41 protein-coding genes and 2 tRNA genes (1 of these 43 only partly in view) are annotated in these 46,873 nt (G+C 69.3%); 14 read left to right on the top strand and 29 right to left on the bottom strand.

Features of this window, described 5'->3' with window-relative positions; genetic code table 11:
- Positions 1-156: 156 nt before the first annotated feature.
- From EV140_RS12275 to EV140_RS12245, 7 genes are all read right to left on the bottom strand, one after another.
- A complete protein-coding gene (locus tag EV140_RS12275; protein WP_130284325.1) occupies positions 157-2,388 on the bottom strand; it encodes a glycoside hydrolase family 31 protein in 2,232 nt (743 codons plus the stop codon).
- Entirely contained in the window at positions 2,385-3,530 is a 1,146-nt protein-coding gene (locus EV140_RS12270) for a glycoside hydrolase family 15 protein (protein ID WP_198674441.1), read from the bottom strand. Before EV140_RS12270 ends, EV140_RS12275 begins: the two co-directional genes overlap by 4 nt.
- A gap of 81 nt (positions 3,531-3,611) precedes the next feature.
- A complete protein-coding gene (locus tag EV140_RS12265; protein ID WP_130284323.1) occupies positions 3,612-4,883 on the bottom strand; it encodes an ABC transporter substrate-binding protein in 1,272 nt (423 codons plus the stop codon).
- Between the two features lie 65 nt (positions 4,884-4,948).
- A complete protein-coding gene (locus EV140_RS12260; protein ID WP_130284321.1) occupies positions 4,949-5,779 on the bottom strand; it encodes a carbohydrate ABC transporter permease in 831 nt (276 codons plus the stop codon).
- Positions 5,772-6,758, bottom strand: a complete 987-nt coding sequence (locus EV140_RS12255) for a carbohydrate ABC transporter permease (protein ID WP_130284319.1) — start codon at positions 6,756-6,758, stop codon at positions 5,772-5,774. Before EV140_RS12255 ends, EV140_RS12260 begins: the two co-directional genes overlap by 8 nt.
- Positions 6,755-7,969: an ROK family transcriptional regulator gene (locus tag EV140_RS12250; RefSeq protein WP_130284317.1), complete on the bottom strand. Its 1,215-nt coding sequence runs from the start codon at positions 7,967-7,969 to the stop codon at positions 6,755-6,757. The genes EV140_RS12255 and EV140_RS12250 overlap by 4 nt, the downstream gene beginning before the upstream one ends.
- A gap of 146 nt (positions 7,970-8,115) precedes the next feature.
- A complete protein-coding gene (locus EV140_RS12245; RefSeq protein ID WP_130284315.1) occupies positions 8,116-8,640 on the bottom strand; it encodes a pyridoxine/pyridoxamine 5'-phosphate oxidase in 525 nt (174 codons plus the stop codon).
- Positions 8,641-8,761: 121 nt separating this feature from the next.
- Between EV140_RS12245 and EV140_RS12240 the strand changes: the two genes are divergently transcribed.
- Positions 8,762-9,547, top strand: coding sequence for an alpha/beta hydrolase (locus tag EV140_RS12240; RefSeq protein WP_130284313.1), 786 nt, complete (start codon positions 8,762-8,764; stop codon positions 9,545-9,547).
- A gap of 40 nt (positions 9,548-9,587) precedes the next feature.
- Here the strand turns inward: EV140_RS12240 and clpX are convergent, their stop codons facing one another.
- The gene (clpX, locus tag EV140_RS12235; RefSeq protein ID WP_130284311.1) at positions 9,588-10,865 is read right to left on the bottom strand and encodes an ATP-dependent Clp protease ATP-binding subunit ClpX; all 1,278 of its coding nucleotides are present in this window, start codon (positions 10,863-10,865) and stop codon (positions 9,588-9,590) included.
- A 197-nt stretch (positions 10,866-11,062) separates the two neighbouring features.
- Here clpX and EV140_RS12230 point away from each other — a divergent pair, with 197 nt between their 5' ends.
- From EV140_RS12230 to EV140_RS12220, 3 genes are all read left to right on the top strand, one after another.
- On the top strand, positions 11,063-11,695 hold the full coding sequence (locus EV140_RS12230) for a hypothetical protein (protein ID WP_130284309.1): 633 nt from the start codon (positions 11,063-11,065) through the stop codon (positions 11,693-11,695).
- Between the two features lie 90 nt (positions 11,696-11,785).
- Positions 11,786-12,442: a DUF1775 domain-containing protein gene (locus EV140_RS12225; protein WP_130284307.1), complete on the top strand. Its 657-nt coding sequence runs from the start codon at positions 11,786-11,788 to the stop codon at positions 12,440-12,442.
- Between the two features lie 87 nt (positions 12,443-12,529).
- Positions 12,530-13,237, top strand: coding sequence for a copper resistance CopC family protein (locus EV140_RS12220; protein ID WP_157985660.1), 708 nt, complete (start codon positions 12,530-12,532; stop codon positions 13,235-13,237).
- Between the two features lie 66 nt (positions 13,238-13,303).
- Here EV140_RS12220 and EV140_RS12215 read toward each other — a convergent pair whose 3' ends face one another.
- The 4 genes from EV140_RS12215 to EV140_RS12200 all read right to left on the bottom strand — a co-directional run bounded on the left by EV140_RS12215 (position 13,304) and on the right by EV140_RS12200 (position 16,236).
- Positions 13,304-13,966: an ATP-dependent Clp protease proteolytic subunit gene (locus tag EV140_RS12215; RefSeq protein WP_130284303.1), complete on the bottom strand. Its 663-nt coding sequence runs from the start codon at positions 13,964-13,966 to the stop codon at positions 13,304-13,306.
- A gap of 35 nt (positions 13,967-14,001) precedes the next feature.
- On the bottom strand, positions 14,002-14,592 hold the full coding sequence (locus EV140_RS12210) for an ATP-dependent Clp protease proteolytic subunit (protein WP_096422433.1): 591 nt from the start codon (positions 14,590-14,592) through the stop codon (positions 14,002-14,004).
- 188 nt (positions 14,593-14,780) lie between these two features.
- Positions 14,781-16,124, bottom strand: a complete 1,344-nt coding sequence (gene tig / locus EV140_RS12205; RefSeq protein ID WP_130284301.1) for a trigger factor — start codon at positions 16,122-16,124, stop codon at positions 14,781-14,783.
- Between the two features lie 35 nt (positions 16,125-16,159).
- Positions 16,160-16,236: transfer RNA gene (locus EV140_RS12200), tRNA-Pro, on the bottom strand.
- Positions 16,237-16,387: 151 nt separating this feature from the next.
- Here EV140_RS12200 and EV140_RS12195 point away from each other — a divergent pair.
- Positions 16,388-16,461: transfer RNA gene (locus EV140_RS12195), tRNA-Gly, on the top strand.
- Positions 16,462-16,472: 11 nt separating this feature from the next.
- Here EV140_RS12195 and EV140_RS12190 read toward each other — a convergent pair.
- The 3 genes from EV140_RS12190 to EV140_RS12180 form a co-directional block, all read right to left on the bottom strand.
- Positions 16,473-18,464, bottom strand: a complete 1,992-nt coding sequence (locus EV140_RS12190; protein WP_130284299.1) for a SpoIIE family protein phosphatase — start codon at positions 18,462-18,464, stop codon at positions 16,473-16,475.
- A 103-nt stretch (positions 18,465-18,567) separates the two neighbouring features.
- Positions 18,568-19,986, bottom strand: coding sequence for a hypothetical protein (locus EV140_RS12185; RefSeq protein ID WP_130284297.1), 1,419 nt, complete (start codon positions 19,984-19,986; stop codon positions 18,568-18,570).
- A 32-nt stretch (positions 19,987-20,018) separates the two neighbouring features.
- A complete protein-coding gene (locus EV140_RS12180; protein WP_157985659.1) occupies positions 20,019-20,513 on the bottom strand; it encodes an RNA polymerase sigma factor in 495 nt (164 codons plus the stop codon).
- A gap of 140 nt (positions 20,514-20,653) precedes the next feature.
- Here EV140_RS12180 and EV140_RS12175 point away from each other — a divergent pair, with 140 nt between their 5' ends.
- Together EV140_RS12175 and EV140_RS12170 are read left to right on the top strand one after the other, a co-directional pair.
- Positions 20,654-24,226, top strand: coding sequence for an SCO7613 C-terminal domain-containing membrane protein (locus EV140_RS12175; RefSeq protein WP_130284293.1), 3,573 nt, complete (start codon positions 20,654-20,656; stop codon positions 24,224-24,226).
- Between the two features lie 122 nt (positions 24,227-24,348).
- Positions 24,349-24,834 (top strand): Dps family protein, encoded by a 486-nt coding sequence (locus tag EV140_RS12170; RefSeq protein ID WP_130284291.1) that lies wholly within the window; start codon positions 24,349-24,351, stop codon positions 24,832-24,834.
- 36 nt (positions 24,835-24,870) lie between these two features.
- Here EV140_RS12170 and EV140_RS12165 read toward each other — a convergent pair whose 3' ends face one another.
- The 4 genes from EV140_RS12165 to EV140_RS12150 are packed head-to-tail and all read right to left on the bottom strand — an operon-like array spanning position 24,871 to position 28,454.
- Entirely contained in the window at positions 24,871-26,352 is a 1,482-nt protein-coding gene (locus EV140_RS12165; RefSeq protein ID WP_130284289.1) for an amidohydrolase, read from the bottom strand.
- The gene (locus EV140_RS12160; RefSeq protein WP_130284287.1) at positions 26,333-26,971 is read right to left on the bottom strand and encodes an FMN-binding negative transcriptional regulator; all 639 of its coding nucleotides are present in this window, start codon (positions 26,969-26,971) and stop codon (positions 26,333-26,335) included. The genes EV140_RS12165 and EV140_RS12160 overlap by 20 nt, the downstream gene beginning before the upstream one ends.
- An 8-nt stretch (positions 26,972-26,979) precedes the next feature.
- Entirely contained in the window at positions 26,980-27,963 is a 984-nt protein-coding gene (locus tag EV140_RS12155) for an Fpg/Nei family DNA glycosylase (protein ID WP_130284285.1), read from the bottom strand.
- Between the two features lie 5 nt (positions 27,964-27,968).
- Entirely contained in the window at positions 27,969-28,454 is a 486-nt protein-coding gene (locus tag EV140_RS12150) for a ribose-5-phosphate isomerase (RefSeq protein WP_130284283.1), read from the bottom strand.
- A gap of 119 nt (positions 28,455-28,573) precedes the next feature.
- Here EV140_RS12150 and EV140_RS12145 point away from each other — a divergent pair, with 119 nt between their 5' ends.
- Positions 28,574-29,350 (top strand): SDR family oxidoreductase, encoded by a 777-nt coding sequence (locus EV140_RS12145; protein WP_130284281.1) that lies wholly within the window; start codon positions 28,574-28,576, stop codon positions 29,348-29,350.
- Positions 29,351-29,380: 30 nt separating this feature from the next.
- Here the strand turns inward: EV140_RS12145 and EV140_RS12140 are convergent, their stop codons facing one another.
- Together EV140_RS12140 and EV140_RS12135 are read right to left on the bottom strand one after the other, a co-directional pair.
- Entirely contained in the window at positions 29,381-29,728 is a 348-nt protein-coding gene (locus EV140_RS12140; RefSeq protein WP_241971438.1) for a cupin domain-containing protein, read from the bottom strand.
- Positions 29,725-31,146, bottom strand: a complete 1,422-nt coding sequence (locus EV140_RS12135; RefSeq protein ID WP_130284279.1) for an NAD(P)/FAD-dependent oxidoreductase — start codon at positions 31,144-31,146, stop codon at positions 29,725-29,727. Before EV140_RS12135 ends, EV140_RS12140 begins: the two co-directional genes overlap by 4 nt.
- A 51-nt stretch (positions 31,147-31,197) precedes the next feature.
- On the opposite strand from EV140_RS12135, the gene EV140_RS12130 reads away from it, so the two are divergent.
- The 5 genes from EV140_RS12130 (at position 31,198) to EV140_RS12110 (ending at position 37,812) form a co-directional block, all read left to right on the top strand.
- Positions 31,198-33,153, top strand: coding sequence for an alpha-amylase family glycosyl hydrolase (locus EV140_RS12130; RefSeq protein WP_241971437.1), 1,956 nt, complete (start codon positions 31,198-31,200; stop codon positions 33,151-33,153).
- Between the two features lie 63 nt (positions 33,154-33,216).
- Complete coding sequence (gene pepN, locus EV140_RS12125; protein WP_130284275.1) at positions 33,217-35,763, top strand: aminopeptidase N; 2,547 nt, start codon at positions 33,217-33,219, stop codon at positions 35,761-35,763.
- A 131-nt stretch (positions 35,764-35,894) separates the two neighbouring features.
- Complete coding sequence (locus EV140_RS12120; protein ID WP_130284273.1) at positions 35,895-36,905, top strand: mechanosensitive ion channel family protein; 1,011 nt, start codon at positions 35,895-35,897, stop codon at positions 36,903-36,905.
- Entirely contained in the window at positions 36,906-37,319 is a 414-nt protein-coding gene (locus EV140_RS12115; RefSeq protein ID WP_130284271.1) for a globin, read from the top strand.
- A gap of 4 nt (positions 37,320-37,323) precedes the next feature.
- On the top strand, positions 37,324-37,812 hold the full coding sequence (locus EV140_RS12110) for a hypothetical protein (RefSeq protein WP_130284269.1): 489 nt from the start codon (positions 37,324-37,326) through the stop codon (positions 37,810-37,812).
- Here EV140_RS12110 and EV140_RS12105 read toward each other — a convergent pair.
- The 6 genes from EV140_RS12105 to EV140_RS12080 form a co-directional block, all read right to left on the bottom strand.
- Positions 37,809-38,666: an SDR family oxidoreductase gene (locus EV140_RS12105; RefSeq protein WP_130284267.1), complete on the bottom strand. Its 858-nt coding sequence runs from the start codon at positions 38,664-38,666 to the stop codon at positions 37,809-37,811. The genes EV140_RS12110 and EV140_RS12105 overlap by 4 nt on opposite strands.
- A 128-nt stretch (positions 38,667-38,794) precedes the next feature.
- On the bottom strand, positions 38,795-39,616 hold the full coding sequence (locus EV140_RS12100; RefSeq protein WP_130284351.1) for an HpcH/HpaI aldolase/citrate lyase family protein: 822 nt from the start codon (positions 39,614-39,616) through the stop codon (positions 38,795-38,797).
- An 11-nt stretch (positions 39,617-39,627) separates the two neighbouring features.
- Positions 39,628-40,107 carry a MaoC family dehydratase gene (locus tag EV140_RS12095; RefSeq protein ID WP_130284265.1) on the bottom strand — a complete coding sequence of 160 codons (480 nt, stop codon included), beginning with the start codon at positions 40,105-40,107 and terminating at the stop codon, positions 39,628-39,630.
- On the bottom strand, positions 40,104-41,255 hold the full coding sequence (locus EV140_RS12090; protein ID WP_130284263.1) for an acyl-CoA dehydrogenase family protein: 1,152 nt from the start codon (positions 41,253-41,255) through the stop codon (positions 40,104-40,106). Before EV140_RS12090 ends, EV140_RS12095 begins: the two co-directional genes overlap by 4 nt.
- Positions 41,252-43,270, bottom strand: a complete 2,019-nt coding sequence (locus tag EV140_RS12085) for an ATP-binding protein (RefSeq protein WP_130284261.1) — start codon at positions 43,268-43,270, stop codon at positions 41,252-41,254. The genes EV140_RS12090 and EV140_RS12085 overlap by 4 nt, the downstream gene beginning before the upstream one ends.
- 5 nt (positions 43,271-43,275) lie before the next feature.
- Complete coding sequence (locus EV140_RS12080) at positions 43,276-44,883, bottom strand: carboxyl transferase domain-containing protein (protein ID WP_130284259.1); 1,608 nt, start codon at positions 44,881-44,883, stop codon at positions 43,276-43,278.
- A 110-nt stretch (positions 44,884-44,993) separates the two neighbouring features.
- Here EV140_RS12080 and EV140_RS12075 point away from each other — a divergent pair, with 110 nt between their 5' ends.
- Positions 44,994-45,647 carry a TetR/AcrR family transcriptional regulator gene (locus EV140_RS12075; protein WP_130284257.1) on the top strand — a complete coding sequence of 218 codons (654 nt, stop codon included), beginning with the start codon at positions 44,994-44,996 and terminating at the stop codon, positions 45,645-45,647.
- A 137-nt stretch (positions 45,648-45,784) separates the two neighbouring features.
- Here EV140_RS12075 and EV140_RS12070 read toward each other — a convergent pair whose 3' ends face one another.
- Together EV140_RS12070 and EV140_RS12065 are read right to left on the bottom strand one after the other, a co-directional pair.
- A complete protein-coding gene (locus EV140_RS12070; protein ID WP_130284255.1) occupies positions 45,785-45,967 on the bottom strand; it encodes a hypothetical protein in 183 nt (60 codons plus the stop codon).
- Between the two features lie 43 nt (positions 45,968-46,010).
- A protein-coding gene (locus EV140_RS12065; RefSeq protein WP_241971436.1) for a hemolysin family protein crosses the window boundary here: on the bottom strand, positions 46,011-46,873 show its 3' portion. The gene runs 193 nt beyond the window's last position; the window shows 863 of its 1,056 coding nt (coding positions 194-1,056); its start codon lies off the right edge, out of view — the gene reads right to left on this strand; its stop codon occupies positions 46,011-46,013.

Below are 46,873 nucleotides of genomic sequence, written 5' to 3'. Positions count from 1 at the left end.
GCGTCGAAGGTAGCGTTGGGCACGTCGAGGTCTTTCGGACGGTGAGCGTAGGAACTTCCATCCTGGAAGACCTCGACCCCTACCCCGGCAACGACGCGGCCCGGACGTCTACACCGTCAACTGCGAAGAGCCCGATTGGAGCGCCGGCTTCCTGAATTACGAACCGAACACCTCCGCCAGGGCCGGCCATGCCTCGGCGCGCACGTACACCGGCACTTCGTCCCACGGAACAGCCCGGGTGTCGGCGCCGCCCCCGACCCGCTCCCCCGTGAAGGCGTGCACCCAGTCGCCCGCGGGAAGAGTCGCCGTGTGGGTCGTGGCGCCCTCGTCGGTGACCGGCGAGACGAGAATGTCGCGGCCGAGCATCCATTGCAGTGGGTGCGCCCAGAGCGCCTCGTCGTCTGGCCAGTCGAAAAACAGCGGCCGCATGAGACTCGTTCCCTGCCCGATCGCCCACGCGCTCTCGGCGGAGAGGTACGGCACGAGACGCTCGCGCAGGTGCACGAGGCGCCGCACACCGGGAAGGACGCGGTCGTCGCCCGTGCGCTCGGCAATGTTCCACGGCGTGCGGTCGCGGCTGGGCGTGCGGTGGTGGTTGAACTCGGAGTGGTACTGCATGATCGGCACGAACGTCGCCGCCGCCATCGAGCGCAGGTACAGCTCAGCAGTCGGGATCTCGCCGCTGAAGCCCGCGACATCCCACCCCCAGTAGAGGATGCCGCTCGCGGTGGCATTCAGCCCCGCGAACAGCGACCAGCGGAACGCCTCCCACGTCGAGTTCTCGTCGCCCGCCCAGAACGCGCCGTGGCTCTGCGAGCCGGTGAAGCCCGCCCGCGAGAACGTCACCGGCGCCTTCCCGGCTCGGCGCAGCAGGTCGCCGTATGCCTTCGCGTAGGCGACGGGGAAGGTGTTGTTCGCCTCGTCGCCACGGCGCCCGTCGAGGTAGGCCAACTCTCGACCCCAAGCGTGCTCACCGCCGTCGGTCTTGAAGCCGTCGATGCCGAGCTCGTCAACGAGGTAGCGGCGCTTGTTCGTCCACCACTCGGCAGCGCGCTCGTCGGTCAGGTCGGGCATGAGTCCGAGCGGGAACCACCAGCCGCGGTTGCGGTAGGGGCGTAGCCGACCGTCGGGGCCGGGCTCGCGAATCAACACGCCCTCGCGGACAGCCGCGTCCGCGTCGTGGCGGGTCTGCCCGCGCGGGTGGGGTCGCATCTTGATGAGCGGAATCTGCCACAGCAGCAACCGCACGTCGCGCGCGTGCAGCTCGTCGACCATGCCCTTGGGGTCGGGCCAGGCGCCGTCGGCGGGGAAGGTGAAGTCGGCCAGCCGCATCGGCGCGCCGTCCTCGCGCGGCGTGTACTGCGCATCCCGCCAGACGTGGAAGGTGCTCTCGTCGCTCCACGCCTCGATGACGACGCTACCCACGGGGATGTCGTGCTCGCGGTGCAGGTCAACCTGCCGCATGACTTCCGTCTGCGTGTTCCACTCGTTGCCGCTCGCCCAGAGGCGCAGCACCCAGTCGGGCAGCTGCTCGGGCCGGCCCACCTCGGCGAGAAACGCGTCGAGCACGGCGTGCGGATCGCCCTCGTAGCCGACGACCGACAGAACGCCGGATGCGGTGCTCTGCGCGTCGACCTCGGCCTCGATCACGAGGCGGTCGCCCCGCGTCTGGCCCACGTCGAACCACACGCGACGGCTCGCGCGCACGTGGAAGCCCCAGCCCCGGCCACCCACGACGTGAGCGAAGGGCATCGGCAGGTAGGTCTTGCGCTCAGCGCCCTGCGACTTGTACTGCTCGAAGACGACCGAGTCGAGGGATGCGCCACGGTGGTCGAGCGCGTCGAAACGCTCCCCGAAGCCGGCGACCTTCTCGCCGTCGGCGAGCGCGAGAGCGAAGCGCACCCGCAGGAGGCGCTCGCCGTCGTCGAGCACCTCGACGCTGCCGGGCACGAGCCCCACGGCCTGATCGGCGGCGACCGTGTCGTCTGCGGCGGCGCGCCAGCCGGCGACGCGCACCGCAAACCAGCGGGTGCGCTGCGACTCGGGTGCGCTGTCGGGGCCGCCGACGAAGCGGTAGCGAGCGTGGGTGCCCGCGGCAAGCCCATCGAGCGTGACCGAGAAACCGCCGGCCGCGCGGGCCACACGTGCCTGCGCGCTCGCAAGGTGCCCGCCGTCGACCGTCTGGCCGCGCGAGCGGCGCTGGGTGCGGGTCAGGGCGTGGGTGGTGACGCCGTCGCCGTCATCCCAGTGCATCGTCACCTGATCGACGTCGGGAGTGACGCGCACGCCCAGTGTCAGCGGCGACCCGGCGACCGGGTCGACCGGGTCGCGCTGCTCGGTGTCGACCGAGTACGGGTGACCGCTGCCGGAGGGGCGGTGCCGAATCATGCCCCCTCCCCTGCGGCCTCGGGCGTGATGACGCCGAGTTCAACAGCGAGGCGCACGAACATCGCGTGGCTCCACAGCAGCGGGGTGGCGACGCCGCCCCAGCGTTCCACCCACTCGGCGCGACGCTCGGGCGCCAGCAGGTGATCGGGCACCTGCTCGGGCAGGTAACCCTCGGGGGTGACCGTGCGGGCCGCCCACTGAAGGCGCGCGAGCGCGGCCGGGCGGTCGCCCGCTGCGGCGTATGCCAGCCCGAGCATGCAGCTCAGCAGTGGCCACTGGCCGCCACCGTAGAACGTGTCGAACGAGAAGCGGTGAACGCCTCCCTCAACGTCGAGCGCGTCGTCGACTGCGCGGATGCTCGCGCGGCCGAGCGGGCTCGTCGCGTCAATGACGCCCAGCGGCGCGATGGCCGCCGACAGCGACCCGTCGACATCGGTCGACCCGAGCCACTTACTGAGGTGTCCGTCGTGCACGCCACGCCGGGTGACCAGGTCACGCGCGGCCGCGGCGGCCCCACGGGCAGCGTCGGCGCGATCGCCATCAACCGCGGCCGAGCGAACGGCCGCCTCCAAGCCCGCCACGATGCACAGAAGCGTTGAGACGTGGACCTGCTCGCGGTGTTCCTCCCACCAGTCGTAGCAGGGACGCGACCAGGTGGCCGCGAGGTAGTCGACGCTCAGGGCGATGCCGTCACGCCAGCGCGCGATGTCGAGGCCGTGGCGTTCGGCGTGGGCGACGGCCGCCCACACCCAGGTACCGTAGCCGTCGGTCTGGAAGTCCCACCAGTCGTCGTCCCCCTCCGCACCCTCCATGGTGAAGCGGGTGGGCAACATGCGATCGTCGGGCAGAGGACGGCCCGCGGCCGCCGCCTCCACGATCTCGGTGATGCGCGAACGGCGCTCGACGAGCATCTGCTGGCACCAGTCGAAAAAGCGGGATGCGCTGTCGACGGCACCGGCGCTACTCACGCCGTCGGCGATGAACGCGCCGTCGCGGAACCAGCTGTAGCCCTGATAGGCGGAAAAGCTGGGGCTGGCGGGGTAGGCGCCGCTTGGATGTTGCAACGAGGTGATGAGCGAAACGCTCGAGCGCGCGAGGTCGGCGAGCGCGTCGGTGCCGACCGGGGTGGTCAGTGCGGTCATGGTGTCGGCCCTCCGGGGCGTGACGGGGGCGGGGCCCTGCCGGGTGTCCGGCCGAGCCCCGCCCGAGTGAGCTCAGGCCGGTCAGCCGCCGATGGCGGCGTTGATGCGCTCTTCGGCGCTCGCCAAGGCGTCGGCGACCGACTTGCGGCCGGCCTGCGCCTCGACGAGTTCCTCGCCGATGATGTCTTGCATCTCCTGCTGGCCACTCGCCACGACGGGGGGCAGCGCGACGGCGTCGAGTGAGTCAAAGACCGCCTGGCGGTTCGCCGGGTTGTCCTTCGTCAGGTAGACGTCGAGCTGCGCGTCGTCGGCGATCGGCGGAAGCTCCCAGCCGCTGTCGAGGCGAATGTCGACCATCGTCTGCGACGAGGTGAGGAACTCCGCCCACGCAGTCGCTGCCTCAATGTTCGCGCTCGACGCCGAGACGCCGACCGCGTTCGAGAACACAGCGCTCGCCTGCTGGGTGTTGCCCGGCTCGACGGCGATGTCCCAAGCGAACGGAGCGTCGGCGAAGGCGCCGAACATCCAGATGCCGGTGTGCAGCATGCCGAGGCGGCCCTCGAGGAACAGGTTTGTGTCGAAGTCGGGCGTGCCCTGACCGGCTTCAATGGTCGGCATGAGCGTGCCGCTCTTGCCGGTCAGCCACTCGGCGGCCTCGATGCCGCCCGGGGTGTTGAAGGCGACCGCGGTGTTGTCGTCATTGAGGAACGACTCGCCGTTCTGCTCGAGCACCTTGTAGTACTCGAAGAACGACACCGGCTGGTGGCTGCCCCAGATGTCGTCGCCGAGGGCGCCGATCGCCTCGCCGGCGGCCTGCTCGTCAGCCCACGTCCAGTCGCTCGTGGGGTAGTCGAGTCCGGCCTCGTCGAAGAGGTCGGCGTTGTAGAACATCACGACGGTCGAAAACGAGCTCGGCAGGGCGTACGACTGGCCGTCGGTCGAGTATGCCTCGAGCAGCGACGGACGGTACGCGCCGGGGTTCGACACCTCCAGTGGCGCGAGCACTCCGCTTTCCTGGTAGGCGCGGTAGTTCGCGTACTCGATGTCGAACACGTCGCTTACCGTTCCGGCCGCGAGGTCGGTCTGCAGCGCCGTGCCGTAGTCGCCGTACGGCAGCGTCGTGACATCGACGGTGATGCCCGGGTTTTCGTCTTCGAAGGCGTCGACGATGACCTGAAGGTTCTCTTCGTTGCCGCCGTTCGAGATGAAGTTCGTGTACGTGATGGTGACGTTCTCGGTGGGCGTTTCGCCGCCCGGGGTTGCCGGGTCGGTGGGCGCCTCGGCGGCGCAGCCGGTGAGTGCCAGGGCACCGACGGCGGCAATGCCGACGGCGAGGCGGAATGTGCGCTTCATGGGGTGATATCTCCTTTGATACTGCGGTTCCGGTGGTGCGGATCGGTTGGGGTGATTCCCGGGGGCTACTTGATCCCCGAGCTGGCGACGCCCTGAATGATGTACTTCTGGGCGAACAGATAGATGGCGAGCATGGGCAGCACGCTGATGACGCTCCCGGCCATGACCACGTCCCACGCGGTCGTGTACTGGCCCTGCAGCCCCGAGAGGGCGATGGGCAGCGTCTGCAGGTTGGGGTCGCGTAAGACGATCAGCGGCCACAGGAAGCTGTTCCAGCTGCCCATGAAGGCGAAGATCGTCAGCGTCGCGAGCGCCGGCTTGATGTTCGGCAGGATGATCGTGGCGAAGATCCGGAAGTGCCCGGCACCATCCAGCGTGGCCGCCTCGTCGAGCTCGCGCGGCACCTGGTTGATGGCCTGGCGCAGCAGGAAGATGCCGAACGCGGTGGCGAAGGTCGGCAAGAGCGCGCCGAGGTAGGTGTTCAGCAGCCCGAACGTGCGCAGCTGGGCGAACAGCGGCACGATGAGCACCTGCAGCGGGATCATCATCGTCGCGAGGTACACGGCGAACACGATGCCGCGGCCGCGGAACGGCAGGCGACTGAACGCGTAGGCCGCGGTCGCGCTCGTGAATAGCTGCACGATCGTGGTGATGGCAGCGAGCATCAGGCTGTTCATCACGACCCGCGCAAACGGCCGCTCGGTGAAGAGAATCTCGTACGCCCCGAGCGACGGGTTCTCGGGCCACAGCCGAATGGGGCTGCCGAGGTTCGCGCCGGGCGTGAGCGAGGTGACGACCGTCCAGACGAACGGGAACATCATCGCGAGCCCGCCGACGACGAGCACACCGGCGATCAGGATGCGCGGGGCGCGGCTGCGGGTGGATACCTCACGCATAGTGCACCCACCGTTTCTGGCCGATGACCTGCACGACGGTGGCGGCGAGAATCACGACGAAGAGCATCCAGGAGAGGGCGCTCGCCTCGCCTGCCGAGCCGTAGCGGAAGGTGAGGTCGTAGATCTCGCCGACGACGACCTGGCTCGAGCCGGCCGGCCCGCCACCCGTCATCGCGTACACCTGGTCGAAGACCTGGAAGCCGTTGATGAGCGAGATGACGACGACGAAGAACGTGCTGGGGCTGAGCATGGGGAGGGTGACGCTGATAAGGCGTCGCCACGGCCCCGCGCCGTCGACCTTGGCGGCGTCGTAGAGGTCGGTGTTGATCGACTGCAGGCCCGCGAGCAGGATCACCATGACAAAGCCGAGGTCTTTCCACGCGCTCGCGAGGATGATGGACGGCATCGACCAGCTCGGATCGGTCCACCATCCCGGCCCGTCGATGCCGAAGAAGCCGAGCACGCCGTTGACAACGCCGTTCTCAGGAGCGAGGAGCCACCGCCAGACGATTGCGACAACAATCCAGCTGGTAACCACGGGCAGGAAGTAGATGCCGCGCAGGAGGTTCCGGCCGCGCATGGCGCGGTTGAGGGCGAGGGCTAGGGCGAGACCGCCGATGTAGACGAGCGGCAGGTAGCCAACGATGTAGTACACCGTGTTGCCAAAGACGCGCGCGGTGTCGGGGTCGGTGATGAGGCCCGCGAAGTTGTCGAGCCCGACGAACGTCATGGGGCTGAGCAGGTTCCAGTCGTGCAGACTGATCCAGGCGGCGCTGACCATCGGGGTGAGCACGAACAGCGTGAGCGGGATCGCGCTCGGCAGCAGAAACACGAGAACGGTGAGCGCGTAGCGCACGCGGCGGGCGCGGGAACCTCGAGCGGTCCGGCGTGGCGCGCCCGGATGAGCCGACGTGTCGTCGCTGTCAGTCGCGGCGCGCGCGGCAATCGCTGGCTCGGTCAGCGGCAGGATGCTCGTCATGAGTCGCTGCCCCCGGCCTGCTCGACGAGGCGGCGGCGCACCTCGGTGCCCTGCTCTCCGGCGACGCCCTCGGCGTCGAAGGGGGTCGAGATGACGAGGGCCGCGGCGCCCTGCGCCCAGCTCTCGTCTTGCCACGTCTCGACGGCAACGGGTACCCCGCGGCGGGAGGGCATCAGGGAGGCGCGGAAGGCGGGCTCGAAGCCGAACGACCAGTGCTGCCATGCGGCCGTGCCCTCTCCGAGCACGATGACGATCTCGGGGTCGAGCGTGTGCACAAGGCCGGCGAGCGCGCGGCCGAGGGTGTGTCCAGCCTCTCCGAAGATTGCGGTCGCGGCGCTGTCACCGCGGTCGGCCGCGTCTCGCAGCTGCTCGATGCCGTCGGCGCCGCCGATGACGCCGCGCTCGCGGCCGCGGGCGACGAGCGCGTCTTCGCCGACCATCGCCTCCAGACACCCCGCGTTGCCGCAGCGGCAGCGGGGGCCGCCGTCGACGACGGGCAGGTGCCCGATCTCGCCCGCTCCCCCGCGTGCACCGCGCACGACCGAGCCGTCAACCACGATCGCCGCGCCGACGCCGGTGCCGATCGTGACGACGAGGAAGTTCTCGTGCTGACGCCCCACGCCGTGGAGGCGCTCGGCGATGGCGAGGGCCGTCACGTTGTTCTCGACGAGCACCGGTAGGCCGAGCTCGCGACGCAGCACGTCGCCGAGCGGGGTGTTCTGCCAGCCGAGCTGCGCCGAATGCACGACGCCGGTGCCCTGCCGGTCGACATCACCGGGAACCCCAACGCCGATGCCGAGCAGCGGGGTCGCACTACGGCTACCGATGAACGCGCGGATGCTCGCGGCCAGGTCGCTCAGCATGGTCGCGCTCGAGGCGTCGAACGCGACGCTCTCAGCGCGGGAGACCGCGCCGTCGATGCCGACCTCGACGAGGGCAAGGTGGTCAGCGGCCACCTTCACGCCAACGGCGCGACCGGCGCTCTGGACGAGGCCGAGCATCCGTGCGGGGCGGCCGCCCTGCGAGCGGGTTTCGGCAAGCTCTCGGATGAGTCCGTCGCCCAGCAGGTCTTTTGTGAGCTGGGTCATGAGGGCCGGGGAGACGGAGAGGTTGCGGGCGAGGTCCGCGCGCGACGCGGGCCCGTGAGCACCGAGGTGCGCGAGCACCGCCGAGCGGGTCACGTCGGTGCGGGCCGTGGGGCGGATCGCCATTGTTCTCCCCTTAGTTCAGGACTAAACAAAACGTAGAATGAAGTCACGAACGATGTCAAGAACAATTTTCTGGCGCGCGAGTAGGCGGGCGTGGCTAGCGGCGATCTCGTCAGAGCGCGCTGGCCGCGGAAGAAGAAAAGGGCTGGTCAGCTGCCGTAGCGGTACCAGTGGCGCACGTGATCGCGGTCGCGCCGGGCTTGCCAGAATTCGATCTCGCTGGGGGTGAGTGCCCACGCCGCCCAGTCGGGGTTCACGTCGTCGCCGGTCTCGGGGCGGGCGCGCCAGTCTGCGGCGGCAACGTCGGCGGGCAGTTCTTCCACCTCGCCGGTCACGCGCACTTGACGGCCACGCTGGGGCCAGAAGAACGTCATGGCGGCGCTCGGGTTCGCGGCCAGGTCGATGCCCTTGCGGGTCGAGCGGGCACCGGCGAAGATCCACTGCCCGCGGTCAAGGTCTTTTAGAATGAGGGTGCGGGCGGTGACGTGCCCGGTCGGGCCGGAGGTCGACAGGGTGAAGGCGTGGGGCTGGAGGAGTCCGTGCGACAGAGCGTCATCGAGCCACTGCAGGAAGAGAATTTGCGGGTCGTCGGGGACGTGAGCGCGGTCGAAGACCGGCAGCTCGTCGGGGAAATCGGGCAGGGCCCGGAGGCGGGAACGCAGCGTGTCCGACATGGCCGAAGCGTATCCCCCGAGCCTGATCACCCGCCAGCGATCACTGTGAGAAGTGTGGCGGCAGGCTGAGACTTCGACGGTCCCGTTGCGGCGACCTTCCCCCATCGCGTTCACTCGAACCATGCCCGCTCGCGCCCGCCGTGCACTCATCGTTGTCGGCGCGGCACTCGCGCTGCTCGGCCTTGTCGTCGCGGGCTTCTTGCTGTACGCATTCACTCCGTACCGGGCCGACGCCGACCCGTTCCTCGCGGCCTGGCGTAGCAACGCCATCGAGATCACCGGCACCGACCGAGCGTTCGTGATCCGGCCGACCATCGGGGGCGGAGAGGGTGAGGGGATTGGGCTCGTGTTCGTTCCCTCGGCTCGGGTTGAGTCGTCGGCCTACCTCTACAAGTTGAGCGGGATCGTGGCCACCACGGGGACGACGGTCGTCATCATCCGCCCGGCCCTCAACCTGCCGGCTCTCGAGTCTCGAGCCCTCGAAGCGTTTACAGCGGAGGCGCCGGAGATCGGCCGCTGGATTGTCGGAGGGCACTCCTCTGGCGGCACGCTCGCCTGCGAGTGGGCGCTGGCGGCGGGAAGCGAACATGGTGTTCACGCCGCCCCGGACGTGGCCGGGCTGTTGCTGCTCGGCAGCCACTGCGCCAGCGATCTGTCGACCTCCACGCTCGCCGTTACATCGTTGGTCGCGAGCAACGACCGCATCAGAACACCCGAGGACATCGCTGAGCGGGCGAATCTGCTGCCCGATGACACCGTCACGGTCACTATTGAAGGCGCGAACCATTCGTTGTTCGGCGACTATGGCACGCAGTTCGGTGACGGTGAGGCGTCGGTGTCCACGGATGCCGTGCAAGCGCAGATCACGCAGGCTACCGCCAAGCTTGTCGGCCGTATCACGCGCTGAGGCGTGCGCCGGGAGAGAGTGGGCGGATGCCCGGGAGTCGTTAGGCCGACTTCTCGCGACGGGCGGGCCGGCGCGGCACGATGGTCGGCGCTGCATTGTCGATGACGGCCTCGCGGGTGACGATCACGCGTTGCACGTCGTCGTCGCTCGGCACGTCGAACATGATGGGCCCGAGCACCTCTTCGAGGATCGCGCGCAGGCCGCGAGCGCCGGTCTGGCGCAGCACCGCGAGGTCGGCGATGGCGTCGAGCGCCTCTTGTGAGAACTCGAGTTCGACGCCGTCGATTTCGAACATGCGCTGGTACTGCTTAATCAGCGCGTTGCGCGGAGTGGTCAGGATGTCGATGAGCGCGTCTCGGTCGAGGGGCGACACGGTCGTGACGACGGGAAGGCGCCCGATAAATTCGGGGATCAGCCCGAACTTGTGGAGGTCTTCGGGTAGCACCTCGCTGAACAGGTCGAGCTCTTTCGACTTGTCGTGCAAGGGTGCACCGAAGCCGATGCCGCGCTTGCCGGCCCGCTGGCTGATGATGTCTTCGAGGCCGGCGAAGGCGCCCGCAACGATGAACAGCACGTTCGTCGTGTCGATCTGAATGAACTCTTGGTGGGGATGCTTGCGCCCGCCCTGCGGGGGAACGCTCGCCACCGTGCCCTCAAGAATCTTCAGCAGCGCCTGTTGCACGCCCTCACCCGACACGTCGCGGGTGATCGACGGGTTTTCGGCCTTGCGGGCGATCTTGTCGACCTCGTCGATGTAGATGATGCCCGTCTCGGCACGCTTGACGTCGTAGTCGGCGGCCTGGATGAGCTTCAAGAGAATGTTCTCGACGTCTTCACCGACGTAACCCGCCTCGGTGAGGGCGGTGGCGTCGGCGACGGCGAACGGTACGTTGAGGCGCTTCGCCAGCGTCTGGGCGAGGTAGGTCTTGCCACACCCGGTCGGGCCGATGAGCAAAATATTGCTCTTCGCGATCTCGACGTCGTCGGCCTTCTGGTCGGCCGGCTGAATCGTCTGCCCGGCGCGAATGCGCTTGTAGTGGTTGTAGACGGCCACCGACAGTGCGCGCTTTGCTGCCTCCTGGCCGATGACATATTCGCCGAGGAAGGAGTAGATCTCGCGCGGCTTCGGCAGCTCGAAGTCGGCAGACGCCGCCTCGCCCGATTCTGCGAGGCGCTCTTCGATGATCTCGTTGCAGAGCTCGACGCACTCGTCGCAGATGTAGACGCCCGGGCCCGCGATCAGCTGCTGCACCTGCTTTTGGCTCTTGCCGCAGAACGAGCACTTGAGCAGGTCGGCGCTCTCACCAATTCGAGCCATGAGCGCCTCCCTTCCGTACCGCGAACGGTGTGGGTCGAGCCTAACCCCCAGCGCGGACGTTCGCGCACGCGCTCTCCCCCGGGCGCGTCGCCCGAACATAAACACGAAGCGACGAGACCGACCAAACCTGGCGGGCGACAGCCGCGAATCACTCGCAGGGACACGCACAGCGCGTGACCTACGCTGAGAGGGCGATGATGATCGACGAACGTATGCGAGCCCGGCGCCTTCGCGTCGCATCGTCTGCAGTTGTCGCCGTCGTTGCCATCACCGCAGCCGCGACTGCCCACGGTCTGGCCGGCGGGGGCATCGCCTCCGCGCCCGCACTTGTGGCCGCACTTCTCGTCGGCGTCCCCCTCGGGATGCTCGTCATCGGTCGCCGACTGACGGCCGGTCGAGCGGCCGCCGGCGTCCTCATCGACCAGGCGATCTTCCACGGCCTGTTCTCCTTCTTCGGACACGCCGGTTCGCCCACCCCCTCGGGGGGACACGCTCACCACGGTGTGGCGGGGATCGCTATTGACGCTCCCCCAGCCATCGCCGCGCTGAGCGCCGCGCCCATGCTTGCCTCCCACGCCGGTGCGGCGGTCGTTGCGTTCGCCACCCTCATGTACGGGCGCGCCGCGATCGTACGCGCACTCGCCAGCGTCGCCCACAGCATCCTGATCGTGTTCGGTGCCACGCCGATCGCGCTGGCAGCTCCGTCGACCCGTCCCGCGCATCCCGCCGCAGCTCACCGACCGGCACCTTCAGCCGTCGCCGTCGCCGTCCATCCGAGGCGCGGCCCTCCGACCTCTCTCGTCACCTCCACCCGCACGGTCTCCCTCTGAGGCCGCGGGTGGCGAGCGCTCGCGCTGCGAGCGGTCGCCCGCGAACGCGCGCGTCGCGCGTTCGCCCCTACCGACGAGAAAGGTTTCACCATGTCCACTGTTCGTTCCTCTACTCCCGCTCGCGCATCCCGTCTCGGAATGGCGACCGCGGCCGTGTTCGCCGGAGCAGGGCTCGCCCTCGCGGCGCCGCTATCCGCCAGCGCCCATGTCTCGGCAAGCGCCACATCGACCGCCGCAGGCTCGTACACGGTTGTCGCGTTCTCGGTTCCTCATGGCTGTGAGGCATCACCCACCGAGGTCGTGACGATCTCGATGCCCGAGTCGGTGCCATCGGTCACGCCGACGGTGAACCCCAACTGGAGTGTCGAGAAGCAGTTCGAGGATGCCGCCGACCCGAACCGGGTCACGGCCGTCGTCTACACGGCGATCGCCGAGCCGCTCGCCGCCGATCTGCGCGACGTGTTCGAGCTATCGTTCCGGGTGCCGGACGACGCGGAAGGGGAGAGCCTCGAATTCCCCACCGTGCAGACCTGCACCGAGGGCACTGCTGAGTGGGTGGGCGACGACGTCCCCGCCTTCACCGTGACGGCTGCGACCGGCGACGCCCACGGACACGGTGCCAGCGAAACCGGCGCGGCGACCGATGACGACGTTTTCGCGCGCGTGGTCGGAGGGGGCGGTCTGGCGCTCGGCGCTGGCGCTCTGGGCGTGAGCCTGTGGAGCGTCCGCCGTCGCGCGACGGCGTAGCACCCGATTCGGAGGTGGTCGAAAGGTCTCACACCGGGGCCTTCGACCGCCTCCCCTACCGTGTTTGTTTACCAAGGAGGCACTTTCGTGACGTACTCACGCACCACATCACCCCGCACACGCACTCCACGGCGATCTCGCTCGCTCGCCGCGACCGCGATTGCCGCCGCGGGCCTACTGGCTCTCGCGCCGGCGCTGCCCGCGACCGCCCACAACTTCGTCGTGTCGACAAACCCCGGAGAGGGCGCAACCGTCACCCTCCCGCCGGAGCGTTTCGAGATTCTCACCAACGAGAACCTGCTCGACATCGCCGGCGACGCCACCGGCTTCGCGCTGCAGGTCACCGATGAACAAGGACTGTTCTATGGCGACGGATGCCTCGTCGTCGACGGCGTCGGCATGAGCATGGGTGCCTGGCTCGGCGACACCGGCACCTACACCGTGTCGTATCAGTTCATCTCGGCCGACAGCCACACCCTGTCGGGCACCTACCAGTTCGACTACCAACCGGATCCCGCCGCGACCATCACGCCGGGCAGCGAGGCGCCGCTCGTGTGTGGCGACCCCGCGCCCGGCAGCGAGCCAGAGGCGACCCCCGAGCCCGAGGTCGTCGAACCAGGGGCGACCGTGGAGCCGACGCCTGAGCCCGGCGAAACGGACTCCCCCGCGACCGACGATGCGTCCGCCACCACGAGCATCCCCACGGGCCTTGCCGTCGGCATCGGCCTTGGCGTACTCGCGCTGGTTGCCGCGACCGTCGGCGGCATTGTGTACGCGCGCCGCCGCCGCGCGTAACGGTCTCTGACGACGCGAGCCCCGCATCCACTATTCGGATGCGGGGCTCGCGTTCGTAGCGAAGCGCTAGCTGGCCGTCAGCGCCGGCTGCGTCTTGCGGCTCGTGAGCACCTGGTCGATGAGGCCGTACTCGAGCGCCTCCTGCGCGATGAGGATCTTGTCGCGGTCGATGTCTTTGTGCACTTCCTCGATTGACTTGTTCGAGTGCTTCGACAGCGTCTCTTCCAGCCATTCGCGCAGGCGCGCGATCTCTTTGGCCTGAATCTCGATGTCGGAGGCCTGGCCGCGACCCGCGTCACCCGTGGCGGGCTGGTGGATCAGCACGCGGGCGTTCGGCAGCGCGAGACGCTTGCCGGGCGAGCCAGCGGCGAGCAGCACGGCCGCGGCCGATGCGGCCTGGCCGAGCACAACCGTCTGAATCTGCGGGCGGATGTACTGCATCGTGTCGTAGATCGCCGTCATCGCGGTGAACGAGCCACCGGGCGAGTTGATGTACATCACGATGTCGCGCTCGGGGTCTTGGCTTTCGAGCACGAGCAGCTGGGCCATGACGTCGTCGGCGCTCGCGTCATCGACCTGCACGCCGAGGAAGACGATGCGGTCTTCGAACAGCTTCGCGTACGGGTCTTGGCGCTTGTAGCCGTAGGCGGTGCGCTCTTCGAAGCTCGGCAGGATGTAGCGGCTCTGCGGCATGAGGTGCGCGGGAATTCCGGCGGTGGGCATCTGCATGATCAGTCCTTTATGTCTCTTCTGTACCGGCCGGGTTACTTCGCGTGCTCGGTGCCGCCGCCGCCGACGACATCGCTCGCCGAGGCGCGGATGTGGTCGACGAAGCCGTACTCGAGCGCCTCGTCGGCGGTGAACCAGCGGTCGCGGTCGCCGTCTTCCATGACCTGCTCGACCGTCTTGCCGGTCGCGTCGGCCGTGATCGCGGCGAGGCGACGCTTCATGTCGTTGATGAGCGCGGCCTGCGTCTGGATGTCGCTGGAAGTACCGCCGAAGCCGCCGTGCGGCTGGTGCAGCAGCACGCGCGCGTTCGGCGTGATGTACCGCTTGCCCTTCGTGCCGGCCGTGAGCAGCAACTGCCCCATGGAGGCGGCCATGCCGATACCGACGGTGACGATGTCGTTCGGCACAAACTGCATCGTGTCGTAGATGGCCATGCCCGCCGTGATCGAGCCACCGGGCGAGTTGATGTAGAGGTAGATGTCCTTCTCGGGGTCTTCGGCCGCGAGCAAGAGCAGCTTCGCCGCGATCTCGTTGGCGTTCTCGTCGCGCACCTCCGAGCCGAGCCAGATGATGCGGTCTTTCAGCAGCTTGTCGAAGACGTTGTTGGGCAGTGCCGGTTCGGCCATTGAGAAAGCTCCTTGGGGTCGTCTCTGTGCAACCGAATCTACGCGACCGCTATGCCCCTGCCCGGCCGTGTTCGCCATGGGCAGAGCGGGTGTCGGCTGGTCTTCAGGAAACGACGACGGGCCCGCACCCTGGACGGATGCGGGCCCGGTCGATTCGGGATGCACGGGGCACCCCGATCGCGGAACGCTTAGTGGTCGTGACCCTCGTGCGCGTCGTTGTCGCCCTCGACGACGCCGTCGCCGACCGGAGCGGTCGCCGCGGCAGTAAAGCGCGACAGGTCGACGGCGTTGCCGGCGGTGTCGACGACGGTCACCTTGCTGAGCGCGACAGACAGCGCCTTCGAGCGGGCGACCTCGCCGACCATGCCGGGGATCTGGCCGTTCTGGTCGAGGATCTTGATGAACTCGCCCGGCTCCATGTTGTACTGCTGCGCGCCCTGGATGAGGAACTGGGTCAGCTCGTCCTGGCTGACCTTCACCTCCTCCTTCTCGGCGAGCGCGTCGAGCAGGATCTGCGTCGTGAAGGTCTTGCGGGTCGAGACCTGAACCTCGGCTCGGTGCTCGTCGTCCTCCAGACGGTTCTCGTTCTCGAGGTGACGGTGCACCTCATCCTCGATGAGCGTGTCGGGCACGGGAATCTCGACCTGGCCGAGCATCCACTCGAGCAGCTTCTCGCGCGCCTCGGCGCCCTGACCGAACGACTTGCGCTGAGCGAGTTGCTCGCGAATGTCGTCCTTCAGCTCGCCGATCGTGTCGAACTGGCTCGCAATCTGCGCGAAGTCGTCGTCGGCCTCGGGAAGCTCGCGCTCCTTCACCGACTGCACGGTCACCTCGATCTGAGCCGTCTCGCCCTCGTGGTCGCCGCCGAGCAGCTTCGACTCGAAGGTGGTCGACTCGCCGGCGGTCAGCGTGTCGACCGCCTCGTCGATGCCGTCGATCAGCTCGCCCGAGCCGACCTCGTACGAAATGGAGTTGGCACTGTCAACGGTGTTGCCGCCGACGGTCGCGACCAGGTCGAGCTGCACGAAGTCGCCCTTGCTGGCCGGACGGTCAACGGTGACGAGCGTGCCGAAGCGCGTGCGCAGGTTCTCGAGCTCGGCGTCGACCTCCTCGTCGGTGACCTCGGCCGCCTCGACGGTGACCGTCTCGTTCTCGTACGCCGGCAGGTCGAAGTCGGGGCGAACATCTACCTCGACGGTGACCTCGAGGTCGCCCGAGAAGTCTTTCTCGTTCGGCCAGGCGGTCACGTCGGCCGATGGGCGACCGAGGGCGCGGATGCCCTGCTCGGTGACCGCGGCGCGGTAGAAGCCGTCGAGGCCCTCGCTGACGGCGTGGTTCAGCACCTCGGCGCGGCCGACGCGCTGGTCGATGATGGGCGGCGGCACCTTGCCCTTGCGGAAGCCGGGAATCGTGACCGACTCGGCGATGTGCTTGTACGCGTGCTCGATGCTGGGCTTCAGCTCATCGGGGGTAACCGTGATGACGAGCTTCGCGCGCGTCGGGCTGAGCTTCTCGACCGTGGACTGGACCAAAGGGGATCTCCTGGGTGTGTGGACGTGTTGGGGCCTGGTCGGGGCGACAGGATTTGAACCTGCGGCCTCCCGCTCCCAAAGCGGGCGCTCTACCAAGCTGAGCTACGCCCCGCGACCGTGACCGTGACCATGCGCGCGTCACGACGAACGGTCGCGGACGAAAAATGGCCGTAGCGAGTCTAGCCGAGTTGCCGCGTGCGACCGCCGACCGTGGTTCTGGGTGCGCTACGCTGGTGCACTGCGCGGGTTCGCACGCCCGCCGCGGGGATGTAGCTCAATGGTAGAGCCTCAGTCTTCCAAACTGATGGTGCGGGTTCGATTCCCGTCATCCCCTCCAGATATGACGTCTTAGGCGCTCCGCCGCACTGCGACAACCGTGATGTCGTCGGCGATGCCAGGAAGACGCGACAGCCCCAGAACCGCATCGACCGCATCCTGTGCACTTTCCGCCGTCGCCACGAGCGCTGCAACATCCGCGAGCGGATCGGCAGAGTCGGGAAACGCGTCGAGGGCTCCATCGCTGATGCTCAGCAGGACGTCGCTCGCTCCCAGTGTCGCTCGCGAGTCGAGCCACACCTCGTCCTCGTCGACGCCAAGGGGCAGGCTCGTGCTGGCCAATCGCTCGTAGCCGCCGCCGGTTCGAACGATGAGCGTCAGCCCGTGGCCGGCGTCGGCATACTCCACGACCCCCGTCACCGTGTCGATCCGAGCGTGCACGACGGTGGCAAAGGTGGAGGCGCGTTCCAACTGGTCCGCTACCGCGCGTGCCGACCGAGTGAGCACGGCGCCGGGTGATGCGGTCGGCGGCTGCAGCCGGATCGCCATCTGGAGCGAGGCCGCCATCACGCCCGCTCCCAGGCCCTTGCCCATCACATCACCCAGGGTGATCGACAGTGCGCCTGACTGCGTCGACCAGCTGAAGAAGTCCCCGCCGACGTCGCGGCTAGGAAGGCACGCTCCGGCTACCTGCCATCCCTCGACGGCGGGAGGCTGATCGGGCAGCAGAGCCCGTTGCATCTCGGCCGCGCGCTGCAATTCTTCTTCCTCGGCGCGGGCGAGGCGCAGAGAGTCAGTGATGTCGAGGAACTGCAGAGAGTAGCGGCGGTCGTCGTCGTCCCCCGCGCCTCTGTCGGGGTCGAGCAGCGGAGACACCGTGGTCTCGAGGATGCGCTCGTCGAGCGTGGTGAGCCGCGCGAGCCCGCCGAGGGAGGCGGCCTGCTCAGAGAGGTCGGCGGCGATCGCGGCGAGAGCGGCGACACTCTCGCGTTCGAAGATCGCCTCGACCGGTCTCTCCTCCGAGCCAAAGCTGAGCCGGGCCGCGTCGTTGATGGCCGTCACCGACCACTGGCCGCCGCGAAGTCGCAAATCGGCGAAGCCCGTAAGGGATGCGGCAATCGCGGCCGACGAGAGTCGGAGCACGCGGCGCTGGCTACCAGCGAGGGCGAGCACGGCGAGAATCACGACACCCGAGGAGAGCACGAAGAGCTCCACCATGAAGGCGCTGAGCTGCGACTGCACCCCGTCAACGGAGATGAGGCCACCCGTTTCCTCGCCGAATTCGGACACGACGAGCATGACAACGAGGAACTGCACGATCACGATGCGACCGCTGAACCGCGCGGCGCCCCACACGAGCGGCCCGAGAAGCAGGAATGCCAGCGGCAGACCGATGGATGCGGCGGCCGCGATCACCGCGATGGTTCCGATAACGCTCACCACCTGCAGGACGAATTCGCGCTCGCGCCCCCTGAGAGACGTGCGGCCGTGATCAAAGAACAGGGGCGTTACGACGATGACCCCGATGATGTGGGCAAGAACGCTCGTCTGTAGGTACTCGACGACCGCATCCAGCGATACCTGCGTCGCGATCGCGGCTGAGGCGATCACCGTGAGGACGGCCGCGCCCGCCACGGCGGCGAGGAGCAGTCGCGCGAGATCGGATACCCGCGACACGTGCAGCGCACGCTCGCGACCGCCCCGCAGAATCAGCGCGACGACCGCAACTTCGAGGCCAGCGGCCACGCCGAAAGGAATGGCCAGCTCGGGTGGTCGACCGGCCGAGAACTGCACCACGAGGAATACCGCGGTGAGGATCAGCAGCGCGACGGGGACCGCTCGCCGCGGAGCCCGGATCACCAATCCGACGGCGATACCCACGGCTGGCCACCAGATCGCCCACTCAATCCCGGTGGGGCGGAAGAGAATGGCGGGCAAGCTCACCAGGTACACCGTCACGACGCCCGCCGCGAAGAAGAGCCACCCGAGGCTTGGTCGCTCGGCCAGGAGGCGGGTCAGCGATACCCTCATCGGCGGTGAGCCGTTGTGCGCGGCGAGGGTCATGGGTCGAGCCTGTCAGACGAGCGGATTATTTGCGCCCGGCGCGCGCGGCGCCCGCATCCTCCCGACCGTGAGACCGAGAGGATGCGGGCGCGATGTCACCGCGTCAGCGGTCGTACTGCAGGTCCTCCTCGGTACCGCCTGGCTCCTCGATCGGCATGATGCCGTACTCGATGGGCTCGGGAAGGGCGATAACTCCCTCGACCAGTGACACCACCGCCGCGAACCAGCCGTCCGGCATCTCCACGGCGTACCCGGGGACCAGCCACGCGTTGCCGTCCGCATCCCACATGAGCAGCAGCGTCGACTCCGCGGCGTCCACCGTGACGGTGACGACCTCCGGCTCGGGCAGCGGCTCGGGTTCTGGCACGGGCATCGGTTCAGGCGCCGGTTCCGGCTGGGGCAGGGGCTCTGCACCGTCGTCTCCCGGCTCTACTGTCACGGGCGGGCCGCCGGGCTCACCCGGAAGCGGCTCCGCCGATCCGTCACCCAGATCCGGGGCGACGAGCTCCTCGCTTGGCTCCTGGGGCTCGACGAGCTCTACCTCGCTGCGTGCCATTCCGCTGGATGCCGAGGCGTCCGCCGCAATGAATGCCATGTCGCCCTGGTAGTCGGGGCCCGGCGCGGCGCTCCAGCGCCAGTCATCCAGTCGGTCCACCGCGTCGCGCGCGGACACCGTACCGAATGAGCCGCGATCGACGACCTCGATGGAGTGTCCACTCGCCCACTGAATGTCGCCGGTCGGCGCCCACGAAACGGCCCATTCCAGGGCGGTGCGCTGTCCGTTCACGACAAGGTGCCCCGTGGCGGTCGTCTGCCAGTCGTCTTCCCACAGGGTGATGGCGGCGGGATCGATCGTGAGCCCTCCGGCGGCGAAGATCTCGGCGGCGAGCGACTGCGCCTCGGAGCCTGTCGGCGCGAGGCTGGGCTGCGGCGGGTTCTCGACGTAGGGCAATGGGTTGGAGTACCACCAGTTACCCGTGCCGATCCAGCTGAGGGTGACAACGGGCGCGCTGCCATCTTCTGGCCCCACGACGTAGCTGGGATAGGTCTCGTCGTACCACTCCGAACGTTCGGGGCTACCCCCGACGCCGAACTGCGCTGCGACGGCGCGGAGGACGTCATCCGGCGTTCCCGTTCGCTGAAGCTGGTACACCGCTCCGGTTCCTCCGGAGCCGGACAACCCGTCGCCCGCGACGTACTCGTACTGAACCCAGGGCATGGGCATGGAGTCGAAGCTGGTGGCAGCTTCGGCGCCGGCGATGCGGGAATCCCCGCCGGACGCGGCGACAAACAGGGGCGGCTGTGTGCCGGTGAGGGAACCGCCGATGACGAGCGCGCCGACCGAGACGGCGGCGACCGCGGTGAGGGACCCCGCGGCGACCTGCGCCACTCGGCCGCGGTTGACCATGCGCGGGGCTCTGCGGCCCGGTGCGCCGGTGACGATGTCGCTCGAGAGGTCGGGGGCGCCGACCGCGAGCGAACGCGTGAGACGGCCGTCGAGATCGTCCTGATTGTTGTTCATACCCTGTCTACGTCATGAGCAGGGCAGATCTTTCACGCGGTGTCAGATTTTTCTGCCAGCGCTGCGGCGAGCCGGGCCCGGGCACGATGCAGCCGGATACTCGCAGCATTCGCGCTTATCCCCAGCGCGATGCCCACATCCTGAGCGCCAAGGCCTTCCACGACGCCGAGCGCGAGTATCTCGCGGTCACGGGCGGACAACTGCCTCCACGCATCGGCGAGCGCCGCATCCGCGACGACGATGTCCTCCGCCGATGGTGCAGAATCCTGCGTCGTCAATCGCGCTAGCAGCGAGGTACGCGAGGCGAGGCGACGACGGTGGTTGGCAACCGTGAAGGAGGCGATGCGGTAAAGCCAGGGCAATTCCTCTCCCGGCGTCACGCTGTCGCGCTTTCGCCACGCGATGGCGAAGACGTCAGCGGCGAGATCCTCGACCTGGTCGCGGTCGACGCGTCGCGCGAGGTACGCGCTGATCGGCCTCAGATACTCGGAGTACACCGCGACGAAGGGGTCAGACTCGGCAGGCACAGGGTCATTGTGCTCCCGGTCGGCGGCGGAGACCCGCCGCGACACGTTCCGACAGTCCCGGTTCTCCACAGGCCGCCATCCCCCACAGCGACACGACGAATGCTGAGTTCTGGTCGCGCACAGCGCTAGCGTGTGGCGGTATGGACAGCGTCAGCGCGAGCCCACCCGATCCGGCCGACGTCGCCGCCGCGGGTGTCGTGGTCTTCCCCCGGAGCCCTCTCGACCTTCGTACGACCACCCAGTGCCCCGCCTGCCTCCAGCCATTGCGCTCGGTCGTGTGCACCTCGTGTGGGCTCGATCTGCGGCATCCCGCGGCCGCTGACTTAGCCGCGGTGTCGGCATCGATCGCCGACGCGCTCGATACGCGGCTCGGCCTGATCGGCCGTATCCGACGCGAAACCCGCGGCAGTGCCGCACCGGCGCCACCACAGCCCTCTCCGGTCGTAGTTCCGTGGCAGGCGCCGACACCGGCGTCCGAGCCGTCGCCCGCGCGCCACGGCCGGTCCGGAATCCAGATCGCTCTCATCGTCATCGGCATCTCCCTCTTAAGCGTGTTCGCGGTGTTCGGCGTCGTCTATGCCTTCGTCGCGTACGGCATGGGTGTCCGCACGCTCATCATCGGGGCCGCGACTCTCGCCACGATCGTCGCGGCGACTGTCGTCGCGCGGCGGGGGCTCAGCTCGACGGCAGAGGGGCTCGCTGCCCTCGGCTCTGTCGTTCTCGTGCTGGACGCGTGGGCGGTCCGTCAGACCGACGCATTCGGGCTCGGGGGAACCGACTCGGTGACGTACTGGGGGTGGGCTCTCACCTCCGTGGCCGTGGTCGCCGGAACCTGGGCGTGGCTGGGTCGGCACCGCAGCCCGCTTCTGCTCGCAACCATCGCCGCACCGATCGGCGCCGCGCTGATCGCTGTCGAGGCGACCTCGGCGTTGGTCTCTGGAGCGGACGCGGTGATCGCGTCTCTCACGGCGTCGGCCGTCGCTGTCGTGGTCGCCGTCCTCGGCGCCCGTGCTCTGGCCGAGACGCACAGCGCCGTTGTGCGCGTCGCCGTGTCGGTGATCAGCACAGCGGTCGTGCCGCTGACAGCACTTCCCCTGCTCGTCGGCATCAGCCAGCTCGTGAACGAGGGGTGGTGGTGGGCGGTCGCCGCGGGGGTCGCGCACCTCGCAATCGCCATCGGCGCCATCCTCGTGATCGGATCGATGCCGACGACGAGCCCGGACCGCACCAACTCCCCCTACGGCGCTGTCGTCGCGGCGCTCGCGACCCTCAGCATGGTGGTGGCGCTCGCTCTGGCCGCGGAGTCGGTGCGTGACGACCACGTGCTCCTCGCTGTCGCCCTGCTCGCCCCCGTCAGCCTCGCGCTCTGTGCGGACGTTGCGGCCCCTCGGATGCGGCGTCGTGTCTCCGCGCTCCCGGTGTATTCCGCCGCGATCGCCGCCGCTGTCGCCGCGGGACTCGTCGCGCTTGCGGTGGCGAGTCTTCCCCTCGAGAGCGTCATCCGCGCGATGACGTGGGGCCTGTTCGAGGCAGCCGCAGCCCCCAGCACCGCCGTGGGGTCGGGAAACCCGCTCATCCCGACGGCGCTCGGAGTGCTCGCTGCGGCCCTGCTGGCCGCCGGCATCGTGTGGTGGCGCACCGGCACTCTCGCGCGGGCGGGGCGCGCGCCAGCGCTCGCAGCAGGTACCGCGACGACCGTCCTCCTTTCCGTCAGCCTCGCGCCCACGTGGGCGATCTCGATGGTTGGGGTGTCCACCGCGGCGATTGGCGCGGCGACGCTCCTTGCACTCTTCCCCGCCCGCCCCACGGACGACGGTGCCGCGCGCTCGGCGCGAATCACACTTGCCATCGTTGCCGTGGGCGCAGCTCTGATCGCCTCCGCCCTCGGATTCGCGGTCGACGGCGCCTGGGTGCTCGGTGTCGCGGTCGCCGTGATGACGGTGTCGGTGGGGGTGGCCGCAACGTCATCGCATCTCGCTCGCGGAATCGCCTACGCCGTCGCGAGTCTGCTCATCGTGGCAACGGGGCCCGTGCTTGCCGGAGATCTCGCGCCCCTCATCGGTGTGACGGCACCGGCCGCGGTGACGCTCGCGCTCTGCGGCCTGCTGATCGGTGCGAGCGGGCTGGTCACCGTGCGCCTCTCCGACGCGCGCGCGCTTCTCGCGACGACGCTCCCGGTCGCCATCCTCGCCGCAGCCCTCGTGATGGATGCGGCGGACCCGGCTGTGGCGGTCGCGGCAAGTGTCGCCGCGCTTCTCATCGTGCTCGGCCTGTCGGTGCGACTGCACCGCCGCGACACGGCCGCGGACGCCTGGCTTATCGGCGCTCTCCTGCCCGGTGCGGTGGTAATTCTCGCGGATCGCTCGACCGCCGCGATTGCGCTGAGTGCCGACCTCATTATGTCCGGGGAAGACCGGGCGCTCGTCGCGGTCGCCGCTGCCACGGTGACCGCTGTCGTGGCTCTCGGCACCACAGCCGGCCGGACGCGCGCCTCGATCGATGCCGGGGCCGGTGCGATCATTGCCGTGGCGCTCGCCGTCGCCGCGGCCACCGGACCAAGCTCGATCATCCTCCTGGTCGCCGGCGTCGCAACGCTCACCGTGAGCATCAGCCGCGACGGGCTCCTCTCGTCGCGCAGCGCTCGCCGCTATGTCGGCTGGGTGGCGCTCGCGCTCGGCATTGCCGCCCTGTGGCGGCTGCTCACAGAGCAGGCGGTCACCGAACTCGAGTGGTACGTCCTCCCCATCTCCGCGGCTCTGCTCAGCGTTGCCGCACTGCTGAGCCGCGTCCCCGCCGAACGGGCTCTGCTCGGCCCGCTGTCCGGGCCTGCGCTGCTCGTCGCATCCGCACTCGGCATCTCGGCGCTGCCACTCGCCGCCGCGAGCGGAGACGCCCACCCGTTGAGGGGCGTCATCGTCGGTGTCATCGCCACGCTCATCGTTCTCGGTGTTCTGATCGGGCGTGTGCGGTCCGATGGGCGGTGGGGCGGTCGCGCACCCGGCCTGCTCGTCGTCGGTGTTCTCGCGCAGGTGCTCCTTGCGGGGAGTGCGACCTGGGCCGTTCTCACTGCGGCGCGGGACGGCATGCCGGTTCCCCTACTGCAGCTTGTCGGCATTGTCACGGTCATCATGTTGGTCGGTACTGCCGCCGCTGCGTGGGCCAGTGCGCCGCGCACAGCCGGGCGCGTGCGGTCCCGCAGTCATGGGGCCACAACGGCCCTCACCGCGGGGGGCGCCGCCATCGTGGCACTCCTTCTGGGCGTCGGGGGCGCCGTCGAGGCCGTGGAACTGCTCGCGCTGCCCCTCGCACTCGGCCTGCTCGTCATCGGCACGCTCGAACTGGAGCTGCGGAACGCGGCCCGCAGCCTGGGGTGGCTGACACCGGGGCTTACCGCCTTGCTCGTTCCGAGCTTCGTTGCTGTGTCCATCGACCCCGAGCTCTGGCGAGTTGTGGCGGTCGGCCTCGGTGCGACCGCGGTGTTCATCGGCGGGGTCGCACGCCGCCTGCAAGCACCCTTTGTCGTGGGCGGCGCCATCGTGATGATCCACCTCCTCGTGCAGACGTGGCCGCTTCTGGAGCAGGTCGGTCGGGCGGTCGAATGGTGGTTGTGGCTCGGCATCGCCGGCGTCATCGTGGTCGCGGTGGCCGCCCGCTATGAGCAGCGCGTGCAGAATCTCACCACAGCCGTCCGGCACATCGCCCAGCTTCGCTGACCGGTCGCCCGACACAGTCTGAGTGAGGACTGCAAGATGTATGCACGTCCCAGGTCAGGCGAATACCGTAGACGGAGTTCCGCCCACCGGCGAAACGCATCACCGACAGGAAAGAGGACGCCATGACCGACGTCGCCGCCGCCCCCGAACAGACCACCGATGCCGACATGATCTCGGGCGTCTCGCAATACCTCGCTCCCGTGGTGATCAACTTGACGGCCCTCGCCCTCGAGGGCAAGCAGGCGCACTGGCACGTGCGCGGCAGCAACTTCCAGGCCGTGCACGAACTGCTCGACACGCTCGTCGATCACGCCCGCGAATACAGCGACCAGGCCGCCGAACGCATCGCGGCCCTCGGGCTCCCGCTCGACGCGCGCGCCGCGACGGTGGCCAAAGAAACCACCGTGCCGCCCGTGCGCGCCGGGTTCCAGCAGACCGACCTACTGATCGCCGACATCATCGCCGGCATCGACGCGTCGCTCGTCACCCTGCGCGCCGCCATCAAGGGGCTCGAAGAACTCGACGAGGTGAGCCAAGACATCGCCATCGCGATCACCAACGGACTCGAGCAGGACCGCTGGTTCCTGTTCTCGCACATCGCCGAATAGGCGACGCGCGACAGCGCCATCGACGCCGCTGCGGCCTTAGGCCGTGGCGGCGTCGCGCTGCGCGGCGACGGCGGGCCCGAAGGTGGGGCGGCCCGCCATCAGAGTGTGCGCGACCGGCATCGATCGCAGCTCGCGAGCATCCATCTGGAGCGGGTCCGCATCGATGAGAACGAGGTCGGCGTGCTCGCCCGCGGCGACACGTGAACGCGTCGAGGCGGCGAGTGCTTCCGCCACCGTAATCGCCTGCTCACCATGGAATGGCGCGCGCTCGTCACGGGTTCGCGCGGTCGCGGCCGAGATCGCGATCCAGGGGTCAAGAGGTGCGACCGGCGCGTCCGAGCCGAGCACCACGTGAGCACCCGAGTCGATCAGGTCGCGCAAGGGGAACGCGCGGTGCGTGCGGCCCGGCCAGTAGCGTTCGGCGACATCGCGGTCATCCATCGCGTGCTCGGGTTGCACGCTCGCCGTGACGCCGAGTGCGGCGAAGCGGGGCAGATCGCTGCGCCGAACCAGCTGAGCGTGCTCGATGCGGCCGCCGTGGCCGAGGCGCGCGAACGCGTCCAGTGCGAGACGATTGGCGGCGTCGCCGATCGCGTGAATCGCGAGGCGGAACCCCGCCGCGTGCCCCCGCGCCATGAGCGGCTGCAGATCGCACGGCGGAACCGTCAGCAGGCCGTAGGCGTGCTCCGTCGCATCCGGGTACGGGTCGCAGCAGTAGGCGGTCCGGGTGTTGAGCGAGCCATCGGTGATGACCTTGAGCGGGCCGACCGACACCTCGCCGGCAACCGGCAGGCCGCTACGCAGACGCTGAGCGATCGCGCGGTCGAGGTGCTGGGGGTAGACGCCAAACTCGACGCGCAGGGCGTCGAATCCGCCGCCGACCCGGCGCATCCAGTCGTCGAGATTCCACCGCATCTCCAGGTCGACGATGCCCACCACGCCGCGAGCGGCCGCGTCGGCAGCCGCCTCCCGCACCCACTCGTCGATGACCGTGTCACTGGCGGAATCGAGGGTGCGAGTGACGGCGAACGCCGCCTCCTCACGCAGCAGCCCGTCGCCGCTCTCGACGCCGAAGCGCACCATGGCGGCCGAGTTCAGCCACACGGAGTGCACGTCAGCGCTGATGAGCACGAGCGCACGGTCGGCGACGACCGCGTCGAGCACGGAGGCCGTCGGGGTGTCGGGCCAGAGCCCGTCGCGGAAACCGACGCCGACGATGACGTCGTCGGCGTCCGTGCGGCTGGCGAGAGCGCTGCGCACGATGGCGGCGGCCTCGGCAGCCGACTCGGCCTCGCCGACATCGATGCGGCGCCGCGACTGCGCCCACTGGGTCATGTGCACGTGCTCGTCCCACAGTCCCGGCAGCACGAAGCGGCCGTCCGCGTCGATCACGTCGGGCCCGGTACTGATGTCGAGCGCACCGGCTGGCGCGACGGCCGAGATGATGCCGTCGCGCAGCACGAGGTCGACCGGGTCGTGACCGCCGAGAGGGCGGGCGTTACGAACGGCGCGGATCATGCACCCTCCTCATTTCGCGGGCGAGCCCGTCGTGCGCGTACGGTCCGTCACCCTCGAGCTCGTCGATGATGCGGTCGACGACCTCGGCCGGTTTGTTCTGGCTGAGCTTCCGTCGAGCGTCGATGCGGGTGACCCGCAGTCTGAGCCCGACCGTTCCCCGGGCGACCCTCCGAGAATACTCCTCGTCGAGCGCGAGGCTTCGTGCGCTCTCCCCCACGAGCCGCTCGAAGTGGTCGGTGAGGTGGGCGAGCACACGGAAGTTCTCGGCATCGTCGAGAATTTCGGGCACGCCGTACAGGTGAGTGGTCACGTGATTCCAGGTCGGGATGTTGTCGCCCGGCGCGTACCAGCTGGGTGAGACGTAGCCATGCGGACCCTGCACGATCACGAGCACTTCGCTTTCCCCGAGCCGGTGCAGCTGCTCGTCGGGGCGGCCCACGTGACTGAGGAGCACGATCTCATCCCCCGTACTCGCCTCCTCGTCGAGAAGGAACGGGTAGTGCGAGGCGACGATGCCGTGATCGGGCACGTGCGACACGATCGTCGCCCACGGGTTCTCGCGCACGAGCCGTCGCACCTCGTCGCGGTCCTCAAGCAGGTAGTGCGGTGTGTGACGCATGGCGGCCCCTATCGCTGGCAGGTCGGGCAGTAGTAGAGCTTGCGGGCGGCGGCCATTTCCAGAACGATGTGCGTTCCGCAGACGCGGCACGGCAAGCCTTCTCGCTTGTAGACCCAGTGCCGGTCGGCCCGGCTGCGCAGCGCTCGCGCGCGCGCCTCCTCGTCGAGGTCGTCCATCGTGAGCATCTGACCCGTGTCGACCCCCACTCCGAGCAGGTAGCGCCAGTCGCGCCAGAGGTCGCGCACGGTCTCGTCGCTCAACTGCGAACCCGGGATGTGCGGATCAAGGCGCGCTCGGAACAAGATCTCCGCGCGGTACACGTTGCCGATGCCGCTCACCACCGACTGGTCCATGAGCAGCAGCCCGATCGGGGTGCGACGCTTCCGGACGCGCTCGACCATGCGCTCTTCGCCCTCATCAGGGTCGTCGACCAGGGGGTCGGGCCCGAGCTGGTTGATCACCTGCTGCACCTGGGCTGCGTCGATGACCTCGCACGCGGTCGGACCGCGCAGGTCGGCGACGGCCGTCTCCGTGAGCAGCCGCGCCCGCACCTGCCCGACGGGTTCCGGCGGGAAACCCTCGAGCGTTTCCGTTTCGGTCTCTTGCTCAGCCATGCGCAGACGGGTACGACGGGGGGCGCCGATCGACGCGAGCGAGTCTTCGTGCTCGCCGACGACGGTGTCGTCGGCGGCCCCGCGCATCCCGGTCTGCCCCATGCGACCGCGCGACGCGCGCGTGGTGGCGTCACGGCTCACCGCGCCGCCGAAATCCCACGCGCCGTAGATGCCGAGGTGGACGCGGAGGTACAGCGCCTCGTCGAACTCGAGGAACAGCTGCTTGCCGACGGCGCGCGACTGCGTCATGGTGCGCCCGTCGATCAATGCCGCACCCTCGGCGAAGCGCCCCTGCGGCGACGACGCGGCAACCGTCTCACCGACGAAGTGACGCTCGAACTGCCGCGCGATGCGATGGACAGAGTGACCCTCGGGCACGTCGGCTAGTGCAATTCGTGGCCGGTGATCTGACCGGTCGTCTCGTATTCGCCAAGCTGGCCGATGCGACGCACGTGCCGCTCTTCGCCGGGGAACGGGGTCTGGATGAAGATGTCGATGAAGCGCAGCGCCTCGTCGACCGCGTGCTGGCGGGCGCCGATCGCGATGACGTTGGCGTCGTTGTGCTCGCGCGACAGCACGGCGGTGGCCTCATTCCAGACGAGGGCGGCGCGGATTCCCTCGACCTTGTTGGCCGCCATCTGCTCGCCGTTGCCCGAACCGCCGAAGACGATGCCAAGCGACTCGACGCCGGCCTCGCGATCGCGCGCGACGGCGCGGGCGGCGTTGATGCAGAAGGCGGGATAGTCGTCGGCCGGGTCGTAGTCGACCGGGCCGTGGTCGATGACCTCGTGGCCCTGACTCGCCACGTGCTGCTGCACCGTGCGGCTGAATTCGAGTCCGGCATGGTCGGTGGCAACGTGGATGCGCATACCCACAATTCTAGGCGCGGGCCGAAAGACCCTGGCGCGGCGTGCGCCGTCTGCGACAGGGTGGATCTGGCGGCGCAGACCGCGCCCACCCACCCCCTGTCGAAGGAGACACGATCCCCATGACACGCACAATTGTCGTCACAGGAGCAGCAAGCGGAATCGGGAAGGCAACGGCCGACCTGCTCACCGCACGCGGAGACACGGTGATCGGGGTGGACCTCGACGGCACCGACATCAGTGCCGACCTCACCACTCACGAGGGGCGCGACCACATGGTCGCTCGCGTCCGTGAGCTGTCGGGGGGAACGATCGACGGCGTCGTGGCAAACGCGGGACTTGCCCGCGAGCTGCCGGCGACGGTCGGCGTGAACTACTTCGGCGCGTTGGCAACGCTGGAGGGACTACGCCCTCTACTCGCCAGTTCTGACTCGCCGCGGGCCGTCGCCACGGCCTCAATGGCCTCGCTGTTCCCCATTGACGACGAGCTGCTCGACGCGATGCTCGCCCACGACGAGCCGGCCGCGTTGCACCGCGCGCAGGAGCTCATCGACGCGGGCACGGCCTCGACCATCTACGGCACGACAAAGCGGGCGCTTGCGCTGTGGATTCGCCGAAATGCGGCCAGCGCCGAGTGGGCCGGAGCGGGCATCCCCCTCAACGCCGTCGCGCCGGGCGTCATGCGTACCCCGATGACCGAGAACATGATCGCGACCCCCGAGGCCGAGAAGCAGCTGCTCGAGATGGTGCCGATGCCCCTGAACGGCGTCGGCACGCCCGAGACGGTCGCGCACCTGATCGGCTACCTGACGAGCGTCGAGAACACGCACCTGTGCGGTCAGGTCGTCTTCATCGACGGCGGCAGCGACGTCGTCATTCGCGGCGACTCGACCTGGTAGGCCGGATGCGCGCGGTCGGCTGATCGAGGATCAGGCGATGTAAATCTTGCGGAGCGTCTCGTGGACCTCCCACTCGGTCTCTTCACCGTCCTCGAGTCGGCCGACACTGCCGGCAACGAGCTCGGTCTCACTGCCGTCGTCGCGGCGCAAGATCGCCCGCCCCTTCAGCACGATGAAGACCTCGTCGACCTCGACGTCGGTGACGGTGCCTGGGGTGATCTCCCAGACGCCGATCTCCCAATCGTCGACCTCGGTCAGCGCCGCCACGCCGGTGGTGGGCGAGCCGTCGATCACCTGGTCGGCGTCGACGGGCTCGTGCTCGAGCGGCAGCTCGAGGGCCTGCAGCACCGTGGCTGCGTCGAGGGGCAATTCGCTCACGAGTCGAAGCCTAGGCCGACAGCATCCAAGGTGCGAAGGAAAAGATTGCGACGACCCTCGTTGTGGTCGGCGCGGTCGAGTGCCCAGCGCACCGACTGCACGGCGGGGAACGTCGCCGGCTCGGGTGGGAAGGGCAGTGGCAAGTCGCGCACGGCCTTCAGCGACGTGCGCGCCGTCGTGAGTCCCGCGAGCTGGTCGAGCATGACGTCGGCAGCGAAACGGGTGGCCGCGACGCCGAGGCCCGTGAAGCCCGCCGAGTAGGCAACGCGACCGCGATGCGCCGTGGCGTGGAATGCAAAAAAGCGGCTGGAGGTGTCGATCACGCCCGCCCAGCGGTGGGTGAAGCGCACGCCCTCCAGCTGCGGGAAGGTCGTGAAGAAGTGGCTCGCGAGACGCTCGTAACTCTCGGGCCGCTCGTCGTACTCGGGGCGAATGCGGCCACCGAAGTGGTAGATCGCGTCGTAGCCGCCCCAGAGGATGCGGTTGTCGGCCGACAGCCGGTAGTAGTGGAACTGGTTGGCCGAATCGGCGACCCCCTGACGACCGGACCAGCCGATCGAGGCGAGCTGAGCATCCGTGAGCGGTTCGGTCATGAGCACGTAGTCGTAGACCGGCACCGTGTGTAGGCGGTAGCGCTTCAGCAGCGACGGGAAGGCGTTGGTCGCGAGCGCGACGCGGCTCGCGCGGACGACTCCCCCCTCGCGCAGGCGCAGCTCGACCGCGTCGGGCTCGGCGCGCAGTTCGAGCACGGGCGACGACTCGAAGACCTCGACGCCCGCCTCGAGGCACGCGGTCAGCAGTTCGCGCGCGAGCTTGCCCGGGTGGGCGAGCGCCGTGTCGCGGGTCGACCAGAGGCCGCCCTCGTAGGTCGGCGACGCGATGTGCGCCCGCATCGCCTCGGCGTCGTAGAAGTGCTCGGTCTCGCCGTCGTGCGCCTCGGCGAGCTCAGCCACCTGGTACGGCTCGGTGGCGACGGCGAACGAGCCGACACGCTCGAAGTCGCACTGCCAGTTGCGCGCCTCGACCGTCTGCTGAATCTCGTCGAGGTTCTGCATGCCGAGGCGGTCGAGCGTCTCGAGTTCGTCGGGGTAGCGGGCCTCACCGTTCTTCTCGCCGTGGGTGAGGCTCGCCTCGACGAAGCCGCCATTGCGCCCCGACGCCGCCCAGCCGATCGTCTTCCCCTCGACGAGCACCACTCGACGCTCGGGGTCGCGTTCCTTGGCGCGCAGAGCCGTCCACAGGCCCGTGTAGCCGCCACCGACGACGGCGAGGTCGGCGTGGATCCGCCGAGTGAGTCGTGGCTGCGGCTCACGAGTCGGCAGGTCGTCGAGCCAAAAGACGCTGAGACGCGAGTCGGCGAGCGCCTCGCGCACGAGCGCAGGGTCTGCGGGGCGACGTTCGAATACCGTGGAGGCCATAACCTCCAGAGTGCCAGAGGTTATCCACTTGGACAATAGATGAGGCGGGCAATGGAGCATCCTCTCGGTATCGACACGAGCATCCTGGAGACGGCGCGGCGGCCCGAGACCTCCGATGCCGACTGGGCCGCCTTCCGAGCGCGCGCCGAGCGTGAGGTGCCGCGTCTCGCCTCACTCTTCGCCCGCGTCTACGGCGATGACGCCTCCGTCGCGCGACACCTCGAGGCGCTGCTCGGCGAGCTCGCCGCGAGCTGGCAGCGGCGCCCCGCCGATCTGAAGGAACTCGATGCGGCCCGCGAGGCGGAACCCTCCTGGTTCCAGTCAAATCGGATGCTCGGCGGCGTTGCGTACGTCGACCGGTACGCGGGCGACCTCGAGGGCGTGCGCGCGCGCATCCCGTATTTCCGCGAACTCGGGCTGACGTATCTGCACCTCATGCCCCTGTTCTTGGCGCCCGAGCCGAACAGCGACGGCGGCTACGCCGTGTCGAGCTACCGGGAGGTGAATCCCGCGCTCGGCGACATGGAGCAGCTGACGCAGCTCGCCGCCGAGCTGCGGGCAAACGGCATCGCCCTCGTCGTCGACTTCATCTTCAATCACACCTCGAACGAGCACGAGTGGGCCCAGCGCGCGCTCGCGGGCGAGAAGGAGTTCGAGGACTACTACTGGATCTTCCCCGACCGCACCATGCCCGATCGGTACGAGGAGACGGTGCGCGAGATCTTCCCCGACGACCACCCCGGCTCGTTCGTGCCCGTGCCCGACGGATCGAGGCGCTGGGTGTGGGCCACCTTCCACAGCTTCCAGTGGGACCTCAACTACGCGAACCCCGCGGTGTTCCGCGCGATGGCCGGCGAGATGCTCTTCCTCGCCAACCAGGGCATCGACGTGCTGCGCATGGACGCGGTCGCCTTCATCTGGAAAAAGCTCGGCACGAGCTGCGAGTCGCTGCCCGAAGCGCACCTGCTGCTGCAGGCCTTCAACGCCGTGTGCCGCATCGCCGCTCCCGCGCTGATCTTCAAGAGCGAGGCGATCGTGCACCCCGACCAGGTGGTCGAGTACATCTCGCCGGGCGAGTGCCAGATCTCGTACAACCCCCTGCAAATGGCGCTCATCTGGAACTCGCTGGCGACGCGGGATGCACGCCTCCTGCAACAGGCGCTCGACCGGCGCCACAATCTGCCCGACGGCACCGCGTGGGTGAACTACGTGCGCAGTCACGACGACATCGGCTGGACCTTCGCCGACGAGGACGCCGCCGAGCTCGGAATCAACGGCTTCGAGCACCGGCGCTTCTTGAACAACTTCTACGTCGGGCGATTCCCCGGCAGCTTCGCCCGCGGCATCCCGTTCCAAGACAACCCGAAGACGGGCGACTGCCGCATCAGCGGGGCGACCGCGTCGCTGACGGGGCTCGAGGCGGGTGACCGCGGCGCGATCGACCGCATCGTGCTCGCCCACTCAATCGCGCTGTCGACCGGCGGCCTGCCGCTGATCTACCTGGGCGACGAGGTCGGCCAGACGAACGACTACTCGTACCGCGACGACCCCGGCAAGGCAGACGACAGCCGGTGGTCGGGGCGGCCCTTCTACCCGGAGGCGCGCTACGCCGAGCGCCACGACCCCGCGACCGACGCCGGTCGGCTCTACACGATGCTGACGGCCCTTATCGAGCTACGCCGCCGCACCCCCGAGTTCGCGGGGGGCACGCTCATCGGCTTCGACGCGAAGAACCCGCACGTGCTCGGGTATCAGCGACCGGGCGTGTACGAGGGAATGGCCACGCGCATCCTGTGCTTCGCGAACATGGCCGACCAGCCGCAGACGGTCACGGCGCTGACCCTGTCTGGTCAGCCGCCGACCGGCGTCGACCTGATCACCGGCGAGCGGCGGTCGCTGCGCACGGACCTCACGATTCCCGAACACGGCATCGTCTGGATGCGCGTGGTCGACGACCCGGCGCTTGCCTCGGTGAACGACGGGGCGGCGCTCGGGCCCGCGCACTAGGCTGGGCGGCTGTGCGGCCACGAGCCGCGCCACTCACGTCCGTCGCCGAAGGAGGCCGCAACCGTGCCCGCAGACAATCTCACCCGCGTGGAGGCGAGCGAGCGCTCGTCGCTCGTATCGACCCAGAGCTATCGCGTCGAGCTCGACCTGACGACCGGGCCGGAGGTGTTTCGCTCGACGTCGACGGTGACGTTCACTGCGACGCCCGGCGCCTCGACGTTCATCGACGCCATCGCGCGCGAGGTGCACGCGGTCACCCTGAACGGGGTGGAGCTCGACCCGGCCGAGGTGGCCGACGGTATCCGCATCCAGCTGCCGAACCTGGCCGCCGAGAACGAGCTGACGGTCGTCGCCGACCACGAGTACACGAACACCGGTGAGGGCCTGCACCGCTTCGTCGACCCCGTCGACGGCGAGGTCTACCTCTACTCGCAGTTCGAGGTTCCCGACAGCCGCCGCGTGTTCGCCGTGTTCGAGCAGCCCGACCTGAAGGCCACGTTCACCTTCACCGTGCGCGCACCGAAGCACTGGAAGGTCGTCTCGAACGGCGTCACCCCCGAACCCACGGTCGAGGGCGACAGCGCGGTCTTCGCCTTCCCCAAGACGCAGCGCATCTCGAGCTACGTCACCGCCATCGTCGCCGGCCCCTACCAGAGCGTGCACTCGGAGCTCACCTCCAGCGACGGCCGCACCATTCCGCTCGGCATCTACGCTCGCGCGTCGCTGTTCGAGTACCTCGACGCCGACTACATCTTCGACATCACCCGCAAGGGATTCGCCTACTTCGAGTCGAAGTTCGACGTGCCCTACCCCTTCGAGAAGTACGACCAGCTGTTCGTTCCCGAGTTCAACGCCGGCGCGATGGAGAACGCGGGCTGCGTGACCTTCACCGAGGTCTACGTCTTCCGCTCGAAGGTGACTGACGCCGTGAAGGAGCGCCGCGTCGTCACGATCCTGCACGAGCTCGCCCACATGTGGTTCGGCGACCTCGTCACCATGAAGTGGTGGAACGACCTGTGGCTGAACGAGTCGTTCGCCGAGTGGGCCTCCACCATCGCGACCGCCGAGGCCACCGAGTGGACGGAAGCCTGGACGACCTTCCAGGCGATGGAGAAGAGCTGGGCGTACAAGCAAGACCAGCTGCCCTCGACCCACCCGATCGTCGCCGACATCCGCGACCTGGAAGACGTGCAGGTCAACTTCGACGGCATCACCTACGCCAAGGGCGGCAGCGTGCTGAAGCAACTCGTCGCGTGGGTCGGCGAGGAGGACTTCTTCGCGGGCGTCTCGAACTACTTCACGAAGCACGCCTGGGGCAACACCGAGCTCGTCGACCTGCTGCGCGAGCTGGAGGCCACGAGCGGCCGCGAGCTCACCGACTGGAGCGCCAAGTGGCTCGAGACGGCGGGCGTCAACACGCTGCGCCCCGAGCTGACGGTTGACGACAGCGGCGTCATCACGGCGTTCGCGGTGCTGCAGAGCGCACACCCCGACTACCCGACGATTCGCCCGCACCGCATGGCCATCGGCTTCTACGAACTCGACGGTGGGTCGCTCGTGCGCACCCACCGCCACGAGCTCGACGTCGACGGCGAGCGCACCGAGGTCGCCGAACTGGTCGGTAAGACCCGCCCCGCGCTCATCCTGCTGAACGACGACGACCTCGCCTACGCGAAGATTCGCCTCGACGACGCCTCGCTAGAGACGGCAATCGCGCACCTCAAGGACATCGAGAACCCGCTCGCCCGCGCCATCGTGTGGGGTGCGGCGTGGGATGCGACGCGCGACGGCGAGACCGCCGCCCGCGACTACGTGCGCCTCGTGCTCAACAACATCGCGAGCGAGACCGAGTCGACGACGATCCGCACCACGCTCTTGCAGCTCGCGCAGGTCGCCCGCACCTACGTCGAACCCTCGACGCGCGAGGAAACGGTCGTCGCCGTCGCCGACGGCCTGTGGCAGCTGGCCGCCGAGGCCGAGCCGGGCAGCGACGCACAGTTCCAGTTCGTGCAGTACTTCGCGAACATGGCCGCGACGCCCGCCCACGTCGCAACCCTCAGCGGGCTGCGCGACGGCACCATCACGCTGCCCGAGCTCACCGTTGACACCGACCTTGACTGGCTGCTCATCGAGGGCCTGGCGCTCAACGGCGCGATCGGCCACAGCGAGATCGACGCGGCGCTCTCGACGGACAACACGTCGAACGGTCAGCAGGCCGCCGCCCGAGCCCGGGCTGCCTTGCCCGGCAGCGACGCGAAGCGCGCCGTGTTCGACCAGCTGGTCGGCGACGACACCGTGCCGAACGCGATTGTGCGCATGACGACGATGGGCTGGCAGCACGCCAACGGCCCGACCGGCTTTGCCGAGCTCGTCGGCGCGTACTTCGACGCGATCGTGCCGATCTGGGAGTCGCGCACGTACAAGATCGCCGAGTACCTGATTCTCGGCCTCTACCCCGCCGCGCTCGCGAACGAGAACCTCATCGTGAAGACGCGCGCGTGGCTCGAGGCGAACGCCGACCAGCCCGCGGCCCTGCGCCGCATGGTGAGCGAGAACCTCGCGGGCGTCGAGCGGGCGGTCGCCGCGCAGCGTCGCGACGCGCGCGCGTAACCGGCGCCGAGCATCCGGTCACGATCTCAGCCCCGCGCATCCTTTTTTCGGATGCGCGGGGCTGAGTCGCGTCTGGGCTAATCGTCGCCGCCTGATTCGTCCGCATAGACCCCGTCGCTAGGCTTGCCGCAATGGACGGTTTCAGTTGGGCAGGGCTCTGGGAGGGCATCGTCACGTTCGTGCAGACGAACGAGGCCGTGTTCCGCATCGCGGGCGTGATCGTCGGCGCGGTGATCCTGCGCTGGGTGCTGCTGATCTCGATTCGCCGCGTCGTTGATCGGGTCGTCTCGGGCGTCAAGAAGGCCCAGGCGGTCGAGCACACGGTCGAGCTCAGCGCGTCGCCACTGCACGCCGTTCGTGTGGTGCAGCGCACGCGCACGATCGGGAGCGTGCTGCGCAACCTCGTGACGTGGTCGATCGTCGCCGTGGCGATCGTGCTGATCTTGAGCGAGCTGAATTTCTCGGTCACGGCGCTCATCGCGTCGGCCGGCGTGCTCGGCGCCGCGCTCGGCTTCGGCGCGCAGAGCCTCGTCAAAGACATGCTGAACGGCCTGTTCATGGTCTTCGAAGACCAGCTGGGCGTCGGCGACATCGTGTCGCTGCAGTCGACGCAGGGCCCGGTTGACGGCGTCGTCGAGTCGGTCGGCGTGCGCGTGACGCAGGTGCGTGACGTCGGCGGCACCCTGTGGTTCGTTCGCAACGGCGAAATCGTGACCGTGGGCAACAAGTCGCAGGGCTGGGCACGGGTCATCATCGACCTCCCCGCGCCGTACACGAGTGACGTCGAGGCGGTCGAGCGCACCATGCTCGAGACCGCGCAGCGCCTCGCCGACGACCCCAAGTGGCGTCGCAAGGTGCTCGAGAAGCCCGAGGTCTGGGGCATCGAGTCGATCTCGGCCGAGGCGCTCGTCATTCGCCTCGTCATGAAGGTGCGCGGCCCCGAACAGTTCGAGATCGCCCGCGAGCTGCGCCTGCGCTTGAAGCTCGCTCTCGACGACCTCGGCGTGGCGCTGCCCGCGCTCAACCGCGTTGTCATGGACGGACTCGACCGCGCGAGCAAGGCCACCGAGCAGAAGCCGACCACCCGCGGCGGTGCGCCGAAGACGAAGCAGTTACCCGTCGCATCCAATAAGGACGCGTAAATGGCCGACATCACCCTGGGCCCCACCGGCGGCCCCAGCGACAGCTTCTTTTCGCAGGTCGGCGGGCACGCCACCTTTGAGCGCCTCGTGCGTCGCTTCTACGAGGGCATTGAGCACGACGAGGTGCTGCGCCCCATGTACCCCGACGACGACATGGACGGCGCGGTGTGGCGACTGACGGCCTTCCTCGAGCAGTACTGGGGTGGCCCGAGCACGTACAGCGAGCAGCGCGGCCACCCGCGCCTGCGTATGCGGCACATGCCCTTCACGGTCAACCCGGATGCGCGCGACCGCTGGCTCACGCACATGCGCGCGGCGCTCGACGAACTCGCGCTGCAGCCGATGCACGAGGAGGCCCTGTGGGACTACCTGCAACGCGCCGCCTACGCCATGGTCAATACCTTCGAGGAGTGAGTCGATGACCGACGCACCTCAGCCGGCCCCGGCCGGCACTCCGGCCACGACGCTGTGGATCTGGCTGCTCGCCCTCGCGCCGCTCATCAGCATCTGGTCGGCAGTCACGCTCGACGTTGACGCCGTCATCGAGTTGGTGAACGTGGCGATCGAAGCCACTCCCGATGGCGCCGTCACGACGAACCCGACGACCGCGCCGCCCGCCACGGGCAACGGGACGGGGCTCGTGCTGTGGCTCGCCGGAATCGGCGTTGCCGTGCTCGACTGGCGGGCGCTGCGCGACCGTCAGATCGACCGGCCGTTCCCGTGGTTCTGGGCGATCGCGTCGGGTTTCGTCTACGTGATCGGCCGCTCGATCGTCGTGCGCCGCCGCAGCGGAACAGGCCTCGCCCCGATGTGGGCAACGATCGCCCTGCAGGCACTGCTCATCGCCATCGTGTTCTCGATCGCCGTGCGCGTGGTGAACGCGACACTGCCGACCGCAGCGTTCTAGCTGAGCAGCGTTGCGAGCTGCGCGCGCAGATCGCGGGGGCGACGGCCGAGCAGGCGTTCGAGGTCGCCACTCACGGCGGAGAGTTCGCCCGCTCGCGTGTTGGCATCGAGCCCGACGATGAAGCCAGCCGTCGCCTCGTCGAGGCCCGCCTCAACGAGGTGCGCGCGCTGCTCCTCGAGGTCGAGCGCGTCGTACACGACCTCGCGGCCGAGCAGCTCGGTGAGCGCGGCGGCGAACTCGAGGTGGCTCCAGGCCTCGGGGCCGGTGAGCTCGTAAGTGTGGCCGGCGTGGTCGTCGTCGAGCAGGGCGACGGCGGCCGCCTCCGCGTACTCGTCGCGGGTGGCGCTCGCGATGCGCCCCTCCCCCGCGGCTGATGCGACGACGCCCGTCTCGACGGCGCGTTCGACGTCGGCCGCGTAGTTTTCGATGTACCAGTTGTTGCGGAGGACGGTCGCGGCAAGCGGACTCGCCGCGAGCATCCGCTCGGTTTCGGCGTGCTCGGGTGCGAGCAGGTGCTGCGATTCGATCGCGTTCACGATCGAGGTGTAGACGAGGCGCTCGGCGCCGGCGCGCTCGGCGGCGGTGATGACGGCGCGATGCTGGGCAACGCGCTGGCCGATCTCGCTGCCCGAGACGAGCAGCACCACGCGGCTGCCCGCGAGCGCCGCATCGGTCGTCGCCTCGTCGGAGTAGTCGACGGCGCGCACATCAACGCCGCGCGCCCGCAGGGCGTCGAGCGTGTCGACGGCGCGGCCGGCGGCGACGATGTCGCTCGGCGCGACACCGCGGGCGAGCAGGTGATCAATGACGGCGCGGCCGAGGTGGCCGGTGGCTCCGAGGACGACGATCGACACGAGAGGCTCCTTCTGGCGGCGGGCGGATGCTCGTGCCAACCCGTTCGCGCGGGCCCGCATTCCGCAGGCGGTGCCGTCGGGGGAGTCGGTGCGATCGACGCGCTCGGCGGTTCTGAGCGGTCAGAGCGTTAGACGCGCTCGGTGCCCGCGGCGCCCTCACCGCGCGCGAGGACCGCGCGGGCGTGGCGCAGCACCGGCTCGTCGACCATCTGCCCATCGAGGCGGAAGACGCCACGCTCGTGCTCTGCCGCGGCGAGCACGCGCTCGGCCCAGACGCGCTGGTCGGGGGTTGGCGCGTACGCTCGGCGGATCACGGCGACCTGACTGGGGTGGATGCACGCGGTCGCGACGAATCCGAGGGCTGCGGCATCCGCCGCCGCCTCCGCGAGGCCCGCCTCGTCGGTGATGTCGAGGTGCACGGCGTCGACGCTCGCCTTTCCGCGGGCGGCCGCGGCGAGGTGGACGGTGGCGCGTGCGTGCTGGACGACCGCGCGGTACTGGCCCCGAGCATCCCGACTGGCGGTGCCGCCCATCGATGCGACGAGGTCTTCCGCTCCCCACATGAGGGCGACGACACCGTCGACGGCGGCGATTTCGCCCGCAGCGACGACGCCCGCCGCCGTCTCACACAGGGCGATCACGGCATAGCCGCGGGCAGCGAGTGCGGCGAGTGCCGCCGGGTCCTCGGCCTTTGCGACCATCACGGTGCGGTAGTCGGTGCCGGCGAGCGCCGCGAGGTCGGCGTCGGCGTCGGCCGTGCCGAGCGGATTGATGCGCACGATCGTCGTGGCCGGGTCGAGGCGGGAGGCGGCGAGCGCCTCGCGCGCCGAATCCTTTGCATCGGGAGCGACCGCATCCTCACAATCGAGAATCACGGCGTCGGCGCGCTCGGCCGCCTTCGCATAGCGCTCGGGCCGGTCAGCCGGGCAGAAGAGCAGCGCGGGCCCCATCGCAAAGGCGCTCACCGTGCGTCACCCTCCTGCCAGATGAGCACGGCGCGGCGGGCGACGCCGACGATGTCGCCGTGCTGGTTGCGGCCGGTGTGTTCGAGGGTGACGATGCCCTGGCCGGGCCGCGACTCTGACAGGCGCTTCTCGACGACGAGCGTCTCGCTGTAGAGGGTGTCGCCGTGGTGCAGCGGGTGCGGGAACCGCACGTCGGTGAGGCCGAGGTTGGCGACGATCGTGCCCTGCGTGAGCTGCTGCACCGAGGCGCCGACCATCACGGCGAGGGTCATCATCGAGTTCACGAGCCGCTCGCCGAAAGGCTGCGTCGCCGACCACGCCGCGTCGAGGTGCAGCGCCTGCGGGTTCATGGTGAGGGTCGAAAACAGCACGTTGTCAGCCTCGGTCATGGTGCGGCCCGGGGCGTGCGCGTAGACCGTGCCGACCTCGAACTCGTCGAACCACAGGCCCCGCTGCTCGACGCGGCGGCCGGTCATGCCGACAGCCCCAGCGTTCGTGCAATGACCATGAGCTGCACCTCCGTCGTGCCCTCGCCGACCTCGAGCACCTTCGAGTCACGGTAGTGCCGGGCGACGGGGTTTTCATTCATGAACCCGTAGCCGCCGAAGATGTGGCTGGCGTCGCGGGCGTTCGCCATGGCGGCCTCGCTCGAGATGAGCTTCGCCATCGACGCCTCGGCCTTGAAGGGCTTGCCCACCACGATGCGGTGCGCGGCCTCGTAGGTGGCGAGGCGCGCGGCGTGCACCCGCGACTGCATGCGGGCAATCATGAAGGCGACGTGCTGGTTGTCGCCAATGGAGCGATTGAAGACGACGCGCTCCTTCGCGTAGCGCAGCGCCTCCTCCAGGCAGCCCTGGGCGGCACCCGTGCAGAGCGCGGCGAAGGCGACGCGGCCCTCGTCGAGGTACTCGAGGAAGTTCGCGTAGCCGCGGCCGCGCTCACCCAGCAGGTTCGCCTCGGGCACGCGCACGTCGTCGAAGGTGAGCGGGTGGGTGTCGCTCGTGTGCCAACCCACCTTGTCGTAGGCGGGGTGCACCGTGAAGCCGGGCGTGCCCGACGGCACGATGATCGCCGACAGCTCGGGGTTGCCGTTCTCTTTGCGGCCCGTGACGGCGGTGACGGTGACGAGGCTCGTGATCTCGCTGCCCGAGTTGGTGATGAACTGCTTCGACCCGTTGATGACCCACTCGCCATCGACCACCTCGGCAGTGGTCTGCGTGGCGCGGGCATCGGACCCGGCGCCCGCCTCGGTGAGGCCGAAGCCGGCGAGCGCGCGGCCGCGGGCGAGGTCGGGTAGCCACTGCTGCTTCTGCTCCTCGGTGCCCTGGCGGAAGATCGGCATCGCGCCGAGGCCGACGCCCGCCTCGAGGGTCACGGCGATCGACTGGTCGGCGCGGGCGAGCTGTTCGACGGCGAGGCACAGGTCGACGTAGGTCTTGCCCTGCCCGCCGTACTCTTTCGGGAAGGGCAGCCCGAAGAGCCCCATGTCACCCATCTGCCGGATGATGTCGTACGGCAGCTCGCGCTTCGTGTCGTACTCGTATGCGGCGGGCGCGACGACGGTGTCGGCGAACTCGCGCACCTCATCGCTGAGGCGCTGCTGTTCCGGGGTGAGGTCGATCATGCGGGGTCTCCTTGGTCGCCGTCGGGCCGGGGTTCTGGCTCGTCGGGGTGGATGCGGGCGACGACCTGGTCGAGTGCGACCTGGTCGCCCACGGCGACCTCGAGGGTCACCGTGCCGGCGACAGACGCGAGCATGGTGTGCTCCATCTTCATCGCCTCGATCGTGACGAGGGGCTGACCCTCGACGACCGTGTCTGCGGTGGCGGCGCCGAGGGCGACGACGGCGCCGGGCATGGCGGCGCGGATCGTCGGGTCGGCGGCGCCCGGCGCGCGGGTGAGACCCGCCCGGTGCTCGGCGAGGCGGGCGGCGCGCGTCGGGCGCGCGAGCCGGTGCGTGACGCCGTCGACGTGCATCCAGGTGTCGCCTGCGGCGCGCACGACGTGGGCGGTTACGCGTCGCGATTCGTGCGTGACGGTCACGGTGAGGGTCTCACCCGCTGCGTCGAGCATCCGGATGCTCGGGGCCAGCTGCTCACGAACGGCCGCGTCGATCGCGACCTCCTCCCCGTCGATGACGTAGCGCGGGGCGCGGTGCGGGCCGAGGCGCCAGCCGTTTGGCCGGCTCCAGGCGGAGTTCGCCGCCCGTTCGGCACGATCGTGCTCGACGAGGGCCGCAATCGTGCGGGCGAGGGCGGGCGTGGCGGGGGCCGCCAGCTCGCTGCGCTCGATGAGCCCCGTGTCGAGGGCGCCCGTCTGCACCTCGGGGACGGCGATCAGTCGGCGCAGAAAGGCGGCGTTCGTCGGCACACCGAGCACGATGGTCTCGGCGAGCGCCGCATCGAGCCGGGCGAGCGCGGTCGCCCGGTCGGGGCCGTGGGCGATGACCTTCGCGAGCATGGGGTCGTAGTCGGCGCCGACGACGAGGCCGTCGACAAGGGCGCTGTCGACGCGCACGCCGGGGCCGGTCGCCTCGCGCACGAGGGCGACGGTGCCGGTCTGCGGGGTGAAGCCGCGCTCGGGGTCTTCGGCGTACAGCCGCGCCTCGACCGCGTGGCCGCTGAGCGCGAGCGGCGGCAGCTCGAGCGGCTGGCCCGCCGCGATGCGTAGTTGCTGCTCAACGAGGTCGACGCCCGTCACGAGCTCGGTCACGGGGTGCTCGACCTGCAGGCGCGTGTTCATCTCCATGAAGAAGAACTCGTCGGGTTTCGCATCGGAGACGAGGAACTCGACGGTGCCAGCTCCGCGGTAATCGACGCTGCGCGCCACCTCGCAGGCGGCCTCGCCGATCGCCGCGCGCGTGGCCTCATTGAGCAGCGGCGACGGGGCTTCCTCGATGATCTTCTGGTGTCGCCGCTGCAGGGAGCACTCCCGCTCCCCCAGGTGCACGACGGTGCCGTGCGCATCGGCGAGCACCTGCACCTCGATGTGGCGGGGGCTCTCGACGAAGCGCTCGATGAGCAGGGTGTCGTCGCCGAACGACGAGCGAGCAACGCGGCGCGAGGCGACGAGCGCGCCGGCGAGCTCGTCCCGCTCGCGCACCACGGTCATCCCCTTGCCGCCGCCCCCGCCCGACGGCTTGATGATGAGCGGGAACCCCACCTCGCTCGCCGCGTCGATGAGCTGGGCGTCGCTCCACCCCGCCTCCCCCGCGCCGGGCGTCACGGGGACCCCGCGGGCGGCCACGTGCTCGCGGGCACGAATCTTGTCGCCCATCGCCTCGATCGCGCTCGCGGGAGGGCCGATCAGCGTGACGGCGAGCTCCTCGAGGCGGCGCGCGAAGGCCGTGTTCTCGCTCAGGAAGCCGTACCCGGGATGCACGGCGTCGGCCCCCGAGGACAGGACCGCCTGAACCACCTTCTCGATGTCGAGGTAGCTGTCGGCGGCGGGGGCCGGGCCGAGGCGAACCGCGAGGTCCGCCTCGCGCACGTGGCGGGCATCCCGATCGGCGTCGCTGTAGACGGCGACGGAACGGATGCCGAGCGCACGGAGCGTGCGGATCACACGGCACGCGATCTCGCCGCGGTTCACGACGAGAACGGTGTCGAAAAGGGGTGCCGTGTCGGCGGTGTCAGTCATGCGCGTCACATCCGGAACAGGCCGAAGCGCGGCTCGGGAAGCGGCGCGCGGCTGACGACGTCGAGGGCGAGGGCGAGCACCTGGCGGGTGTCGGCGGGGTCGATCAGCCCATCGTCCCAGAGGCGGGCGGTCGCGTAGTACGGGTCGCCCTGCCGTTCATACTGGGCGCGGATGGGCGCTTCGAAGGCTTCCTGCTCGTCGGTCGGCCAGCCGTCGCCGAGCTGGTCGCGGCGCACCGTCGAGAGCACTTTCGCCGCCTGCTGGCCGCCCATGACCGAGATGCGGGCGTTCGGCCACATCCAGAGGAAGCGCGGCGAGTAGGCCCGGCCGCACATCGAGTAGTTGCCGGCGCCGAACGACCCGCCGATGACGACGGTGAGCTTCGGCACGCGGGTCGTGGCGACGGCGGTGACCATCTTGGCCCCGTGCTTGGCGATGCCGCCCGCCTCGGCGTCGCGGCCGACCATGAAGCCCGAGATGTTCTGCAGAAAGACGAGCGGGATGCCGCGCTGATCGCACAGCTCGATGAAGTGCGCGCCCTTCATGGCCGACTCGCTGAACAGCACGCCGTTGTTGGCGACGATGCCGACCGGGTGGCCCTCGATGCGCGCGAAGGCGGTGACGAGCGTCGTACCGTACTCGGGCTTGAACTCGCTCACCGACCCGGCGTCGACGATGCGGTCGATCACCGTGTGCACGTCGTAGGGGGTCTGCACGTCGACCGGCACGACGTCGAGCAGGGTAGCCGGGTCGTGCGCCGGGGCGGGCGCGGGCGCGGGCGCGTGTACAGCGTCGGCCGGGCTGACGGCCCAGGCCGGCTCGCGCGGCGGCGGCAGGGTGGCGACGATGTCGCGCACGATCTCGAGGGCGTGAGCGTCGTCGTCGGCGAGGTGGTCGACGACGCCGGAGGTGCGCGCGTGCAGCTCGCCGCCGCCGAGCTCTTCGGCGCTCACGACCTCGCCGATGGCGGCCTTCACAAGCGGCGGCCCGCCGAGGAAGATCGTGCCCTGGTCGCGCACGATGACGGTCTCGTCGCTCATGGCGGGCACGTACGCGCCACCGGCCGTGCACGACCCCATGACGCAAGCGATCTGCGCGATGCCTTCGGCGGATGCGCGCGCCTGGTTGTAGAAGATGCGCCCGAAATGGTCGCGGTCGGGAAAAACCTCGTCCTGCAGCGGCAGGAAGGCTCCGCCCGAGTCGACGAGGGCAATCGCCGGCAGCCGGTTTTCGAGCGCGATCTCTTGCGCGCGCAGGTGCTTCTTCACCGTCAGGGGGAAGTAGGTGCCGCCCTTGACCGTCGCGTCGTTGGCGATAACCATGACGGGCCTGCCGTGCACGAGCCCGATGCCCGTAATCAGCCCGGCACCGGGAGCCTGCCCGTCGTAGAGGCCGTTGGCGGCGAGCGGCGCGATCTCGAGGAACGGGCTGTCCTCGTCGAGCAGTCGGTCGACGCGCTCGCGCGGCAGCAGCTTGCCGCGCTCGACGTGGCGCTGCCGCGACGACTCGCTGCCGCCGAGCGCCGTCTCGGCGAGCTCCGCGCGCAGCTCGGCGACCAGGCCGGCCATGGTGGCGCGCCGCGTCTGGTTGGCAGACGTCTCAGCTGTCGTCATTGACTGCCCATTTCGCTTGTGGCGGCGGGGCCGGTGATTCCGGTCGGTTAGCGGTGACTAACTGACCGAAATGTTAGTCACGACTAACTGGAATGTCTACACTGGCGCACATGAGCACCGTCGTGTCGCGCGAGCAGGCCAAGGCCGAACGCCGACGTGCCCTGCTCGCCGCCGCCGCCCGGCTATACGCCGAGCGCGGCTTCGAGCGCGTGTCACTCGACGACCTCGGCTCCGCCGTCGGCATCAGCGGCCCCGCCGTCTACCGCCACTTCGCGGGCAAGCAAGCGGTGCTCGCCGCGCTGCTGGTCGACGCGAGCGCGGGGTTGCTCGACGGGGCGCGGGCGGTGCTCGCCGACCATGACACGAATGCGAACGGCGCAATGCGTGCAGACGGCGACGCGCGCACAGACGGCGCGTCGAGCATCCCGGATGCGCGTCAGACGCTGCGTGCGCTCGTCGCCTTCCACGTCGCCTTCGCCGTCGAGAACCCCGACGTCATTCGCGTGCAGGCGGCGGACCTCGAGAGCCTCGCCGACGCCGACCGCCGCACCGTGCGCGGGCTGCAACGGCAGTACGTGGAGCTTTGGGTCGACGTGCTCGAGTCCCTGCACCCGGGCGAGCAGCGGTCGCTCTTGCGCACCCGCGCCCACGCAGCGTTCGGCCTTATGAACTCGACCCCGCACAGCGCACGCGGTGCCGCCCGCGACACCCGCGCGGTGCTCGCCACGATGGCCGAGGCGGCGCTCAGCCCGGTGGCCGTCTAGTCCCGAGCGCACCTGCACGTCACTACCGCAAGACTGACCGAACGGTGCAAACCCGCACGTTCGAACGCTTGGTGTTGCACCAAACGTGTGGTGTTCCGATCGCGCGGGACGCGAGACGCACGGCGCTCGGCGAGCCCTTAGTCGCCGTCGGCACCGTCGAGGGTGGACAGCCCCGCGCCCGACTCCGCCTCAGAGGGCTCCGGCGCGGCGATGAGCGTCACCGATTCGGCGTGAACCGCCCCGCCCGCCGGCAACTGCGCCTCGCGGAGGGCTCTGTCGATCGCCGCCGCCATTTCCGTCGCATCGTCATGCCCCGTCATGCGCTCACGCTACGCCGCAGGCTGGCACCACGCCAGCCCCCGCTCAGCCGAAATGGCGGCGGCGGGTCGCGTCCTGCACCTCGCCGACGAGCTCCTCGATGATGTCCTCGAGGAAGAGCACTCCGGCAGTGTTGCCCTCGGCGTCGACCGAACGGGCCAGGTGCGAGCCGGAACGCCGCATGAGGGCGAGGGCGTCTTCCAATTCGGCGTCGGCCGCGATCGACACGAGCCGGCGGATGCGCTTCGGCGGCACGGGGTCGTCGAACTCGTCCTCGGGCAGGTCGATGATGTCCTTCAAGTGCAGGTAGCCGGTCGGCTCACCGGCCTCGTCGACGAGCGGGTAGCGGCTGAAGCCGCGCTGGGCGACGCCGCGTTCGACGTCGAGGGCCGACGCGTCCTCGGGCAAGGTGACCAGAGCATCCATGGGGACGGCGACGTCGCCGACCGTCTTGTTCGTGAACTCGAAGGCCGCGCCGAGCGTGCCCGTCGCGTCGGTGAGCAGGCCTTCACGGGTCGACTGTTTCACGATGGTTGCCACCTCGTCGAGCGTGTAGGTGCTGGTCGCCTCGTCTTTCGGCTCGACGCCGCACAGGCGCAGGATGCCGTTGGCGATCGCGTTCAGGCTCCAGATGACGGGAGCGAAGATGCGGGCGACGGTCACGAGCGGCGGCGCGAGGATCAGCACGGCCCGCGTCGGCAGCGAGAACGAGAGGTTCTTCGGCACCATCTCGCCGAGCACGACGTGCAGGAACGACACGATCAGCAGGGCGATGATGAACGCGATCGTCGACACGACCTCCGGCGGAAGGCCGGTCAGACTGATCGGAATCTCCAGAATGTGGTGGATCGCCGGTTCTGACACGTTCAGGATCAGCAGCGAGCACACGGTGATGCCGAGTTGGCTCG

The organism is Microcella alkaliphila (genome assembly GCF_004216855.1).
GTDB lineage: Bacteria > Actinomycetota > Actinomycetes > Actinomycetales > Microbacteriaceae > Microcella > Microcella alkaliphila.
The sequence above is the reverse complement of the archived record's forward strand: the minus strand, read 5'-3'. Positions and strand labels throughout refer to the sequence as shown.

Coding starts and splice junctions, on each gene's coding strand:
- EV140_RS12255 (WP_130284319.1), bottom strand. CDS start 6,758: ATGACGAGCATCCTGCCGCTGACCGAGCCAGCGATTGCCGCGCGCGCC.
- EV140_RS12275 (WP_130284325.1), bottom strand. CDS start 2,388: ATGATTCGGCACCGCCCCTCCGGCAGCGGTCACCCGTACTCGGTCGAC.
- EV140_RS12165 (WP_130284289.1), bottom strand. CDS start 26,352: ATGATCCGCGCCGTTCGTAACGCCCGCCCTCTCGGCGGTCACGACCCG.
- EV140_RS12270 (WP_198674441.1), bottom strand. CDS start 3,530: ATGACCGCACTGACCACCCCGGTCGGCACCGACGCGCTCGCCGACCTC.
- EV140_RS12175 (WP_130284293.1), top strand. CDS start 20,654: ATGGACAGCGTCAGCGCGAGCCCACCCGATCCGGCCGACGTCGCCGCC.
- EV140_RS12085 (WP_130284261.1), bottom strand. CDS start 43,270: ATGACTGACACCGCCGACACGGCACCCCTTTTCGACACCGTTCTCGTC.
- EV140_RS12090 (WP_130284263.1), bottom strand. CDS start 41,255: ATGATCGACCTCACCCCGGAACAGCAGCGCCTCAGCGATGAGGTGCGC.
- EV140_RS12130 (WP_241971437.1), top strand. CDS start 31,198: ATGGAGCATCCTCTCGGTATCGACACGAGCATCCTGGAGACGGCGCGG.
- EV140_RS12095 (WP_130284265.1), bottom strand. CDS start 40,107: ATGACCGGCCGCCGCGTCGAGCAGCGGGGCCTGTGGTTCGACGAGTTC.
- EV140_RS12225 (WP_130284307.1), top strand. CDS start 11,786: ATGTCCACTGTTCGTTCCTCTACTCCCGCTCGCGCATCCCGTCTCGGA.
- clpX (WP_130284311.1), bottom strand. CDS start 10,865: ATGGCTCGAATTGGTGAGAGCGCCGACCTGCTCAAGTGCTCGTTCTGC.
- EV140_RS12070 (WP_130284255.1), bottom strand. CDS start 45,967: ATGACGGGGCATGACGATGCGACGGAAATGGCGGCGGCGATCGACAGA.
- EV140_RS12075 (WP_130284257.1), top strand. CDS start 44,994: ATGAGCACCGTCGTGTCGCGCGAGCAGGCCAAGGCCGAACGCCGACGT.
- EV140_RS12135 (WP_130284279.1), bottom strand. CDS start 31,146: ATGGCCTCCACGGTATTCGAACGTCGCCCCGCAGACCCTGCGCTCGTG.
- EV140_RS12210 (WP_096422433.1), bottom strand. CDS start 14,592: ATGGCCGAACCGGCACTGCCCAACAACGTCTTCGACAAGCTGCTGAAA.
- EV140_RS12100 (WP_130284351.1), bottom strand. CDS start 39,616: ATGGGGCCCGCGCTGCTCTTCTGCCCGGCTGACCGGCCCGAGCGCTAT.
- EV140_RS12160 (WP_130284287.1), bottom strand. CDS start 26,971: ATGCGTCACACACCGCACTACCTGCTTGAGGACCGCGACGAGGTGCGA.
- EV140_RS12110 (WP_130284269.1), top strand. CDS start 37,324: ATGACCGACGCACCTCAGCCGGCCCCGGCCGGCACTCCGGCCACGACG.
- EV140_RS12150 (WP_130284283.1), bottom strand. CDS start 28,454: ATGCGCATCCACGTTGCCACCGACCATGCCGGACTCGAATTCAGCCGC.
- EV140_RS12265 (WP_130284323.1), bottom strand. CDS start 4,883: ATGAAGCGCACATTCCGCCTCGCCGTCGGCATTGCCGCCGTCGGTGCC.
- EV140_RS12120 (WP_130284273.1), top strand. CDS start 35,895: ATGGACGGTTTCAGTTGGGCAGGGCTCTGGGAGGGCATCGTCACGTTC.
- EV140_RS12250 (WP_130284317.1), bottom strand. CDS start 7,969: ATGGCGATCCGCCCCACGGCCCGCACCGACGTGACCCGCTCGGCGGTG.
- EV140_RS12245 (WP_130284315.1), bottom strand. CDS start 8,640: ATGTCGGACACGCTGCGTTCCCGCCTCCGGGCCCTGCCCGATTTCCCC.
- EV140_RS12240 (WP_130284313.1), top strand. CDS start 8,762: ATGCCCGCTCGCGCCCGCCGTGCACTCATCGTTGTCGGCGCGGCACTC.
- EV140_RS12115 (WP_130284271.1), top strand. CDS start 36,906: ATGGCCGACATCACCCTGGGCCCCACCGGCGGCCCCAGCGACAGCTTC.
- EV140_RS12080 (WP_130284259.1), bottom strand. CDS start 44,883: ATGACGACAGCTGAGACGTCTGCCAACCAGACGCGGCGCGCCACCATG.
- EV140_RS12215 (WP_130284303.1), bottom strand. CDS start 13,966: ATGCAGATGCCCACCGCCGGAATTCCCGCGCACCTCATGCCGCAGAGC.
- EV140_RS12170 (WP_130284291.1), top strand. CDS start 24,349: ATGACCGACGTCGCCGCCGCCCCCGAACAGACCACCGATGCCGACATG.
- EV140_RS12145 (WP_130284281.1), top strand. CDS start 28,574: ATGACACGCACAATTGTCGTCACAGGAGCAGCAAGCGGAATCGGGAAG.
- EV140_RS12260 (WP_130284321.1), bottom strand. CDS start 5,779: ATGCGTGAGGTATCCACCCGCAGCCGCGCCCCGCGCATCCTGATCGCC.
- EV140_RS12190 (WP_130284299.1), bottom strand. CDS start 18,464: ATGACCCTCGCCGCGCACAACGGCTCACCGCCGATGAGGGTATCGCTG.
- EV140_RS12185 (WP_130284297.1), bottom strand. CDS start 19,986: ATGAACAACAATCAGGACGATCTCGACGGCCGTCTCACGCGTTCGCTC.
- EV140_RS12230 (WP_130284309.1), top strand. CDS start 11,063: ATGATCGACGAACGTATGCGAGCCCGGCGCCTTCGCGTCGCATCGTCT.